Origin of the sequence: Streptomyces sp. NPDC002328 (genome assembly GCF_042890065.1) — a bacterium.
Taxonomy (GTDB): Bacteria; Actinomycetota; Actinomycetes; order Streptomycetales; family Streptomycetaceae; genus Streptomyces.
Genome location: NZ_JBIARQ010000013.1, coordinates 1 through 42,804, shown reverse-complemented (window position 1 = coordinate 42,804; position 42,804 = coordinate 1). Strand labels below are relative to the sequence as shown.

At 72.9% G+C, this 42,804-nt stretch carries 39 protein-coding genes and 4 pseudogenes; 24 read left to right on the top strand and 19 right to left on the bottom strand.

Going from position 1 to position 42,804, the window contains the following annotated elements:
• Positions 1-110 precede the first annotated feature (110 nt).
• Positions 111-2,381 (bottom strand): M4 family metallopeptidase, encoded by a 2,271-nt coding sequence (locus ACFYX4_RS28045; RefSeq protein ID WP_389339097.1) that lies wholly within the window; start codon positions 2,379-2,381, stop codon positions 111-113.
• A gap of 459 nt (positions 2,382-2,840) precedes the next feature.
• On the opposite strand from ACFYX4_RS28045, the gene ACFYX4_RS28040 reads away from it, so the two are divergent.
• The gene (locus ACFYX4_RS28040; protein WP_389339095.1) at positions 2,841-3,296 is read left to right on the top strand and encodes a hypothetical protein; all 456 of its coding nucleotides are present in this window, start codon (positions 2,841-2,843) and stop codon (positions 3,294-3,296) included.
• Positions 3,297-3,323: 27 nt separating this feature from the next.
• Here ACFYX4_RS28040 and ACFYX4_RS28035 read toward each other — a convergent pair whose 3' ends face one another.
• Complete coding sequence (locus ACFYX4_RS28035; RefSeq protein ID WP_389339093.1) at positions 3,324-3,776, bottom strand: flavodoxin family protein; 453 nt, start codon at positions 3,774-3,776, stop codon at positions 3,324-3,326.
• Positions 3,777-4,003: 227 nt separating this feature from the next.
• Between ACFYX4_RS28035 and ACFYX4_RS28030 the strand changes: the two genes are divergently transcribed.
• The 3 genes from ACFYX4_RS28030 (at position 4,004) to ACFYX4_RS28020 (ending at position 5,518) form a co-directional block, all read left to right on the top strand.
• Positions 4,004-4,378 carry a hypothetical protein gene (locus ACFYX4_RS28030; protein ID WP_389339091.1) on the top strand — a complete coding sequence of 125 codons (375 nt, stop codon included), beginning with the start codon at positions 4,004-4,006 and terminating at the stop codon, positions 4,376-4,378.
• Between the two features lie 154 nt (positions 4,379-4,532).
• Positions 4,533-4,901, top strand: coding sequence for an ArsR/SmtB family transcription factor (locus ACFYX4_RS28025; protein ID WP_389339089.1), 369 nt, complete (start codon positions 4,533-4,535; stop codon positions 4,899-4,901).
• A gap of 149 nt (positions 4,902-5,050) precedes the next feature.
• Entirely contained in the window at positions 5,051-5,518 is a 468-nt protein-coding gene (locus ACFYX4_RS28020; RefSeq protein WP_389339087.1) for a hypothetical protein, read from the top strand.
• Between the two features lie 67 nt (positions 5,519-5,585).
• Here ACFYX4_RS28020 and rox read toward each other — a convergent pair whose 3' ends face one another.
• Positions 5,586-7,046 (bottom strand): rifampin monooxygenase, encoded by a 1,461-nt coding sequence (rox, locus tag ACFYX4_RS28015; RefSeq protein ID WP_389339085.1) that lies wholly within the window; start codon positions 7,044-7,046, stop codon positions 5,586-5,588.
• A gap of 472 nt (positions 7,047-7,518) precedes the next feature.
• Between rox and ACFYX4_RS28010 the strand changes: the two genes are divergently transcribed.
• The 6 genes from ACFYX4_RS28010 to ACFYX4_RS27985 are packed head-to-tail and all read left to right on the top strand — an operon-like array spanning position 7,519 to position 12,996.
• Positions 7,519-9,090, top strand: coding sequence for a sensor histidine kinase (locus ACFYX4_RS28010; RefSeq protein WP_389339083.1), 1,572 nt, complete (start codon positions 7,519-7,521; stop codon positions 9,088-9,090).
• A complete protein-coding gene (locus ACFYX4_RS28005; protein ID WP_389339081.1) occupies positions 9,087-9,509 on the top strand; it encodes a roadblock/LC7 domain-containing protein in 423 nt (140 codons plus the stop codon). The genes ACFYX4_RS28010 and ACFYX4_RS28005 overlap by 4 nt, the downstream gene beginning before the upstream one ends.
• Positions 9,506-9,910, top strand: a complete 405-nt coding sequence (locus tag ACFYX4_RS28000) for a DUF742 domain-containing protein (RefSeq protein ID WP_389339079.1) — start codon at positions 9,506-9,508, stop codon at positions 9,908-9,910. The genes ACFYX4_RS28005 and ACFYX4_RS28000 overlap by 4 nt, the downstream gene beginning before the upstream one ends.
• Complete coding sequence (locus ACFYX4_RS27995) at positions 9,882-10,514, top strand: ATP/GTP-binding protein (RefSeq protein ID WP_389339077.1); 633 nt, start codon at positions 9,882-9,884, stop codon at positions 10,512-10,514. Before ACFYX4_RS28000 ends, ACFYX4_RS27995 begins: the two co-directional genes overlap by 29 nt.
• Positions 10,511-11,749, top strand: coding sequence for a cytochrome P450 (locus ACFYX4_RS27990; RefSeq protein WP_389339075.1), 1,239 nt, complete (start codon positions 10,511-10,513; stop codon positions 11,747-11,749). The genes ACFYX4_RS27995 and ACFYX4_RS27990 overlap by 4 nt, the downstream gene beginning before the upstream one ends.
• On the top strand, positions 11,746-12,996 hold the full coding sequence (locus ACFYX4_RS27985) for a cytochrome P450 (protein ID WP_389339073.1): 1,251 nt from the start codon (positions 11,746-11,748) through the stop codon (positions 12,994-12,996). The genes ACFYX4_RS27990 and ACFYX4_RS27985 overlap by 4 nt, the downstream gene beginning before the upstream one ends.
• Before the next feature lie 148 nt (positions 12,997-13,144).
• On the opposite strand, the gene ACFYX4_RS27980 is transcribed toward ACFYX4_RS27985, so the two are convergent.
• Positions 13,145-14,632 (bottom strand): helix-turn-helix domain-containing protein, encoded by a 1,488-nt coding sequence (locus ACFYX4_RS27980; protein WP_389339071.1) that lies wholly within the window; start codon positions 14,630-14,632, stop codon positions 13,145-13,147.
• Between the two features lie 247 nt (positions 14,633-14,879).
• Between ACFYX4_RS27980 and ACFYX4_RS27975 the strand changes: the two genes are divergently transcribed.
• From ACFYX4_RS27975 to ACFYX4_RS27960, 4 genes are all read left to right on the top strand, one after another.
• Positions 14,880-15,491, top strand: a complete 612-nt coding sequence (locus ACFYX4_RS27975) for a TetR/AcrR family transcriptional regulator (RefSeq protein ID WP_389339069.1) — start codon at positions 14,880-14,882, stop codon at positions 15,489-15,491.
• A gap of 51 nt (positions 15,492-15,542) precedes the next feature.
• Positions 15,543-16,163, top strand: coding sequence for an L-threonylcarbamoyladenylate synthase (locus tag ACFYX4_RS27970; protein ID WP_389339067.1), 621 nt, complete (start codon positions 15,543-15,545; stop codon positions 16,161-16,163).
• A 147-nt stretch (positions 16,164-16,310) separates the two neighbouring features.
• A complete protein-coding gene (locus tag ACFYX4_RS27965) occupies positions 16,311-17,066 on the top strand; it encodes a dienelactone hydrolase family protein (RefSeq protein WP_389339065.1) in 756 nt (251 codons plus the stop codon).
• A 144-nt stretch (positions 17,067-17,210) separates the two neighbouring features.
• A complete protein-coding gene (locus ACFYX4_RS27960) occupies positions 17,211-18,404 on the top strand; it encodes a glycoside hydrolase family 64 protein (RefSeq protein WP_389339063.1) in 1,194 nt (397 codons plus the stop codon).
• Between the two features lie 72 nt (positions 18,405-18,476).
• On the opposite strand, the pseudogene ACFYX4_RS27955 reads toward ACFYX4_RS27960, so the two are convergent.
• Positions 18,477-18,782: pseudogene (locus ACFYX4_RS27955) on the bottom strand (M4 family peptidase); the annotation flags it as partial.
• A gap of 602 nt (positions 18,783-19,384) precedes the next feature.
• On the opposite strand from ACFYX4_RS27955, the gene ACFYX4_RS27950 reads away from it, so the two are divergent.
• Both ACFYX4_RS27950 and ACFYX4_RS27945 read left to right on the top strand, forming a co-directional pair.
• A complete protein-coding gene (locus ACFYX4_RS27950; protein ID WP_389339061.1) occupies positions 19,385-20,890 on the top strand; it encodes a metallophosphoesterase family protein in 1,506 nt (501 codons plus the stop codon).
• Between the two features lie 68 nt (positions 20,891-20,958).
• Positions 20,959-21,987, top strand: a complete 1,029-nt coding sequence (locus ACFYX4_RS27945; protein ID WP_389339059.1) for an LLM class flavin-dependent oxidoreductase — start codon at positions 20,959-20,961, stop codon at positions 21,985-21,987.
• 42 nt (positions 21,988-22,029) lie between these two features.
• Here ACFYX4_RS27945 and ACFYX4_RS27940 read toward each other — a convergent pair whose 3' ends face one another.
• From ACFYX4_RS27940 to ACFYX4_RS27900, 9 genes and pseudogenes are all read right to left on the bottom strand, one after another.
• Positions 22,030-23,004, bottom strand: a complete 975-nt coding sequence (locus tag ACFYX4_RS27940; RefSeq protein WP_389339057.1) for a TauD/TfdA dioxygenase family protein — start codon at positions 23,002-23,004, stop codon at positions 22,030-22,032.
• 116 nt (positions 23,005-23,120) lie between these two features.
• Positions 23,121-25,475, bottom strand: coding sequence for a SpoIIE family protein phosphatase (locus ACFYX4_RS27935; protein ID WP_389339055.1), 2,355 nt, complete (start codon positions 25,473-25,475; stop codon positions 23,121-23,123).
• A 119-nt stretch (positions 25,476-25,594) separates the two neighbouring features.
• A complete protein-coding gene (locus ACFYX4_RS27930; protein ID WP_389339053.1) occupies positions 25,595-26,062 on the bottom strand; it encodes a peroxiredoxin in 468 nt (155 codons plus the stop codon).
• Between the two features lie 83 nt (positions 26,063-26,145).
• A pseudogene (locus tag ACFYX4_RS27925) lies at positions 26,146-26,511 on the bottom strand (MauE/DoxX family redox-associated membrane protein); the annotation flags it as partial.
• A 149-nt stretch (positions 26,512-26,660) separates the two neighbouring features.
• Entirely contained in the window at positions 26,661-27,182 is a 522-nt protein-coding gene (locus ACFYX4_RS27920) for a MarR family winged helix-turn-helix transcriptional regulator (RefSeq protein WP_389339051.1), read from the bottom strand.
• A gap of 344 nt (positions 27,183-27,526) precedes the next feature.
• On the bottom strand, positions 27,527-28,699 hold the full coding sequence (locus tag ACFYX4_RS27915) for an NAD(P)/FAD-dependent oxidoreductase (protein ID WP_389339049.1): 1,173 nt from the start codon (positions 28,697-28,699) through the stop codon (positions 27,527-27,529).
• Positions 28,696-28,890, bottom strand: a complete 195-nt coding sequence (locus ACFYX4_RS27910; RefSeq protein ID WP_389339048.1) for a ferredoxin — start codon at positions 28,888-28,890, stop codon at positions 28,696-28,698. The genes ACFYX4_RS27915 and ACFYX4_RS27910 overlap by 4 nt, the downstream gene beginning before the upstream one ends.
• A gap of 19 nt (positions 28,891-28,909) precedes the next feature.
• A complete protein-coding gene (locus tag ACFYX4_RS27905) occupies positions 28,910-30,142 on the bottom strand; it encodes a cytochrome P450 (RefSeq protein WP_389339046.1) in 1,233 nt (410 codons plus the stop codon).
• A gap of 156 nt (positions 30,143-30,298) precedes the next feature.
• The gene (locus tag ACFYX4_RS27900) at positions 30,299-31,051 is read right to left on the bottom strand and encodes a response regulator transcription factor (RefSeq protein ID WP_389339044.1); all 753 of its coding nucleotides are present in this window, start codon (positions 31,049-31,051) and stop codon (positions 30,299-30,301) included.
• 135 nt (positions 31,052-31,186) lie between these two features.
• Here ACFYX4_RS27900 and ACFYX4_RS27895 point away from each other — a divergent pair, with 135 nt between their 5' ends.
• From ACFYX4_RS27895 to hemC, 4 genes are all read left to right on the top strand, one after another.
• Positions 31,187-32,242 (top strand): zinc-binding dehydrogenase, encoded by a 1,056-nt coding sequence (locus ACFYX4_RS27895; protein ID WP_389339042.1) that lies wholly within the window; start codon positions 31,187-31,189, stop codon positions 32,240-32,242.
• A 121-nt stretch (positions 32,243-32,363) separates the two neighbouring features.
• Entirely contained in the window at positions 32,364-33,374 is a 1,011-nt protein-coding gene (locus ACFYX4_RS27890) for an ATP-dependent DNA ligase (protein WP_389339491.1), read from the top strand.
• Between the two features lie 144 nt (positions 33,375-33,518).
• A complete protein-coding gene (locus ACFYX4_RS27885) occupies positions 33,519-34,295 on the top strand; it encodes an NPP1 family protein (protein WP_389339040.1) in 777 nt (258 codons plus the stop codon).
• A 142-nt stretch (positions 34,296-34,437) separates the two neighbouring features.
• The gene (gene hemC / locus ACFYX4_RS27880) at positions 34,438-35,373 is read left to right on the top strand and encodes a hydroxymethylbilane synthase (RefSeq protein WP_389339038.1); all 936 of its coding nucleotides are present in this window, start codon (positions 34,438-34,440) and stop codon (positions 35,371-35,373) included.
• A 30-nt stretch (positions 35,374-35,403) separates the two neighbouring features.
• Here hemC and ACFYX4_RS27875 read toward each other — a convergent pair whose 3' ends face one another.
• From ACFYX4_RS27875 to ACFYX4_RS27865, 3 genes and pseudogenes are all read right to left on the bottom strand, one after another.
• Complete coding sequence (locus tag ACFYX4_RS27875; RefSeq protein ID WP_389339037.1) at positions 35,404-35,925, bottom strand: hypothetical protein; 522 nt, start codon at positions 35,923-35,925, stop codon at positions 35,404-35,406.
• A 203-nt stretch (positions 35,926-36,128) separates the two neighbouring features.
• Positions 36,129-36,338 (bottom strand): annotated as a pseudogene (locus ACFYX4_RS27870) (multidrug ABC transporter permease); the annotation flags it as partial.
• Between the two features lie 27 nt (positions 36,339-36,365).
• Positions 36,366-36,632: pseudogene (locus ACFYX4_RS27865) on the bottom strand (MarR family winged helix-turn-helix transcriptional regulator); the annotation flags it as partial.
• Positions 36,633-36,912: 280 nt separating this feature from the next.
• Between ACFYX4_RS27865 and ACFYX4_RS27860 the strand changes: the two are divergent.
• Together ACFYX4_RS27860 and ACFYX4_RS27855 are read left to right on the top strand one after the other, a co-directional pair.
• Positions 36,913-37,704 (top strand): RNA polymerase sigma factor SigF, encoded by a 792-nt coding sequence (locus ACFYX4_RS27860; protein WP_389339035.1) that lies wholly within the window; start codon positions 36,913-36,915, stop codon positions 37,702-37,704.
• A gap of 150 nt (positions 37,705-37,854) precedes the next feature.
• Positions 37,855-38,658, top strand: a complete 804-nt coding sequence (locus ACFYX4_RS27855; RefSeq protein ID WP_389339033.1) for a VOC family protein — start codon at positions 37,855-37,857, stop codon at positions 38,656-38,658.
• Between the two features lie 75 nt (positions 38,659-38,733).
• Here ACFYX4_RS27855 and glgX read toward each other — a convergent pair whose 3' ends face one another.
• Positions 38,734-40,851 carry a glycogen debranching protein GlgX gene (gene glgX, locus ACFYX4_RS27850; RefSeq protein ID WP_389339031.1) on the bottom strand — a complete coding sequence of 706 codons (2,118 nt, stop codon included), beginning with the start codon at positions 40,849-40,851 and terminating at the stop codon, positions 38,734-38,736.
• Positions 40,852-40,874: 23 nt separating this feature from the next.
• A complete protein-coding gene (locus ACFYX4_RS27845) occupies positions 40,875-41,399 on the bottom strand; it encodes a pep a2 (protein WP_389339029.1) in 525 nt (174 codons plus the stop codon).
• A gap of 293 nt (positions 41,400-41,692) precedes the next feature.
• Between ACFYX4_RS27845 and ACFYX4_RS27840 the strand changes: the two genes are divergently transcribed.
• Complete coding sequence (locus tag ACFYX4_RS27840; RefSeq protein ID WP_389339027.1) at positions 41,693-41,989, top strand: DUF5133 domain-containing protein; 297 nt, start codon at positions 41,693-41,695, stop codon at positions 41,987-41,989.
• A 78-nt stretch (positions 41,990-42,067) separates the two neighbouring features.
• The coding region (locus ACFYX4_RS27835) for a maltotransferase domain-containing protein (RefSeq protein ID WP_389339025.1) at positions 42,068-42,804 on the top strand (737 nt) is incomplete at its 3' end.

Genomic DNA, 42,804 nt, shown 5'->3' with positions numbered 1-42,804 from the left:
CGCCCCCCCCGCCCGGCGTGTGCTCGCTCCGCCCTGGGGGCCTGTCCGCGCCCCCCCCCCCCCCCCCCCCCCGACGGTTCATGACGTCACATCAGGGAGTGGACGTCACATCAAGGAGTGAGCTGCCAGCGCGCGATGTGGCCGACGTCGATCGACGCGCGGTCCTGGACGCGCAACTTCCAGGTGCCGTCGACCGGTTGGGCGGAGGCGTCGACGACGAAGGTCTGGTCGACGTTGTCGGCGGAGCCGCCGCTGCGGTTGAGCAGGGAGTAGACGGTGCCGTCGGGGCCGACGAGATCGACCGTCAGGTCACCGCGGAAGGTGTGCACGATGTTGACGTACACCTCGGTGGCCGACGAGGCGTTGCCGGGACGGCCGCTGATGGTGACCGGCGACTCCACCGCCGCTCCGGCGTCGGGTATGTCGACGCGGGCCGAGGAGGCGTAGACGTAGGCGACACGCCAGTCGAAGGCGACGGTGACCGAAGCGCCCGTGCCGTCGGTGACGGTCACGGTGACCGCGCTGGTGCCGGTGGTGGTCGGCACGCCGGAGATCAGGCCCGTCCCGCTGAGGGAGAGACCGTCGGGCAGGCCGCTCGCCTCGTAGGTGAGGGCGGAGCCGGTGTTGGTGGTGTAGGCGTCCACCTGGAGGGAGACGGCCTGGCCGACGCCGCTGGTCTGCGTGCCGATGGGCGCGACGTTCACGCCGAGGGCGATACGGGTGCCCACGTTCACGCCCGCCCAGGCGTCGGCGACGGCGAGGTAGGTCGGGGTGTAGGCGCCGAACAGGTCGGCGGCGGCCTGGAGGGTGGCGGTGCGGGCGCCGGCGTAGTTGGTGGAGGACGTCATGTACGTGGTCAGCGCCCGGTACCAGATCGCGGCGGCGTTCTCGATGCCGATGCCGGTGACGGCCTTGCCGTCGGAGGTCGGGCTGTCGTAGGCGACGCCGTTGACGGTCTTGGCGCCGCTGCCCTCGGAGAGGAGGTAGAAGAAGTGGTTCGCGGGGCCCGAGGAGTAGTGGACGTCGATGCTGCCGAGGCTCGAGCTCCAGTAGTCGCGGGAGTCGCCGTCCTTGGAGGGCTTGTCCATGTACCGCAGCGGGGTGCCGTCGCCGTTGATGTCGATCTTCTCGCCGACGAGGTAGTCGGGGACGTCGGCGGTGGTGCCGGAGTGGAACTCGACGGCGGCGGCGAAGATGTCGGAGGTGGCCTCGTTGAGGCCGCCGGACTCGCCCGCGTAGGTGAGGTTGGCGGTGGCGCTGGTGACGCCGTGGCTCATCTCGTGGGCGGCCACGTCGAGCGAGGTGAGCGGCTTGGCGTTGCCGGCCCCGTCGCCGTACGTCATGCAGAAGCAGGCGTCCTGCCAGAAGGCGTTGACGTAGTTGTTGCCGTAGTGGGCGCGGCTGTAGGCGGCGACTCCGTCGTTGCGGATGCCGTTGCGGCCGTACACGTCCTTGAAGTAGTCCCAGGTGGCCGCGGCGCCGTAGGCCACGTCCACGCCCGCCGTCTGGCGGTCGGCCGGGGTGCCGTCGCCCCAGACATCGTTGTCGTCCGTGAACAGGGTGCCGGTGCCGGAGGTGCCCCGGTTCAGGTCGTAGGTGCGCTGGCCGGCCCGGCCGGGGTCGACGAGCTGGTACGTCGAGCCGGACAGGGTGGTGCCGAGTTCGACGGCGCCGTTGTACTGGCCGGTGCCGCTGCCGGTGTGGACGTGCTCGGCGGCGAGGATCTCCTTGCCGGAGGAGGCGTCGGTGACGACGTGGAGTTCGCTCGGGGTGCCGTCGTCCTGGACGCCCTCGACCACCGTCTCCCAGGCGAGGACCGGCTTGCCCTGGCCGGCCCAGACGACGAGGCGGGGCGCTCCCTCGGTCTCGGCGCGGGCGACGTCGGCGTTCTGGGCGGTGGTGAGCGCCTGGCCGGCGGCGGCCGCGGCCGTCAGCTTGGGGGTGAGGGAGGCCAGCGTGAGGGTGGCCTCGCTCGCCTTGGTCACGGTGGTGCGGCCGTCGCGGACGTGGACGACGAGGTCGCCGCCGAGGACGGGCAGTCCGGCGTAGGTGCGCTCGTAGCGGGTGTGCGTGGTGCCGTCGGCGTCCTGGATGACGTCCTTGGCCACGAGCTTCTCGCGGTCGCCGAGGGCCAGCCGGACGGCCGTCGTGGCGGACGCGGCCTGTGCGCCGCGCACCAGCGCGGCCCGGCGGGCGGGGGTGAGGGCGACGGGGGCGGCGCCCTCGCGCGGGACGGCGGTGATCTTGGCCGGGCCGGGGTCGGCGGGGGCCGCGACGGCCGGGCCGGCGGGGGCGCCGAAGGTCAGCAGGGCGCCGACGGTCGTGAGGGCGAGGACTGCGGCGCGTCTGCGCCGGTGGAGCGGGCGGTGTCGCCGGGGCAAGGGACTTCTCCTTCTGCGACGGTCGGCCCGGGATGCGGGCCGATGTGGGGGCGGGCCGGCGGGATGGAGTCGGCCCGGACGCGCGGCACGGCAGGGCGGGCGGGTCTGCGGGCGTCCGGCTGAGGGAGGTGGGGGGTGAGTGAGAAGTGGGGGGTGGCGTGGACGCGGTCCGCGTGAAGGAACGGTGAACGTCCGGCAGCAGCGTGACATCGCACTCCCATTTTTGTCATGAGACTGCCAAGACAACGGCTGGAAATGACCATGCTCCACTGGGAGTTCACCCTGACCGGCACATCTTTTCGGCCGCTGTGATCCAGCTGTGCCCCACCTGGCCGCACGGCTCGGGCGGCGCGGCGCTGGGCCGTTCGAGTGGCCCCCGTGCGCGGGCCGTCGTAGCGTCGGAACGGAACCTCCACGGGACGCGGACAGGGCCGCTCCCCAGACCGTGCGGGAGCGGACATGCGCGGACACACGACGAGAACAGCGGTCATGCTCGCTGCGGCGCTCGGACTCACCGCGACGCTCGGCACGGCCTCGGCCGCGCCGGCCGCCTCGCCGCCCGCCGCACGGCAGACCGCGGTGCCCGTCCTGGTCGACTGTCTCTGGGACCCGCAGGTGCGGCCCGCCGACTTCATCCTGGCCTGCGGCGACGGCAACAGCCGCCTCCTCTCGCTGAAGTGGAGCCACTGGGACGCGGACTCGGCGCGGGCCACGGGGATCAACGCCGTCAACGACTGCAAGCCCTACTGCGCCGCGGGGACCTTCCGCTCGTACCGGGTGATCGTGCGGCTGGACGAGCCGAAGCCCTGGGAGAAGCGGGCCGACGTGGAGCGCTACGGCCGGATCACCCTGGAGTACACCGGGGACCGGCCGGAGCAGTTCGAGCGCGTGGTGACGTATCCGCTCTGGGACTGAGGGACGCGTCCGCCGCGGGACCGACGGTCACTCCGTCAGCCCCGCGGCCGTCGTCGCGCCGAGTTCCCAGCATGCCTCCAGGTCGGCCTTGCCGGGCTCGCCGGTGACGGTGACGGGATCGGCCGCGCGACGCCAGCCCAGGCCCGTCGTGATCGCCTCGATGCCGCGCACCGCGCCGGTGACGTCGTTGCCCCCGTGCACGTAGTAGGCGAAGGGGCGACCCCGGGTGCCGTCGAGGCACGGGTAGTAGACCTGGTCGAAGAAGTGCTTGAGCGCGCCCGCCATGTAGCCGAGGTTGGCGGGCGCGCCCAGCAGGTAGCCATCGGCTTCCAGGACGTCGGAGGCCGTGGCCGCGAGGGCGGCCCGGCGCACCACGCGCACGCCCTCGATCTCCGGCGTCGTCGCGCCCGAGACGACCGCTTCGAACATCGCCTGACAGTTCGGCGAGGGCGTGTGATGGACGATCAGCAAGGTGGCCACGGGACGGAACCCTGCCCGCTCCCCCGGCCCGCCGCAAGCAGCGCCGCTGGGCGTTCGGACGATTTTCGTGTGTTCGCGATCAGAAAGTGATTCGCGTTCTCTCTCTTTCGAACCGTCTTGCGCCAGTCCCGGAGCGCTTCACCGTCCCCCGCCGTCGTCTCCGTACGTTCGGGGCAGGAGCGGGGCCGGAGGAGCCCGGTCCCGTGCAACGGGCAGGAGGAGTCGCCTTGGCGAATGTGGAGATCTCCCTGAAGGAGACGATGACCATGATCGAGGGGGCGCTGGGCGCGGCCGTCGTGGACTACACGAGCGGCATGGCGCTGGGCACGCTCGGCGGCGGCAAGGAACTCGACCTCAACGTCGCGGCGGCGGGCAACACCGACGTGATCCGCGCCAAGGTCCGCACCATGGAGCACCTCGGGGTGACGAGCGACATCGAGGACATCCTGATCACCCTCGGCAGTCAGTACCACCTCATCCGGCTGCTGAAGGGCCGCCAGGGCAGCGGTCTGTTCATCTACCTCGTCCTGGACCGCGAGCGCTCCAATCTCGCCATGGCCCGCCACCAGTTGAAGCGGATCGAGACGGAGCTGGAGGTGTAGACGGACCTCCTCGGCGGCTTCGCATGCCCATGATGTGAAAATTTCTTCAACTCGGCACATCCACATCAGTGCATCAGCGGGGTGTGCGGACCCCTCAGTCGCCAGGATCGACACGACGCAGGACCAAGTAGCGGCAGGGAGCGTGCGACCGACCATGCAGGTGCCCCTCTACCAGGCCAAGGCCGAGTTCTTCCGCATGCTCGGCCACCCCGTGCGCATCAGGGTCCTCGAGCTGCTCCAGGGCGGCCCGGTGGCGGTACGGGACCTGCTCGCCGAGATCGAGATCGAACCGTCCAGCCTCTCCCAGCAGTTGGCCGTGCTGCGCCGGTCCGGGATCGTCGTGTCGATCCGCGAGGGCTCGACCGTCAGTTACGCCCTCGCCGGCGGCGACGTCGCCGAGCTGCTGCGGGCGGCCCGCCGCATCCTGACCGAACTCCTCGCCGGACAGAACGAGTTGCTGGCGGAGCTCCGTCAGACGGATGAGCCGTTGACCGCGTCGCGGGGCGGGCCCAGCCGCACCTGAGGCCGCCCCGTGGCCGCACCCGGGCCACAGCCGCCCCTCGCCGCGCTCGACGTACCTCGACGCACCCCTTCCGCCGCATAGAAATATCCACCACCATGCATATGCCCCGTCGGCATGCGGCCGGCGGGGGGCCTCACACGGAGCCGGCGATGAGCGATCGGATGTGGGCGCGCGGCGTGGAGTGGCTCGCCGCCGCGGCGAGGGACCCTCGGGTCTGCAAGCGGGAGTGGGACCAGGGCGACGGGATCGCCCTGCTGGAGGCGGGCCGCTTCTGGGACGTGCTCAGCGTGCCCGACCGGCTGGGCCTGCTCACCATGGACCTGCTGTGGCGGCCGTCGCTGCCGCTGCCCGGGCCGACGCTGGTGGACACCGCGGCCGGGCGGGTGGGGTTCTTCCTGCCGCCCGATCCGGACAGCCGCTGGATCGGGGCGGGACTGCGGCACGCGCGCCGGGGGTCTTGGGTCGTGGTGCCGCCGCCGTACCGACCGGGCCGCTCCCTGGAGTGGTTGGTCCCCCCGGACGGCACCGGCGCCCTGCACGCCCCCGGCCCCCTGGAACTGGCCCTGCGCGAGGCCAACGGCACACTGACCGCACTGACTCCACCGCCGGGCGGGTGAGGCCTCGCCGAGTCGGGGGCGAGTCGTGCGGCTCGGGGGTCAGTCAGGGGCGCGTCGGTGGGGGTGTTCAGGGTGTTGGTGTGCCGAACCACTTGTGCAGGTGCGGCAGCAGCTCTTCCTGGTGCTCGCCGGCCCACGCCACGTGGCCGTCCGGGCGGAGCAGGACCGCGGGGACGTCCAGTTCCTCGCTGACGTCGATGACGTGGTCGACCCGGTCCGTCCAGCCCGTCGCCGAGAGTCCGCCGGTCTGGTCGAGCAGCAGGCCCCGGCCGCCGTGCATCAGCTCGTAGAGGCGGCCCCGCTTCAGTTCCACGTCCCGCAGCCGCCGGCCGAGGAGTTCGTGGCCCTCGCCGAAGTCGTAGCGGACCCCGACCGCGGTGATCATCCCGGTGACGTACCGGTTCACCTCCTCGAAGTCCATCAGCTTCGAGAACAGCTCGCGCAGCGCGGTCGCGCCCGGGTCGGTCCCCAGGAGCGTGATCTGCGCGCGGGTGTTCTCCAGCACGCGGGCCCCCACCGGGTGCCGTTCGGCGTGGTAGCTGTCCAGCAGGCCTTCCGGGGCCCAGCCGTGGACCGCGGCGGCCAGCTTCCAGCCCAGGTTGAACGCGTCCTGGATGCCGAGGTTGAGCCCCTGCCCGCCGGTCGGCGGGTGGACGTGCGCCGCGTCGCCGGCCAGCAGCACCCGGCCGACCCGGTAGCGCTCGGCCTGCCGGGTGGCGTCGCCGAACCGGGAGAGCCAGCGCGGCGCGTGCGCGCCGAAGTCGGTGCCGGCGACGGCCCGCAGCCGCTCGCGGAACTCGTCGAGGGTCGTCGGCGCCGTGCGGTCCTCGGCCACTCCCTCGGCGGGCACGACGACGCGGTACAGCCCGTCGCCGAGCGGCGCGGCCCCGAACCGCAGCTGGGTGGTGCGCACTCGGGCGACGACGGCCTCGATCGTCGCCGGGTCCTCGGTCAGCTCCATCTCGCCGAGCAGCGTCTCGACGGTGGCGGGCTCGCCCGGGAAACCCACGCCGAGCGCCTTGCGCACCGTGCTGCGGGCGCCGTCGCACCCGACGAGGTAGCGCGAGCGCAGCCGGGCGCCGTCCGCCAACTCGACGGTCACGCCGCCCTCTTCGTCGGCCGGACCCACCCCGTCCCCCGCGTCGGGCCGGCTCAGCCCGACCACTTCGCAGCCGCGCCGGATCTCCGCGCCGAGTTCGAGGGCACGCTCGGTCAGCAGCCGCTCGGTGATCGGCTGCGGGGTGGCCAGCCCGTACGGGTGCGCCGTGTCCAGCCGCTCCGGCCACGGCTTGACGATGCCGCCGAAGAGCCCGCCGACCTGGAACTTCTCACTGACCGCGAGGAACCGGTCGAGCAGTCCGCGCTGGTCCGTCATCTCGACGCTGCGCGCGTGCAGGCCCTGGCCCCGGGACTGCCCGGTCGGCTCGGTCAGCTTCTCCAGCACGACCGTGTGCACGCCGTGCAGCCGCAGCTCCGCGGCCAGCATCAGGCCGGTCGGCCCGCCGCCGGCCACGATCACGTCGATCATGAGTCCCCCTTGTTCCCCTCGGGTGTTGCCTTCGGGTGTTTCCCTCGGATGCGTTCCCGCAGGTCCTGGCTTCGGTCGCAGATTCTGCGCCACCGACCGGGCCTTGCCGCAAGCCCCCCGGTGCGCTATACGTTGAGAGTGGCGAGGAGCGGATGAGCTCCTTGCCCTTTGTTTTGTCCGGGAGCCGGAAGCCGGGAGCCGGGACCAGGCAGACCGGGTGACCGGGCAGGCCGGGCGGAGTCGGTTTCCGGACGGAACCGAGCGGACCCAACTCGTCTGATCCCTACGGCAATTCCGACACTCACCGCAGAACCGCTCAACTACCGATCACTTTCGGAGTCAAGTCTCACCGGACCGGGCGAGATCGATCAACGACGGTGTGTACTGTGCTGCGGGTGACCGGCCGGAACGCCGGGCCCCGCCCCTGCCCTCCCGCTCCCCGGAACGTCCGACCCTTCCTGGAACCGAATCGATGATCGAATTACCGGACCTGGTGGCCGGCGGCCTCGCCGTCGGGACACTGTCCGCGCTCGCCCTCGGCGGCGGACTGCTGCGGTCACGACGGCAGCAGACCCGGCAGCGAGCGGAGATCGCCGCACTGCGCACCCAACTCGACGGCTCCTTCAGGTCGTTCACGGCGGAGATCGAGCATCTCGCGGCGCGGCGCGTGCCCGCCGCGGCCCGTCAGGTGGCCCATCCGCACGTCGACGTGCCCGGCCCGCTCCAGCCGCTGACCGTCGGCACCCCCGTGGGCATCGCCCTGGAGAACGTGCTGCTGGCGCTCCAGGGCGAGGTCGTCGAACAGCGCACCCGGGTGGACGCGGCGGCGCAGGCCGGCATGCGCGGCGCCACCCGGGAGATCCAGGCCGCCCTGTACCGGCTCCAGGACGCCCTGCGCGGTCTGCAACAACGTTACGACGAACCCGAGTTGACCCAGACGCTGTTCGAACTCGACCACGAGAACGAGCAGTCGCTGCGCCGCGCTCAGGTCGCCGCCGTGGTGTGCGGGGCCTGGGTGGGGCTGGCGCGCGAGGAGTCGCACCTCGTGGACGCGGTCACCGGCGGCCAGGCCCGGCTCGCCGGCTACCACCGCGTGCAGATCCACAACCATCTGGAGCCCGGCACGGCCCTCGTCTCGCACGCGGTCGAGCCCGTCGCCATCATCGTCGCCGAACTCCTCGACAACGCCCTGCGGCACTCCTCGCCGGACACCGACGTCGTGGTCAGTCTCCAGCACGTCCACCACGGGGTGTGCGTCACCGTCGACGACGCGGGCCTCGGCATGACCCGCGACGAACGCGACCGCGCGCAGCGGCTAGTGGCCGGGGACACGCCCATCCTGCTGACCGACCTGGGCGATCCGCCCCGGATGGGCCTCGCCGCGATCGGCCGGCTGACCCGGCAGTTCGACCTGAGCGTCGACGTCTCCTCGGCCTCCCCGTACGGCGGGGTGCGCGCGGTGCTGCGCGTCGGCACCCACCTGCTGAGCCACCTCGACCCGGCCGACCGCCCGCCCGCGGCGAGCGCCCCGCGCACCACCCGCACGCCCGGCAGAACGGACGCCTCCCGCACGACGACGGCCCCGACCCCGACGACGGCCCCGACCCCGGCCTCGGCCTCGGCCTCGGAGGAACCGACCACCCCCGCCCACGCGTACGGCACCGAGGGCGACGCCCAGGACACGCCGTCCGACCACGGCCCCCGCGACGCCGACGGGCTGCCGCAGCGCCGCCGCCGCTCCCGCGCCGCCGCCCCGGCGGAACGGCCCGCCCCGGCGGAACAGCCCGTGGCGCGACGGCCGGAGCGCAGCCCGGAGGAGGCCGCGGCGGCGCTGGGCGCGCTCCAGTCCGGAACGGCGGCGGCCCGCGCCGGTGCCGCACCCGCCGACGCTCAGGACGGCCCGGCCGACCCCACCGACGCCACACAGAACATCGACATCTCGCAGCACACCGAGCACACCGAGCACCCCGACGACCACACAAGCCACACCGACAACGCAGACCACGCAGACCACGCAGACCAAGAAGGAGGAGCGGCTCGATGACCAGCCGCAACACGGGCGACACCGCATGGGTCCTGGAGCCGATCCTCCAGGTGCCCCACGTGGTGGCCGCCGTGATGCTGACCCGCGACGGGCTCGTGACGGGGTACACCGACGCGCTGTCGCAGCCGTCGGCCGAGCGGGTGGCCGCGATCACCAGCACCGTGCAGGGGGCGTGCCGGACCGCGGCGGCGGCGTTCGCCGACCGGGAGCGGGCCGAGGTGCGCCAGATCGTCATCGAGTCGGACCACGGCTACGTCCTGATCGTGCCGACGGACCACGGCACCTGCGTGGCCGCCTACGGCGACGGCGAGGTGCGTCTCGACCTGCTGGCGCACCGGGTGCACTCGCAGGTGGCGCGGCTCGGCGAGAAGGCCATGACGGCCGCGCCCCGAGGAGCCGACGACAACGCTCCGGCATGACCGGCCGCCCGGCCGGCCGTCCCCTGGTGCCCGCGTACCTGTCGACCGGCGGGGTGGCCAGGCCCAGCCGTCCCCAGCTGGAGCGGCTGTCGGTGCTCTACCGCAGCGACGAGCCCCCGCCGCCCGCCGCACCCCCCGGGGCGCCGTCGGCGGGGCTGCCCGCCGCCGGGCCGCCGGCAGCCGGGCTCGCCCTGCTGGACGCCCTGGAGGGCGGCTCGCTGACGGTGGTGGAGGCGGCGGCGCTGCTCCGGCTGCCGGTCTCGGCGGTGCGCGTCCTCGCGGCCGATCTCGCCGACCGGGACCTCGTCCGCATGCGCGCGCCGATCCCGCCCGCCGAACGCTTCGACCCCGACCTGCTGAAGAGAGTGGCCGATGGCCTCCGCGCCCTCAAGCACCCCTAGCGCCCGTCCGGCGGATCACGCCGGAGACGTCCATCTCCCCGACACCGCACGGGACTTGGTGAAGATCCTCGTCGCGGGGCCGTTCGGCGTGGGCAAGACGACCCTGATCGACTCGGTGTCCGAGATCCGGCCGCTGCACACCGAGGAGCACCTCAGCGAGGCGTCCGCGGACGTGGACGACCTGGCCGGGGTGCGGGACAAGGCGACGACGACGGTCGCCATCGACTTCGGGCGGATCAGCCTGCCCGGCGGGGTGGTGCTGTACCTGTTCGGCACGCCCGGCCAGGAGCGCTTCCGCTCGCTGTGGGACGACATCGCCTACGGGGCGCTCGGCGCGCTCGTCCTCGTCGACAGCCGCCGGCTGGACGCGTCGTTCGACGTGCTGGGGCTGGTGGAGGACAGCGGGCTGCCGTACGCGGTCGCCTTCAACGCGTTCCCGGACGCGCCCCGCCACTACGGCGAGGAGCGGCTGCGGCGGGCCCTGGACCTGGAGGCGGGCACGCCGATGGTGACGTGCGACGCGCGGGACGCGAACTCCTCGATCGACGCGCTGCTGGCGCTGGTGGACCATCTGATCGCCCGTGACCCGGCGGAGGCCCGGTGACCGCCTATCCTCCGGACCGGCACGACTTCTCCCGGTCGGCCCCCGTGCGGCTGTGGGAGGACGGCTTCGCGCCGGACCCGCACCGCTACTACGCGGCCCTGCGCGCCCAGGGGCCCGTCGGCTGGGCGGAGTTGGCGCCGGGCGTGCCGGCGTACGTGGTCACGGACCGGCGGGCCGCGCTGGAGGTGCTGCACGACACGGAGGCGTTCTCGCACGACCCGCGCGCGTGGGAGGAGACCGTCCCCGCCGACTCGCCGGTGCTGGGCATGATGCGGTGGCGGCCCAACGCCCTGTTCGCCGACGGCGCCGCCCATGTCCGCTACCGCACCACCCTGATCGACGTGTTCGACCTGGTGGAACCGCACGATCTGCGGGCGCGGGTGCACCGCGCGGTGCGGCTGCTGGCCGGCCGGTTCGGACCGCGCGGTGAGGCCGATCTCGTCGCGGAGTTCTCCCGGCCGCTGATGGCGCTGGTGCTGAACGACCTGTTCGGCCTCCCGGACAGCCAGGGCGACCGGCTCGACGCGGGCCTCGGCAAGATGATGGAGGGCGGCGCCGACGCCGTCGAGGGCGAGGCGGAGTACGCCGGCTACGTGCTGGAGCTGATCGCGGCCAAGGCGGAGCAGCGCGGCGACGACCTGCCGAGCCGGCTGCTGGACCATCCGGCGGGGCTGACCCGCGAGGAGGTCACCTGGCAGGTGTTCCTCACCCTCGGGGCGGGGTACGAGCCGACCGCGAACCTGGTGTCCAACACCCTCTCCCGGATCCTGGGCAACCCGGACTACTACTCCACCCTCACCAGCGGCGCGCGTCCGGTGATGGACGCGGTGGTGGAGGTGCTGCACCACGAGACGCCGCTGGCGAACTACGGCGTCTACTACGCGCGCCGGCCGGTGTCCTTCCACGGGGTGTGGCTGCGCACCGCGGTGCCGGTGGTGGTGTCGTACGGGGCGCTCGGTCACTTCGCCGAACGGGACGACTCAGGCGGCCGGCGCCCGAACGACGCCTCGCATCTGTCGTGGGGCGCGGGGCCGCACACCTGCCCGGTCAAGCAGCACACGCTGCTGCTGGTCACCGAGGCGATCGAGCGGCTCACCCAGTGGCTGCCCGACCTGGACCCGGTGCTGCCGCGCGAGCGGCTCAGCTGGCGGCCGGGTCCGTTCCACCGTTCGCTGACCGCCCTGCCCGTCCGTTTCAGTCCACGCTCCCCCGACCAGCCAGGAGTTCCGTCGTGACCGTGACCGACCGCACCGACCGCACCGACCGCTTCGTCCTCGACCCGCTGGGCGGCGACATCCCGGCCGAGAGCGCCCGGCTGCGCGCCCTCGGCCCGCTCGTCCCCGTGGAGCTGCCGGGCGGCATCCCGGCCTGGGCGCCCACCGGGTACGACACGCTGAAGGAGCTGATCCTCGACCCGCGGGTCAGCAAGGACCCGCGCCGGCACTGGCGGCTGTGGCCGGAGATCGGCGAGCACCCGTCCTGGGGCTGGATCCTCGGCTGGGTGGGCGTGGTCAACATGCTCTCCACGTACGGCGCCGATCACGCGCGGCTGCGCAAACTGGTCGCGCCGAGCTTCACGCACCGGCGTACCGAGGCGCTGCGGGAGCGGGTGGAGGCGATCACCGCGGAGCTGCTGGACGAGCTCGACGAGCGCGGCGCGGACGGTGCCGCGGTCGATCTGAAGGCCGCCTTCGCGCACCCGCTGCCGTTGCGGATCATCTGCGAACTGTTCGGTGTGCCGGAGGAGTTGAGGGGGGCCACGGCCCGGCTGATCGCGGCCATCATGGACACCTCCGACCCGAGCCCGGAGCACGCCGCGTTCGTGCAGGAGCAGATCGGCGCGGTGCTCGGCGGGCTCGTCGCGCACAAGGTCGAGCATCCCGGCGACGACATGACGACCGAGCTGATCCGGGTGCGCGACGAGGACGGGGACCGGCTCAGCGACGAGGAGCTGGTGTACACGCTGCTGCTGGTGATCGGGGCCGGGTTCGAGACGACGGTGAACCTGATCGGCAACGCGGTGGTGGCGCTGCTGGAGCGGCCCGAGCAGCTGGCGGCGGTGCGGGCCGGGAAGACCGGCTGGGACGCGGTCGTGGACGAGACGCTGCGGGTGCACCCGTCGATCGCCTCGCTGCCGCTGCGGTTCGCCGTGAGCGACCTGAAGGTGGGCGGCGTGACGATCCCGGCCGGGGACGCGATCATCACGACGTACGCGGCGGCGGGGCTGGACCCGGCGCACTACGGGGCGGACGCGGACGTCTTCGACGCGGCGCGGGGCGCGGACGACCATTTGGCGTTCGGGATCGGGGTGCACCGGTGCATCGGCGCCCCGCTGGCCCGGATGGAGGCGCTGACGGCGCTGCCCGCGCTGTTCGACCGGTTCCCGGAGCTGCGGCTGGACGCCGGCGACGAGGGGCTCCGGCAGGTGCCGTCGTTCATCGCCTTCGGCTGGCAGGAGATCCCGGTCCGCACGCGCGCGTGACGGCGCGCGGGGGTCGACCGGTCCCCCGTTCCGGTCGCACCCCCGCGGCTCCTCGAACTTACGTGCCGGGCGCTCCGCTTGGGAATCGTGCTGATGCCCGCTCGGGCTCCGCGAGGACTCACCTGTGCACAGGTGAGTCCGGATGGCCCTATTCCGCCTGGTGCAGGGCGGGCCGGTCGAGGGCTCCCGTGGTCAGACAGGCGAGGACGACCTCGTAGAGATCGCTGCCGGCGGCCAGGAGCTGGCGTTCCAGGACGGGTTCGGCGCTGCGGACGTGCTCGCGGACGGTCTGGGCGTGCACGCCGAGCAGGTGGGCGGCCCGTTCGGCGTTGCCGCCGGCGGCGATCCAGGCGCGCAGGGTGCGGCGCAGGTCCCGGCTGTCGCTGTCGAGGCGGGCGAGGAGGTCGTCGGCCCAGGTGTGCAGGGCGGGCGAGGCGAGCACGTCGTCGAACCGGGCGGGGGCGGCGGGGCCGGACTCGGCCTGGCCGAACTGGGCGTTGAGGGCGAGGTGGACGCCGGCGCGGACGGTGAGGTCGGAGAAGTCGGCGCCGAGGTAGCTCTCGACGCGTTCCATGCGGGCGCGCACGGTGTTGCGGCTGACGCCCATGATCTTGGCGGCGTTGACGGCGGTGAACTCCAGGCCGAGCCGGGTGGTGGCGAGGAGTTCGGCGCGGGTGTGGTGCGGGAGGGCGTCGAGCGGGCGCAGCAGCCGGGTGGTCCAGGCGCGCAGCACGGCGGGGTCCATCAGGCGTTCGGGGTGGGTGCGTTCGGCGTAGACGGCGGTGTGGTCGGGGCGGAAGCGGGCGACGGCGAGGGCGCTGACGGCCTGTCCGTAGGCGGTGGCGGTGTGGGCGAGGCTCTGCGGGGCGCTCCCGCCGAGGTAGGTGCCGGGCCGCCGGCCGCACAGGCCGCGCAGTTCGCCGCCGGCGGTGTCGCAGGGGGTGACGACGATGACGTGGCCGTCCATGGCGGGGCAGCGCACGACGAGGGCCCGGTCGCGGGTGGCGGCGAGGCAGGCCTCGGCGAGCCGGTCGCGTTCCTCGGGGGTGCTCTCGACGACGTACACGCTCGCGATGTCGGTGTCGAGGAGGCCTGGCCACAGTCCGGCGGCGACCCGGCGGGCGGCGACGGTGTCCTCGACCATGAGCAGCTGGAGGATGGCCAGCCGCAGGTCGGATGTGGCGCGAGCGAGGCGGTGTCCGGTGGCGGCGGTGCGTTCGGCGCGCAGCAGGAGTTCGAGGGCGGCCGCGGTGTGGGTGACGACGTCGGAGGCGCGCCGGTCGAAGGGGGCCGTGCGGGCGACGGTGAGCACGCCGACGGCGGCGGGCGGCGGGAGTTCGACCCGGACCAGCCGCAGGTGGCGGCCGTCGCCCTGCCAGGCGGCGGAGGCGATGCGGCCGGCGAGGACGTCCGCGGTCAGCCCCGCGTCCTGCGGCACGGGCCGTCCGGCGAGCGGGGCGCCGCTGTCGTCGCACAGGGAGACGGTCGCGTCGACGGTGGCCGCGAGCCAGTCGACGATCCTGCGGACGTCGCGTCCGCTGGGGCGCAGATGGTCGAGGAGTTCCTGCGCCCATGTCGGATCGGCGTCTTCCGTCCTGTGCCTGTGACGGTACTCGTCGTCCCGGCCGCCAGCCATGTCGGCGCTCTCCTGTCCCTCAGGGCCCGCTGCGGGCCGAACCAGTCATATCGGTCGGGGACGTTACCTCACCTGCGTGTGCACGCCGCCGGGGTCCGTCGCGCGGGGCGGGGCCCGCCGGGAACGGGCGTAAGCGGCCGCTCGGCACAGATCGCCGCCGGCCCTCGTGGCGTACGATGTGGACGTCCACCGGGGGCGCGACCTCGCAGGTCAGCGGCCCCTTCGCAGTCGACCTGGAGCGTCTGCCGTGGCCAATCTGCGCGCCGCACAGAAGGAGATGACCCGCCGGCTGCTGCTGTCGACGGCGCTGGAGCTGTTCGAGAAGCGGGGCTACGCGGGGACGACGGTCGACGACATCGCCAAGGCGGCGGGCACCACTCGGGTGACGTTCTACGCCTACTTCCCCTCCCGGGCGGCGCTGATGAAGGCGCTCGTCGCGGAGCTGGACGAGCTGCTGGGGCGCGGGGAGCCGGAGGCCGGGAGGCTGGCGGGCGTGATCCGCCGGGGCGACCGGGACGGCATCGAGGCGTGGCTGCGCGATACGGCGCGGCAGTGGCCCCGGATCCGCCCGTACGTCCTGGCCGCGCACGAGGCGGCGGTGGTCGAGCCGGAGCTGCGCAAGCTGGTGGACCAGTGGTTCGAGGAGGTCGTCGCCGAGATGGAGGCGGGGCTGACGCGGGCGGGCCGCTTCGATCCGGCGTCCCGGCACATGCGGGGCTTCCTCGCGCTGACGCAGCTGGACCAGCTGGCCAGGCATTGGATGCGGCACGGCTGGGACACGGACTCCGCGGTGGCGCTGACGCTGCTGGCGGACAGCTGGACGCACCTGCTGGGCGATTCCGGCCCGGAGAGTCCGTGAGCCCGAGGGCCCGCGCGGTGCCTTCCGCCCGGCACGGCATAAGCTCGGGCAATGGCGAAGTACTACGACGTGCACCCCGACAATCCCCAGCCGCGCACCATCGGACAGGTCGCGGCCGCCATCCGGGAGGACGCGCTCATCGCGTATCCGACGGACTCCTGCTACGCGCTCGGCTGCCGGATCGGCAGCCGGGACGGGGTCGACCGGATCCGGGCCATCCGCGAGCTCGACGACAAGCACCACTTCACCCTCGTGTGCCAGGACTTCGCGCAGCTCGGCCAGTTCGTGCGGGTGGACAACGACGTGTTCCGCGCGATCAAGGCGACGACGCCCGGCAGCTACACGTTCATCCTCCCGGCGACGAAGGAGGTGCCGCGCATGCTCCAGCATCCGAAGAAGAAGACGGTGGGCGTGCGCATCCCCGATCACGTCGTCACGCAGGCGCTGCTCGCCGAGCTGGGCGAGCCGCTGCTGTCGAGCACCCTGCTGCTGCCCGGCGAGGAGGAGCCGATGACGCAGGGCTGGGAGATCAAGGACCGGCTCGACCACGTGGTGGACGGGGTGCTGGACTCCGGGGACTGCGGCACCGAGCCGACGACGGTCATCGACTTCTCCGGCGGCGAGGCGGAGATCGTGCGGCACGGGGCGGGGGACGCCTCGCGCTTCGAGTGACCCACGCGAAGGCAAAGGGCCGGTATACGGGGCGGGTGGCCCGCGCGGCCGGACGGATGGTGCGTGCAACGATGAGCGCGGCCGGCCGTTCCGGCCCCGCCGGGCGGGCTCGCCGCCCGCCCCGTGAACCGCGCAGAGAGGCGCCCCATGACCTCCGTACAGGGAACCGCCGTGGACATCCCCACCGAGGACGGCGTCGCGGACGCCTATCTGGCGCATCCCGGTGACGGATCGCCCCGCCCCGGCGTGCTGCTGTACCAGGACGCCTTCGGGCTGCGTCCGCATCTGCGGGCGATGGCCGACCGGATCGCCGAGGCGGGTCACACGGTGCTGGTCCCCAACGTGTTCTACCGTCACGGCCGTGCTCCCGTGGTGGAGTTGCCCGAGTTCATCGACCCCTCGGCCCGCCCGGAGATCTTCGAGAGGCTCGGCCCGGTGATGCGGTCCCTGACCGACGAACTGGCCGTGCGGGACGCCGGCGCGTATCTGCGATGGCTGGCGGACAGCCCGCTCGTCGCGGACGGCCCCGTCGCGCTGACGGGGTACTGCATGGGGGCGCGGCTCTCGCTGCTGACCGCGGGCTCCTACCCGGACCGGGTGGCCGCGGCGGCCGGCTTCCACGGCGGGCGGCTCGCCACCGACGCGCCGGACAGCCCGCACCTGGTGGCCGGCCGCGTCACCGCCGAGCTGTACTTCGGCCACGCCGACGACGACCCGTCCCTGCCGCCGGAGCAGATCGAGCGCCTGGAGCAGGCGCTCACCGAGGCCGGCGTCCGTCACCGCTGCGAGGTGTACGAGGGCGCCCGCCACGGCTTCACCCAGGCCGACACCGCCGCCTACAGCGAGGAGGGCGCGGAGCGGCACTGGGCGGCGCTGCTGGACCTGCTGAAGCGCACGTTCTGATCCCCTGCCCCGGGCGCCCGTGACCGTCGGGTCGCGGGCGCTTCTTCGTGCGCGAGTCATTGACATGCCCACACCCCGATGCGACTTTGAGAGCGCTCTCAGGTACGGACCAACCCCACAGGCCTACCCGCACGGAGGTGGAGAGTGCTGCGCACCCTCAGGTCCCGACTGGCGACGGCGGCGGGAGCCGCGGCCCTGGCCGGCACACTGCTCACCCTCGGACCACCGGCGCAGGCCGCGGTCCCCGACACGATCCCGCTGAAGATCACCAACAACTCGGGCCGCGGAGACGCCCTGTACGTCTACAACCTCGGCACCCAGCTGTCGACCGGCCGGCAGGGCTGGGCCGACGCGAACGGCACGTTCCACGCGTGGCCCGCGGGCGGCAACCCGCCCACCCCCGCGCCCGACGCCTCGATCCCGGGACCGGCCGCCGGCCAGTCCAAGACGATCCGCATCCCCAAGTTCTCCGGTCGGGTCTACTTCTCCTACGGCCAGAAGATCGTGTTCCGGCTCACCACCGGCGGACTGGTGCAGCCGGCCGTGCAGAACCCGAGCGACCCCAACCGGAATATCCTCTTCAACTGGTCGGAGTACACCCTCAACGACTCCGGGCTGTGGCTGAACAGCACCCAGGTCGACATGTTCTCCGCGCCGTACGCGGTCGGCGTGCAGCGCTCCGACGGCAGCACGGTCAGCACCGGACGGCTGAAGCCGGGCGGCTACAACGGCTTCTTCGCCGCCCTGCGCGCCCAGTCCGGCGGCTGGGGGAACCTGATCCAGACCCGGCCGGACGGCACCGTCCTGCGCGCGCTCTCCCCGCTCTACGGCGTGGAGACCGGGGCGCTGCCGCGGTCCGTCATGGACGACTACGTCGACCGCGTCTGGCAGAAGTACGCGACGACGACCCTGACGGTGACGCCGTTCGCGGACCAGCCGGCCACGAAGTACTTCGGCCGGGTGGCGGGCGGAGTCATGAACTTCACCAACAGCGCCGGAGCCGTCGTGACGAGCTTCCAGAAGCCGGACGCCGACAGCGTCTTCGGCTGTCACCGCCTGCTGGACGCGCCGAACGACCTGGTGCGCGGGCCGATCTCGCGCACCCTGTGCGCGGGCTTCAACCGGTCGACGCTGCTGAGCAACCCGAACCAGCCGGACGCCTCCTCGGCGAACTTCTACCGGGACGCGGTGACCAACCACTACGCCCGCGCGATCCACGAGCGGACGGCCGACGGGAAGGCGTACGCGTTCGCCTTCGACGACGTCGGTCACCACGAGTCGCTCGTGCACGACGGCTCGCCGCGCCAGGCGTATCTGACGCTGGACCCGTTCAGCTGACGGACGGTGGAACGGCGACGTCCCGCGCACGGAGGGAATCCGTGCGCGGGACGTCGGCCCGTGGGGGGCTGGTCAGCCGGTCGTCACGGCGGTGTCGTCGACGACGAAGCTGGTCTGGAGGGGGGCGTCCTCGACGCCGGTGAACTTCAGCGTCACGGTGCTGCCCGCGAAGGAGCCGAGGCTGAAGGACTTCTGCGTGTAGCCGGAGGCCGCGTTGGACTGCGACAGCGTGTCGCTGTGGGCCGAGCCGTAGCCGTCGAGCCAGGCCTTGTAGGAGCCGGTGCGGGCGGCCTGACTGCTGGAGTCGGTGATCACGCCGGTGCTCGCGGTCCAGGTGGTGCGCAGGGCGCTGCGGGCTTGGCATCTGCCCGCACCTCCAGGACGCAACCGGTGGGCAGGGCGGCGGCCGAATCCGGTGCGACTCCGGCCGTGGTGCGTGGGCAAGGGTGGGGCGCTGATGGCCATCGGGTCCGCGCGAGGCCGAATCAGCTCGATCGTGTGGTCGTCGCCCTGCGGGCTTGCAAGGCGCTGGTCCGACTGGGTTGGCGTGATGCTGCGATCTCGGACGCCGGGTTCGGTGTCGGCGTGCGGGGCCCCTGCTCCACCGGAGTGATGGTTCACGGCCTCCCCGTCGCCTCCGGCCGCGTGCGGCTGAGCAGGCTCAACCACGCTCAGTCCAGAGGAACGGCTGGGTCTCACTCGTACCTCCTACTGCGGCGGCCGCGGGGCGGCCGGTGACAGACCGGGCAGCCGGGTGTGCTGTCCGGGACGAGCTGAGGCGTGCGGGGTCGTGCGGTGTGGGGGGGGCACCGTGCCGGGTGCGCCCGGCAGTTGGGTGGGAGAATGACAGGCTTGTCCTGGCCATGTCATCCAGTCGCCGGTGCTTCAAGGGTTATCCCTCGGTACGGACCAACCCGGTGCTCAGGGGGCGTCAACGACCCTGCGGGGCAATGCATCTAGATCGTTGCTACGGTGCACCGGTGGTCAACTCCTCACGCGACAACGCCGAAGGCGCAGGCTGGGTCGGCTCCGAGCGCGGTTCCTACCAGCGGCTCATGCCGGGCAAGGTCGAGAAGATCTCGTGGCTGGACCCCAAGATGCTGTGGGCGGCACGCAACGGCGTGCTGGCGTCCTGGTTCGGGGATCCCACGGGCCGTACGCGTGGGCGGTGGGTGGCCCAGCGGGCCGCGGCCGGGGCCCCGGCCGACAAGGTGATCCGGCGGTCGGACCCGGACCGCTTCTCCTTCATGGTCATCGGTGACACCGGCGAGGGCGACGATCCCCAATACGCCGTCGTGCCAGGGCTGCTGAAGGTCGGTCAGGACACGAGCTTCGCCGTGCTGGCCAGTGACGTGATCTATCCCGTCGGCAGTGCGGACGACTACGACGACAAGTTCTTCCGGCCGTACCAGGACTACCGCGCGCCGATCTACGCGATACCCGGCAACCACGACTGGTACGAGGACCTCGGCGCGTTCATGCGCGTCTTCTGCGACGACGCCCCGCCCCTGCCCGCCGAGCCCCGGCCCCGCCCCCTCACCCGCGCCTGGCTGCGCGAGCTGCTGTGGCACCGGCCGCGCCCCGGAGACGGCCAACGCCTCGACGAAGCACGGGCGTTGCGTGCCGCTGCCGCCCAACAGGCGGTGCAGCCGGGGCCGTACTGGGCGATCGACTCCGGGCCGGTGCGGATCATCGGCATCGACACGGGCCTGCTGGGGACCGTGGACGCCGAACAGGGCGCGTGGCTGCGGGAGGTGTCGCGCGGACCGCGGCCGAAGATCCTCATCACCGGCTCGCCCCTGTACGTGGACGGCGAGCACCACCCGTGCCCCGTCGAGGGCGGCGGCACGGTCGACGAGATCGTGCGCGACCCGGCCCACCGCTACGTGGCGGCGATCGGCGGCGACATCCACAACTACCAGCGCTATCCGGTGCGTCTGGAGGACGGCCGCACACTTCAGTACGTCGTCGCGGGCGGCGGCGGGGCGTTCATGCACGCCACGCACACCATCAAGCGCGTCGACGTCGGCGGCGTCACCGAGGCGGACTTCCGCTGCTACCCGCTGCGCGGCGACTCGCTCGCCTTCTACAGCCGCCTGTACGGCCGCCGGCTGCGGCTGCCCCGCTTCTTCCGGCTCACCGAGGCCGAGGCCACGGCCGTGATCGCCGAACGGCTCGGCATCCCGCCGACGCGCGCGCCGGGCGGCGAGGTCCGGCTCACCCGGCGGATCCGGCTGGTGGCGAGCCTGCTGGGGGCCGGACGGCGTCCCGACCGCTCGGCGCGGTTCCGGCTGCCGGTGCGGAAGATCTACACCTCGTTGTTCTCGCCGAGTTCGGCGACGTACAGCCCGCCGTTCTTCAAGTGCTTCCTGCGTCTGGACGTCTCACCGGAGAGCGTCCGGCTGCGCTGCCACGCGGCCACCGGCAACCGCGCGCAGGAACTGGACCCGCCCGTCGAGGACGAGGTCACCGTCCCGCTGATCTGATCACACGCCCGCAATGTTCGGCTGACACAATCGGCGGCAGAACCGACGTGCGACCGCTGGAGGAGTCCGTGCCGCCCACCTCACGTCCGTTGCGCAGGCTGGGCTTCCTCACCATCGGCCTGTTCGACGGGGCCGATCCGCGCCGGGGCCACGAGACCACGCTGGAGATCATCGAGCTGGGCGAGCGTCTCGGCTTCGACAGCGCGTGGGTGCGCCACCGGCACCTCCAGTACGGCATCTCCTCCCCCGTCGCCGTCCTGGCGGCGGCCTCGCAGCGCACGAGCCGGATCGAGCTGGGCACCGCGGTGATCCCGCTGGGCTGGGAGAACCCGCTGCGGCTGGCAGAGGACCTGGCGACCGTCGACGTCCTGTCCGGAGGCCGGCTCAATCCGGGGGTGAGCGTCGGCCCGCCGATGCACTTCGACCAGGTCAAGGACGCCCTGTACCCGGACACGGCCGACGCCGAGGACTTCGGGTACGGGCGGGTGCGGCGGCTGCTGGACCTCGTACGCGGCGAGCCGGCGTCCGACGTCAGCGGGGCCGTGGGCTTCGAGACCTTCTCCGACCGGGTGCAGCCGCACTCCCCCGGCCTGGGCCGCCGCATGTGGTACGGCGGGGGCAGTCTCGACTCCGCCCGGTGGGCGGGCGAGCACGGCATGAACTTCCTCACCAGCAGCGTCGTCAAGGCCGAAGGGCCGGACGACACACGGGACTTCGCCGAGATCCAGCTGTCCCACATCCGGGCCTTCCGCGCCGCCCACCCCGACGGCGAGGCCGCCCGGGTCTCCCAGGGCCTCGTGGTCGTCCCGACGGACTCCGCCACGCCCGAACAGCGCGCGAAGTACGAGGAGTTCGCACTGAAGCGGCTCCCGCGCACGACGTCCCCGCAGGGCCCGGCGCGGCTGCTGTTCGCCCCCGACCTGGTCGGCACCTCCGCGGAGATCGCCGAACTCCTGCACGCGCACGCCGCGTTCCGCGAGGTCGACGAGGTCGCCTTCGCGCTGCCGTTCACCTTCGAGCACGAGGACTACGTGCAGATCCTCACCGACATCGCGACGAAGCTGGGCCCGGCCCTCGGCCGGCGGCCGCAAGCCTGACGGCCGGATGCCTGACGGCTGACGGCTGACTGACGCCTGGCGTCACCAGCGGCCGGGCTCGGTGCCGGTGACCGGTCGCGACGGCCTGCCGTCCACGCCGACCGGCACGTCCCCGGCGAGCATCACCCGGTGCATGGTGCGGGGGAAGTCCAGGTGGGCGTTGTCGCTCGGGGCGAGGTGGATGGTGGCGCGGTTGTCCCAGAAGGCGACGCTGCCCGGCTCCCAGCGGAAGCGGACCGTGTACTCGGGCCTGGTCGCCTGTTCGAGGAGCAGTTCCAGGATCGCCGCGCTCTCCGGGCGGGAGAGCCCGGTGATCTGCTCGACGTAGTAGCCGTTGACGGAGAGGATCCGCTCGCCGGTCTCGGGGTGGACGCGTACCAGGGGGTGCTCGGTGGCCACCTGGTGGTCGAGGAGGTGGCGGGCGTAGGCGTCGTCGCCGGGGCGGGTCTGGTAGCCGACGCCGAGGCGGTGTTCGGCGCGCAGGCCGTCCACGAACTCCCTGAGCGGCGCGGAGAGTCCGGCGTGGGCGACGGCCAGGTTGGACCAGGTGGTGTCGCCGCCGTAGGGGGGCACGGTCTCGGCGCGCAGGATCGTCGCGGCCGGCGGGTCGACACGGGCGCCGTGGTCGCAGTGCCAGCCGCGCAGCAGGGTGTGCCGGCGGCGACGGAGCCACTCCTCGTGGTCCATGCCGAACTTGCCGCCCAGTTCCAGCCGGTCGGCGGTGGTCTCGATCTCGGGGAAGTCCGGCGGTGAGGCGCTGCCGCGCTTGCGCAGGACCACCGGCTCGCCGAACCGGCGGGCGAAGGCCAGGTGTCCGGCGTGGTCGAGCTTCTGACCGCGGAAGAACACCACCTTCCAGCGCAGGACCGCGGCCCTGATCGCGGCCGTCTGCACGTCGTCCAGGCCGTCGGCCAGATCGACTCCGGTGATCTCGGCGCCGATGTGCCCGGCGACCGGGTTCACCTCCACTCCGGCCGCCCGCGCGGCCTCGTCGGTCGTCCGGCTGTCCGTCGTCATGCGTGCTCCGATCGTCGTCGGCGCGGCCGGGTGCCGCCCTCGTGGGCGCGGTCGCCGCCGCCCTCCGACTACCTCCCCCGCACGTCCGGCCGGTCAATCATGGCGAAGGCGGGTCGTCACAGCGGGGGCGGGAGGGTTTGCTCACACCAGATCGTCTTGCCTGGGGTCGTCTGGCGGCTGCCCCAGCGCTGGGTGAGCTGCGCGACCAGGAGGAGTCCGCGCCCCCCTTCGTCGAAGGCGTGGGCGCGGCGCAGGTGTGGGGAGGTGGAACTCCCGTCGGAGACCTCGCAGATGAGGGTGCGGTCGCGGATCAGCCGGAGCTGGATGGGGGCCGCGCCGTAGCGGATGGCGTTGGTGACGAGTTCGCTGACGACGAGTTCGGTGACGAAGGCGGTCTCCTCCAGGCCCCACGCGGTGAGCTGTTCGCTCGCGGCCTGCCGGGTGGCGGCGACCTCGGCCGGGTCGGGCGGCACGTCCCAGGTGGCGATCTGGTCGGCGCCGAGCGCGCGGGTGCGGGCCAGCAGGAGGGCGACGTCGTCGCTGGGCTCCTCGGGGAGGACCGCCTTGAGGACCGTGTCGCACAGGGCGTCGAGGGTGGCGGCGGGCGCGGTGAGCGCGCTGCACAGTTCGGCGGTGGCGCGGTCGAGGTCGCGGTCGCGGTCCTCGACGAGGCCGTCGGTGTAGAGGGCGACGACGGCGCCCTCGGGGAGTTCCAGCTCGGTGGCCTCGAAGGGCAGGCCGCCCACGCCGAGCGGCGGGCCCGGTGTCATGGTGATGATGCGGGCGTCGCCGTCGGGCAGGACGACGGCCGGGGCCGGGTGGCCGGCGGCGGCCACGGTGAGCCGCCGGGTGACGGGGTCGTAGACGGCGTAGAGGCAGGTCGCGCCGAGTTCCGCCACGTCGTCGTCGCTGCCTTTCCCGTCGTCGTAGGCGGCCAGGTGGGTGACGAGGTCGTCCAGGTGGGTGAGGAGCTCGTCGGGCGGCAGGTCCACGTCGGCGAGGGTGCGCACGGCGGTGCACAGGCGGCCCATGGTCGCCGAGGACGGGATGCCGTGTCCGACGACGTCGCCGACGACGAGGGCGACCCGGCTGCCGGACAGCGGGATGACGTCGAACCAGTCGCCGCCGATGCCGGCCGTGGAGCCGCTGGGCAGATAGCGGTGGGCGACCTCGACCGCCGCCTGGCCGGGCAGGCCGCGGGGCAGCAGGCTGTGCTGGAGGGCGAGGGCGGTGGTGCGCTCCCGGGCGAAGCGGCGGGCGTTGTCGATGCAGACGGCGGCGCGGCTGGCGACCTCCTCGGCGAGCACGATGTCGTCGTCGCCGTAGTCGTCGGGGTGGGCGATGCGGATGGCCACCGCGACGCCGAGCGTGGTGCCGCGGGCCCGCAGCGGCATCGCGAGCACGGAGTGGACGCCCCGGCGGTGGCGGCGGCCCTGGGGCGCGCGCGCGTTGCGTTCGGCGACCCACCGCATGAACTCGGGCTCGCCGGCCTGGCTGAGGACCGCCCGGCCCAGCCGCAGGGCCTGCGCGGGCGGGGAGAAGGGCGGGTAGACGTCCGTCTCGCCGAGATGGACGGCCGCCTCGGGGGTGCCTTCGGTGCCGGAGCCGTGGGCGACCCGGCGCAGCACGATGTCGCCGTCCGGCACCCGGGGCGGCTCGTCCGCGCCGAGGACCCATTCGAGCAGGTCGACGCTGGCGAAGTCGGCGTAGCCGGGCACCAGGAGTTCGATCAGCTCCTCGGCGGTGCGCACCACGTCCAGGGTGGTGCCGATGGAGGCCGCCGCCTCGTTCACCAGGGCGAGACGCTGGCGGGCCCAGTACTGGTCGCTGCTGTCGAACGCCGCGAGGGCGACGCCGTGCACATCGCCGTCGGGGCCGCGCACCGGCCACATCTCGATGCTCCAGGCGTGCTCCCGGTTGAGGGAGGGCGCGCCGGTGAAGCTCTCGTAGCGGACCGGCCGGCCGGTCTCGGCGACCTGACGCAGGTGGTAGTTGAAGCCCCGGCTGTGCTTGGCGTCCTCGACGGTCTCCGGGAAGTGCCGGCCGAGCAGCACCTCCTCGGGTACGCCCATGACCCGGCAGGCCTCGCCGTTCAGGCGGAGATAGCGCTGGCGGGGGTCGAAGACGGACATCGACATGGAGGCCTGCTGGAAGGCGAGTCCGGCGAGGCTGGACTCCGTCTCGGGGGACGGGACGGCGGTGAGGGTGAGGCCCGCGGGCCTGCCGCCGGGGCCGAGGACGGGGCAGGCGGACACGGTGACGGTGACCGGGTCGCCGTCGCGGTGGCGTACGACGACGGGGCCGGTCCAGGCCCCGTCCGTGCGCGCCGGGAGGGCGTCGGCGAGCAGTTCGGCCGCCAGTCGGCCCACCGCCTCCTCGGCCGCGTAGCCGGTCAGCAGCCGGGCACCCTCGCTCCAGCCCGTCACGATGCCCCGGGCATCGACGACCGCCACGGCGACGACTTGCTCCATGTCGTCCAGAATGGTCCCTTTGTCCCGCCGCATCAACCGCGCGGCGGGGCCCCGGACCCGTGGAGCGACGGGGTTCCGGCCCGCTCAGGAGGGGCCCGGGAGCGCCGGGGAGCGAGCGCTCAGGAGCGGTGGGCGCGCAGGACCTCCAGGGCGCGGTCGGCGTGGGTGTTCATGCGCAGTTCGCTGCGAACGACCTCCAGGACGGTGCGGTCCTGGCCGATGACGAAGGTGACCCGCTTGGTGGGGGCCAGGGAGAAGCCGCGCTTCACCCCGAACCGTTCGCGCACCGCGCCGTCGGCGTCGGACAGCAGGGTCATGCCGAGGGTGTGACGTCCGGCGAACTCCTGCTGGCGGTCGACGGAGTCGCCGCTGATGCCGACCGGGTTCGCGCCGACGGCGGCGAACTCCGCGGCCAGGTCGCGGAAGTGGCAGGCCTCGGCGGTGCAGCCGGGGGTGAGGGCGGCGGGGTAGAAGAAGAGGACCACGGGCCCGTCGGCGAGCAGGTCGGTGAGCTTGCGCACCGTCCCGGTCTCGTCCGGGAGCGCGAAGTCCTCGACCAGATCGCCGTTCTGCAAAGCCTTGCTCACGACTGTCCCTTCCTGGTCCGGATCGCGGCCTCGACGGCGGTCCGGGTCGTGGTCTGCCGGGTGGCCTGGTGCGTGGTTCGGTGCGCGTCGCGGGCGATGCTGCGGGCCCACAGCACGAGGGGCGCCTGAAGGGGCAGCCGGCCGATCGCCGCCGCCTTGAAGGGGGCGGGGCGGTGCCGCCAGTCGACGGCCATCTTCACGTTGGCGGGGAACACGCCCACGAAGAACGCCGCCGTCGCGAGCGCGGCCGCCCTGCGGGTCTTCGGCAGCGCCAGGCCGGCCGCGAGCGTCAGCTCGGCGACTCCGCTGGCGTACGTCCAGGCCCGGGGCGAACCGGGCAGCGCGCTGGGGATCGTCGCGTCGAACGGGCGCGGCGTCGCGAGGTGCGCGACACCCGCGGTGGCGAGCACGCCCGCCAGCAGCAGGGGTGAGCGTTCGGACCGGGGCACGGTTCCTCCTCTGGCGGCCCGGCACGCACGGCGGCGGCCCGGCGCGCCTTCTGACGGCCTGGCGCGCGATATTACGCGAGAGTAGGAAACGTTCGGGCGGCGGGGGCCTCCTCCAACTCCCCGATCCGGCCCGGGGAACGCGCCGGTCCTCAGGGCTTCGCGGGCGGCGCGGCGGCCGACGGCTCGGGCTCCTCGTCGCTGGCGTGGGTCAGGAAGTCGTCGACCATGCGGTGGAAGAGCGTGGCGAGCCGGCGCAGCTCCTGCGGGGACCACTCGGCGAGGGCGAGCTGCATGCCGCGCGCGCCGGCCTCCCGGACCCGGTCGACGGCCGCCTGGCCGGCGTCGGTGAGCTGGATCCGCTGGGCCCGCCCGTCGTCGGGGTCGGGGACCCGGGTGACGTAGCCGGACTTCTGGAGCTGTTGCACCGTACGCGTCACATGGGAGGCCTCCACCCCGAGCCGCTGGGCCAGCTCCCCGGGGCGCATCGGCTCCGCGTCGGCGACCTGGCGCAGCAGGGCCACGGCGGCGCGGTCGAGGGGGACGCCGGCCAGCGCCATCAGCCGTTCGTGCTGGCGGGCGCGGGTGCTCAGGTAGGTGATGCGAGTGAGCGCGCGCTCGATCTCGGCCACCTCCGCGGAGGCGGGGGCCATGGGGAGCGGTTCGGTGGACATGGAGGGCACTTTACCATCTCGTTGCGTAACTCAAGTAATTCACAGCCTTCCCGCTCCCCGCTCGCCCCTGAGCAGCCCCGCCAGGTACGCGCCGCCCGCCACGGGCCGGCGACCGGAACACCCCGCCGGCCATCCCCACCGCCACGGTGGTCGACCCGCGCAAGGGCACGGTCAAGGAGACGATCACCACGGGCCGCAACCCCAACCACGTGGAGATCCGCCGCGGTGTCGCGCGCCGGCGAGAACGGCGCCGGCACGGTGACGGTCATCGACCTCGCCCACTGAGGAAGAGCCCCGGCGGGCAGCAGAACACCCGCCGGGGCCCGTCCGCGTTCCCGCTCGCGCTACGCGGCGGCGCGCACGGCGTCGCCCCAGGCCGACCCGGACGCGATCGTCTGCCGCCACGGGCGGACCGCCCGGGGCGGCATGCCGACGGCGAGCGCCCCGCTCACCCGGTCGCCGGTGCGGTAGGCGGCCACGAACCGCCGTGCGCCGAGGTCCCCTTCGACGACGGCGACCTCGTCGTGACCGCGCGGGAAGCCGTACGCCTGGATCCTCATGTCGTACTGGTCGGACCAGAAGTACGGCACCGGCGCGAAGGGGGTGCGGGCCCCGGGGGCGGCGAGGAGGTTGCGGGCGGCGGCCATGCCCTGCTCGGCGGCGTTGGTGCGGTGCTCGATCCGCATCGACGTGCCGAACAGCGGGTTGTGCCAGCGGGCCACGTCACCGGCCGCGTAGACGCCCGGGGCGGCCTCCAGGTGCTCATCGCACACCACGCCGTCCCCGAGCGTCAGGCCGCTGCCGGCCAGCCAGTCGATGTTGGGCAGCGAGCCGACGGCGACGAGCACCTCGTCGGCCTCGACGCTCTCGCCGTCGTCCAGGCGTACGCCGTCCTCGGTCACCTCGGTGACGGTGACGCCGCAGCGCAGGTCGACGCCCCGGTCCCGGTGGGCCTGCGACAGCACCCGCCCGATCTCCGCGCCGACGGCGTGGGCCAGCGGCACCGCCGCCGGTTCCAGCAGGGTGACCCGGGCGCCGAGCCGCCAGGCGACGGCGGCGGCCTCCGAGCCGAGGAATCCCGCGCCGACGACTACCAGACGCCGGCCCGGGGTGAGCCGTTCCCGCAGGGTCAGCGCGTCGTCCAGGGTGCGCAGCACATGCGCCCCCTCCCCCGGCAGCCGGCGCGGCCGGACCCCGGTGGCCAGGACCAGCCCGTCGTAGGGCAGTCGGCTCCCGTCGGCCAGTCGCACGGTCCGGCCGGTCAGATCGAGGCCGGTGGCGGCTGTGCCGAGCCGCAGGTCGAGGCCGAGCGCGGCGAGGTCGGCGGGGGGCCGCAACCGCAGCCGTTCCGCCTCCCATTCGGCGGCCAGGAGCTGCTTGGACAGCGGCGGGCGGTCGTACGGGGGGTGCGGTTCGTCGCCGACGAGGGCGAGTTCGCCGTCGTGCCCCTCGCGGCGGAGCGTCTCGACGGCGGCGAGTCCGGCGGCCGAGGCGCCCACGACGACGATCCGGTTCACCGCTCCACCAGCCGGATCGCCGCGGCCGGGCAGACCGCGACGGCTTCGCGGACGTCGTCGACGAGTTCGGCGCCGATCCGTTCCTCCAGCAGGACTGCGATGCCGTCGTCGTCCTGGTCGAAGACCTGCGTGGCGGCGACGACGCACTGCCCGGAGGCGACGCACTTGTCGGCTTCCAGCTCCACCTTCATGGAATTCCCCTTCATCGTGTCACCAGGTGACGGGCAGTTCGTGGACGCCGTAGATGAAGGCGTCGTGCTTGAAGCGGACTTGGTCCGGCGGGACGGCCAGGGCCAGGGTGGGGACGCGTTTGTAGAGGGTGCCGTAGACGACCTGGAGTTCCATGCGGGCCAGCGGCTGGCCGAGGCACTGGTGGACGCCGAAGCCGAAGGCGACGTGCCGGCGGGCGTCGCGGGTGATGTCGAGCCGGTCGGGGTCGGGGAAGACGTCCGGGTCCCGGTTGGCGATCTCGTTGACCATGATGACGCCCTCGCCGGCCTTGACGACCTGCCCGGCGATCTCGATGTCCTCGGTGACGGCGCGGCGTCGGCCGAGGTGGGTGATGTGCAGGTAGCGCAGCAGTTCCTCGACGGCGGAGGCGACCAGCTCGGGGTCGTCGGTCTCCCGCAGCAGGGCGAGCTGGTCGGGGTGCTGGAGGAGGGCGTGGGTGCCGAGCGCGATCATGTTCGCGGTGGTCTCGTGGCCGGCGATCAGCAGGAGCAGGGCCATCTCGGTGGCCTGCCCGTGGTCGATCTCCCCGGCGGTGACGCGTGCGGCGATGCTCGACAGGAGGTCCTCACGCGGCGCGGCTCGCCGTTCGGCGAGGAGCGCGGCGAGGTAGCCGGCCACCTCGCGGCTCGCCCGGCCGCGCTGTTCGGGGGTGGCCTCGCGGTGGACCATGGTCCTGGTGTGGTCCTGGAAGAAGTCGTGGTCGGCGTAGGGCACGCCGAGCAGTTCGCAGATGACCAGGGAGGGGATCGGGAGGGCGAACCGCTCGACGAGGTCGGCGGGCCGGGGGCCGGCGAGGAGGTCGTCGATCAGGCCGTCGACGATGCGCTGCACGGCGAGCCGCAGGGCCTCCACCTTCCTGATGGCGAACGGCGCCGTCACCATCCGGCGCAGCCGGGCGTGTTCGGGGTCGTCCATCATGATGAAGCTGAGCTTGCCCTCCCCCGCCTCCGGTGAGGCCTTCGTGGGGTAGCCGGGGCTGTCGGTGTCGGCGCTGACGCGCGGGTCGCCCAGCAGGGCGCGCTGCTCGGCGTAGCGGGTGACGAGCCAGGGCTCGCTGCCGTCCCACAGCCGTACCTTCGTCAGCGGGGCCTGCTCCTGGAGGTCCTTGAGGGCGGGCGGCGGGTCGAACGGGCAGCGGTCCGCGCGGGGCATCGGGAACTCGGGTGCGCCGGGCGGGGGTTCGGGGACCGGGCCGGTCAGGGTGTCGGCCATGGGTTCTCCTCGGTGGTGGGGGCTCCGGTGGGCCGGAGCGCCGGGGGAAGGGGTCGAGGCCTCTGTGAGCACAGGCAAACAGAGGGTGCTGACGCCTTCCGGTCAGTGCCCTGACAGAAAGCTGACGTGACGTGGATCACGGCGGGCGCGCTGATTTCAGCCTTCGCCGTCGCTCCCGCCCAGCCAGTAGCCGAAACCCCGGCGGGTGTGAATGAGCCTCGGCGCGTCGCGGTCCACCTTGCGGCGCAGCCGGGAGACGAGCTGCTCGATGGCGTTGTCGCCATGGAAGTCGCCCCAGACGTAACGGCTGATCTGCTCCTTGGACAGCACGCGGTGGGCGTTGGCCAGGAGGTGGCGCAGCAGGCGGTACTCGGCGGGGGTGAGGTCGAGGGCCCGTGCGCCGCGCCGGGCGCGGCAGCGGGTGTCGTCGAGGACGAGGTCGTCGTAGTGCGGGAGGTCTTCGGGCCCGGTGAGGGACGTGCCGTGCAGGAGCACCCGCATGCGGGCCAGGAGTTCGGCCACCCGGAACGGCTTGGTGACGTAGTCGCCTTCCCCCAGGGCGAGTTCGGGCAGGAGGCGGTCGAGGGAGTCGCAGGCGGTCAGGTAGAGGACCGGCGGCCGGTGCGGGAGGGTCGGGCGGCCGGTGCGGGCGACGCGCGTCAGGTCCGGGAGGGTCGTGTCGACGACTGCCAGATCGAACCGGTGTGCGTCGAGCCGCGCCAGCGCCTGCGCGAGCGTGGCCGTGAGGCTGATCCGGTAGTCGGCCAACTCCAGTGTGGTGGAGAGCAGTTCGGTGACGTCCGGTTCGCCGGCGACGACCAGGACCCGCTGCCCGGCGCCACGGGCCAGAGACGGTTCCCTTGTCGCGCCGCTGCCGTCCATGGACGAGACCGTTCGGCGGCGAGGCATGGGGCCACCCTACCCCTGCTTGCCTAACTCAAGTAAATCAATTCACTTGCTTGACTCAAGTAATCCAATGTGCTTGCCTGACGCAAGCAACGCGAGAGCGGACAGCAGGCAGCGGACAGCGGCGAGAGGGCTCCCATGAACACGAAGACGATGAGGTCCGTCCGGACCGGCGGGGTCGGCAAGGTCGACGTCGTCGACGTCGAGCGCCCCGTGCCCGGCCCCCGGGACGCGCTCGTCCGGATCCGCGCCTGCGGCATCTGCGGCACCGACGTCACCTTCCTCCACATGGGCGGCATGCCCGCCCGCGCCCACCTGGGCGGCGACCTGGTCCCGGTGGCGCTCGGCCATGAGCCGGCCGGTGAGGTCGTGGAGGTCGGCGCCGAGGTAGCCGGTCTGAAGGCGGGCGACCGCGTGGTGGTCAACCCGCAGGACGCCCCCACCGGGATCATCGGCTGCGGCGGCGCGTACGGCGGGATGAGCGAGTACCTGCTCGTCGAGAACGCCGAGGTCGGCAGAAGCGTGGCCGTCTTCCCGGACACCGTGCCCTTCGACGTGGCCTCCCTCAACGAACCGATGGCGGTGGCCCTGCACTGCGTCAACCGCGCGGAGGCGAAGCCCGGCGACAAGGTCGTCGTCTTCGGCGCCGGTCCGATCGGGCTGGGCGCGGCGATCTGGCTCAAACTGCGGGGCGTGGAGCACGTGGTGGTCGTCGACGTCATCCCCTCCCGGCTGGAGAAGGCGCTCGCCGTGGGCGCGGACGCCGTCGTCGACTCGGCCCGCGAGGACGTCGCGGCCCGGCTCACCGAACTGCACGGCCGCAGCGCCAACGCGCTCGGCCAGCCCCGGCCCGGCACCGACGTCTACATCGACGCCGCCGGCGCGCCCGTCGTCTTCGACACCGTGGTCAACTCCGCCAAGTGGGGCGCGAAGCTGGTCATGGTGGCGGTGCACAAGAAGGGCGGCACGTACGACCTCGGCGGCATGCTCCGCAGCGAGCTGACCCTCGTCGCCTCCCAGGGCTACCCGACGGAGATCTTCGAGGTCACCCCGGAACTGGTGGAGCACCAGGAACGCTTCGCCAAGCTGATCAGCCACCGCGTCCCGTTCACGGAGGCCGAACGGGCCTTCGAGCTGGCCCTCACGCCGGGGGCGGCGGAGAAGGTGGTCGTGGTCCTGGACGACGAGGCCTGAGCAGCCGCTCGACTCCCCGACCCGCAGCGCACCCCCGTTCAGGGGAACCGATCGGCCCGTGGGCGTGCCCCGGTGCGGGCGGGGTGACATCTCACCCGTGACGCTTCCGTTCATCGCCCCCATGCTCGCCACCCCCGGCGTCCTGCCGCCCGTCGCGCAGGACGCGCGCTGGGCGTACGAGACCAAGCAGGACGGGCAGCGGGCGGTGGTCTATCTCGCCGGTGACGGGAGCGTCGTGCTGCGGGCCCGGTCCGGGGAGGACATCACCGCCGCCTACCCCGAACTGCGCCCGCTGGGAACCGCGCTGGGCGGTACGGCCGCCGTGCTGGACGGGGAGGTGCTGGCGCTGGACGCGGAGGGCCGCGCCGACTTCCAGTCGCTCCAGTCCCGAATGGGGCTGGTCCAGTCGCCGGCGAGGGCGGCGCGGCTCGCGGCGACGACCCCCGTGCACCTCGTGCTGTTCGACGTGATGCACCTCGCGGGCCGATCCCTCCTCGCGCTCCCCTACACCCGACGCCGGGTCCGGCTCGAACAGCTCGGTCTGGAGGGGCCGTTTTGGTCCACGCCGAGCGCGCTCGTCGGCCACGGCCGGGAGGCGCTGGAGGCGACCCGCGCGCACGGCCTCGAGGGGCTGGTCTGCAAACGGCTGGACTCGGCGTACGAGCCCGGCGTCCGCTCCCGCGACTGGATCAAGATCCGCAACATGCGCGTCGCGGACGTCCTGGTCGGCGGCTGGCTGCCCGGCAAGGGCCGGCTCACCGGCCTCCCCGGCGCGGTCCTGCTCGGCCAGCGGACGAGGCCGGCGGCGGGAGCGGGAGCGAGGTCGGCAGCGGGAACAGGAGCCGCGACGGGCGGGAGTCTGCGGTACGTCGGCAGTGTGGGCACCGGCTGGAGCGAGGCCGAGCGGGCCGAACTCGCCGCGCTGCTGCGGACGTTCGCGTCCGACACATGCCCCTTCGACCCGGCCCCGCCGGCGGCGGGGGCGCACTGGGTGCTGCCCCGGCTGGTCGGCGAGGTCCGTTTCAGCACCCGGACGCGGGCTGGGCTGCTGCGCCAGCCGTCCTGGCTCCGGCTGCGGAGCGACCTGACACCGGAGGAGTCGGCTGCCGACCTTCCGGACACACCGGTATGACGCGGCACCAGCCGACCGACTGTTGCCCCGGCCTTCATCACCGATATGCCTGCACCCTCTTGGCGCGGACATGAAAAGCGTGGAAGCTGAACCTCCTTTTAGCCCCCAGCCGTTCGGCTGCGCCCGGATCACGAGGAGGACGCAGTGTCGTCACCCACGTTCAAGGCCCACCGCAGGAGATGGCTCACCGGTTTCGCCGGTGCCGCCGCGCTCGTCCTCGCCGTCCCCTCAGTCGCCTGGGCCGCCCCGCCCCGCGCGCTGCCCCGGAGCGCCGAGGCGGCGGAGCTGACGTACCAGCCCGCCTTCGACTACGACACGGACGGCTGTTACCCCACGCCCGCGATCGGGCCCGACGGCACCGTCAACGGCGGTCTGAAGCCGACCGGTTCGCTCAGCGGCGACTGCCGGGACGCCTCCGACCTGGACAACACCAACAGTTACTCGCGCTACAAGTGCAACAACGGCTGGTGCGCGTACATGTACAGCCTGTACTTCGAGAAGGACCAGGCGGTCGCGGGCAGCGGTCTCGGCGGGCACCGGCACGACTGGGAGCACGTCGTGGTGTGGGTGCAGAACGGCCAGGTCCAGTACGTCTCGACCTCCAACCACGGCGGGTTCACCGTGCACGCCGCGTCCACCGTGCGCTTCGAGGGCACCCACGCGAAGGCCGTCTACCACAAGGACGGCATCAGGACGCACTGCTTCCGGCTCGGCAACTCGGCCGACGAGCCGCCGGAGAACCACAAGGGCGCCTGGCAGTACCCGCCGCTGGTCGGCTGGAACGGCTACCCGGCGGGCGTGCGCGACAAGTTGACGGCGTACGACTTCGGCAGCGCCAACTTCGGCCTGAAGGACGGCAGTTTCGCCGGCAACCTGACGAAGGCGAAGCCGTCCGGGATCACCTTCGACCCCAACGCCTGATCACCGCCCCGGGATCGGCCCGGGGGCGCGGGACCCGCGTGGGTCCGGCCCCCGGACCGGTCCCGGGCCGTGTGTCAAGGAGGCGGCCCGCTTCGCCCGGAGCGTCGAACAGCGCCCTCCCCGAGGGTCTATCGTGTCCCGCATGTCCGTTCCGGAAGTTATCCGTATCGTCTCCCGTGACTCGCCCATGGCCCTGGCCCAGGTGGAGCGGGTGCGCGCCGAGTTGTCCGCCCTGCGCCCCGGTGTGCGCACCGAGGTCGTCCCCGTGAAGACGACCGGCGACAAGTGGATGGGGGACCTGTCGCAGGTCGAGGGCAAGGGCGCGTTCACCAAGGAGGTGGACGCGGCGCTGCTGGCCGGCGAGGCGGACCTCGCGGTGCACTGCGTCAAGGACGTCCCGGCGGACCGGCCGCTGCCCGCGGGCACGGTGTTCGCCGCGTTCCTGAAGCGGGACGACATCCGCGACGCCCTGGTGCACCCCGGCGGGCTGACGCTGGACGAGCTCGCGCCGGGAACGCGGATCGGCACCTCCTCGGTGCGCCGGATCGCCCAGTTGGCCGCCACCCATCCGCATCTGAAGTGCGTGCCGTTCCGCGGCAACGCCAACCGGCGGCTGGAGAAGCTGGCGGCGGGCGAGGCCGACGCGCTGCTGCTCGCGGTGTCCGGTCTGGAGCGGATCGAGCGGCGGGACGTGATCAGCGAGGTGCTGTCGCCGGAGACGATGATGCCGCCGATCGGCGCGGGCATCCTCGCCCTCCAGTGCCGTGAGGACGACGGCGACCTCATCGACGTCGTCAGCGGGCTCGGCGATCCGGCCACCCACCGGGAGGCCACGGCCGAGCGGATGTTCCTGCATGTGCTCCAGGGGCACTGCAACAGCCCCATCGCCGGGTTCGCGCACGTCGACCGCGGCGGTGAACTGTCCCTGCGGGCCTGCGTGTTCACCCCGGACGGCAAGACCCGGCTGAACGCCCACGAGTGGGCGGGCCGGCTCGACCCGGCCACGCTCGGCACCTCGGTGGCGGTGGCGCTGCTGCGTCAGGGCGCCCGCGAGATCATCGACGGCATCCCGCACTGAGGGGTCCTGGCACCATGAGCGCCGGGCGGCTCAGGCGGTGCCCTCTTCGGCCTGGTCCCGCAGGAAGTTGCTGACCTGTCGGGCCAGGCTCTCCCGGCCCGCACCGGCCGCCGCGCCCGCGGCGGCCTCATGCAGGTCCACGCCGCCCACCCACATCCGGCGGCCGGCCCACTCCTCGTCCACGCGCAGCTGGACCTGGACGTCGACCTGGCCGAGCGCGGCCTCGGGTCCGGCGGCGTAGAGGACGGCGGTGGCCCGGCGCAGCGGGTAGACGTCGAAGCCCTCGATGAACTGGGAGTTGCGCCAGTCGATGAAGGCGCTCTCCCCGTCGGTCCCGATCCGGACGTCGATCTGCCCGTCCTCCAGGTGGACCCCGAAGCTGCGCTCCCCGCGGTTCTCCACGGTCACCCGGAGGCAGAAGTACGTCAGCCCTTCGGCCGCGTCGTCGCGTCCCCGCGGCGGCTCGGACCGCTCCAGACGGTGGACGCGGACCCGTAGACCGGCATGCTCGTCGTACTCCTGCCAGTCCCCGACCACGTTCGGCTCGTACACAGTCCACCTCTCGCCTTGCTACGGGCTGCTTCCTATCCGTGCGCTCAGCGCACTGTCAAATGAGCAGAATGCGCTGTGGCCAGGTAGTTCACCCCATTTGATCAGTGATCAAGCGCTGCGCAGGCACTATCCGCCGGCGGGCCGTCCGGGCGAGTCACCCGGGCGTGCCGCACATCACGTCACCGGGCAAGATCAGCGGGCGGTCAGCGGGCGAGCCGGCCGAGGAGGGCGGAGGCGGCGGCGATGCGGAGCGCGGCGGCGACGAGGAGCACCGCGAAGTCGAGCGGGAGACGGGCGGGCGTGCCGAGGAGGAGCCCGCGCAGCGCGTCCACCTCGTAGCTGAGCGGGTTGGCCTTGCTGACGGCCTGGAGCCGGCCCGGCATGATGCCGACCGGGTAGAGGGCGTTCGAGCCGGGTGCAGGCGACGGCGGCAGTGATGGTCATGACTCCTCGTGCAATTGGACGGCGAGCGCACGCAGGACGGGGAGCGCGGCGCGCAGCGCTTCCCGATCGGCCGCGTCCAATCGGGCGAGCCTGCTGCCGACGAGCTCGGTCCGTCGGCGCTTCCAGTCCCCGAGCCGGGCCTCGGCCGCCGGGGTGAGCAGCAGTCGGGCGGCGCGCCGGTCGGCGGGGCCGGTCTCCCGGACCAGGTAGCCGTCCCTGGCCAGATGGTTGACGAGCGTGGACACGGAGTTCCCGGCGAGGTGCGGCGGCGACGTTACCTCTGTGTCAGAGCTGATGGCCTCCAAGGCCGCCCCAAGACCCCGTCGAGACGAGGGCCGCGGGGCCACACCAAGAACGATCTGGACAAATAGGGCAGAATCGTTTCATAACCTCATAAGCGGGAATCAGCAGGAAGTGCTTCGGACAGGAGGCACGTCCGTGGGATCCCGCCGTGCGGGCCTACCGCGGGTGCTCTCCGCTCGGTCCGCGCGCTTCCCACGGTGTCCGTCCATCCCCCGGCACCCCCTGAGGGAGGCACGCGCGATGCGTACCACCGTCAGAACCAAGCAGCACCCCCACGACGACGCCCCCGACACCGCCGAGTCCTTCGCCCGGCTCGCCACCCTGACCGACGGCCCCGAGCGCCGGACGCTCCGCGACGAGCTGGTCCGGCTCTGGCTCCCCATGGCCGAGCGGATCGCCGTCCGCTTCCGCGGGCGCGGCGAGGCCCTGGAGGACCTCTACCAGGTGGCGGCCCTCGGGCTCGTGAAGGCCGTCGACCACTACGACCCGGACCGCGGCCGCGCCTTCGAGGCGTACGCGGTGCCGACGATCACGGGCGAGATCAAGCGCCACTTCCGTGACCACATGTGGACGCTGCATGTGCCGCGCCGGGTCCAGGACCTGCGCAACCGCGTCCGGCACGCCACCAAGGACCTCTCCCAGACCACCCCGGGACGGCCCCCCACGGTCGCCGAGATCGCCGAGCACGCGCAGCTCACCGAGGACGAGGTGCGCACCGGCATGGAGGCGCTGGAGTGCTTCTCCGCGCTGTCCCTGGAGGCGGAGATGCCCGGCACCGACGGGTACGCCCTGGAGGACGCCCTCGGCGACCCCGACCCCGGCTACGACACGGTCGTCGACCGGGTGGCCGTCGCGCCCAGCCTGCGGGCGCTTCCGGAACGCGAGCGGACCATCCTCTATCTCCGGTTCTTCGGCGGTATGACGCAGAGCGGCATCGCCGAGCAGCTGGGCATCTCGCAGATGCACGTCTCGCGGCTGCTGAGCGGGTGCTTCGCGCGGCTGCGCGAGGAGGTCGTCGCCGACGCGAACTGAGATCACCTCCGCGTTTCGCCGACGGGGCCGCGCGGTACTCGTGACACTCCTTCGCCCTGCCACCGGGCCGCTCGGCAGGCGCCGGGGCCGGGTCCGGCCGGACACTGGTCGGAGGGAGGCCGCAGCCGACAGATCAGGAACGCGAGCACCATGAACGATCACCCGACATCCGCCCCCGGTGCCACGGAGGTCCTCTCCACGCACTCCGTCTTCGGTGCGCCCTGCTGGGTGAGCCTGACCAGCCGCGATCTGGAGGCCACCCAGGAGTTCTACGGGGCGGTCCTCGGCTGGGAGTGGCGTCGCGGGACCCTCGGCGAGCACTTCCGCACGGCGCTGGTGGACGGGGTCCCGGTCGCGGGCGTCGCCGCCGTCGCCTCGATGTGGCAGATGGCGGTGGCCTGGACGCCGTACTTCGCCGTGCCCAGCGCGGACGTGGCGGCGGCGCGGGCCAGGGAACGCGGCGGCACGGCGGCCGTGGGGCCGATCTCGCTGCCCCCGGGGCGGGCCGCGCTGCTGGCCGACCGGGAGGGCGCCACCTTCGGCGTCTGGGAGGGGTCGCTGATGGGCAACTGGGAGGCCTGGCGGCAGGCCGCGCCGGCCTTCATCCGGCTGCACACCCGGGACGCCTTCGACTCCGCGATGTTCTACGGCGAGATCCTCGACTGGGCGACCGACCGGCCCGGCTGCTGCGAGGTGCACTACGAGGGCGGGGAGGTCGTGCTGCGCAGCCGGGGCGACATCGTGGCGCGCATCGAGTCGGGCGCGCTGGAGGCGGCCCCCGATCCGACGATCCGCCCGCACTGGCAGGTCCACTTCGCCGTCGCGGACGCCTCGGCGTGCGCCCGCGCCGCGGAGAAGCACGGCGGCAGCGTCCTCGCCGAGACCGCCGACGAGGCGGTCCTGCGCGACCCGGACGGCGCCCAGTTCACGGTGAACTCCCACCGGGTGCGCTGACACCCCGCACGGCCGCCGGCCCCCTCCCCGTTCGCAGGGGAGGGGGCCGGCGGCGGTCGCGAAACGGTCAGCAGGTCACTCCGCGCGGCGCGGCGGCCGGGTCAGCACCAGGAGGCTGCGGGCCTCCACCCTCACCTCGGCGCCCGCCTTGTGCTCCGTCTCGTCCGGGGCGGCGGGCGGGACCACGGTGTCGACGCACACCGTCCAGCGTTCGCCGTACTCCGCGCCGGGCAGCTGGAAGACGACGGGTTCCCAGTAGCTGTTGAGCAGCAGCAGGAACGAGTCGTCGACGACGGGGCGGCCCCGTGGGTCGGGTTCGGCGATGGCGTCGCCGTTGAGGAAGACGCCGACGCAGTGGGCGTCGCTGCGCTGCCAGTTGCGGTCGGTCATCTCGCGGGCGTCGGGCAGCAGCCACACCAGGTCGGGCAGCGGCTGGCCGGCGTGGGTGACGGTCTCGCCGCGGAAGAAGCGGCGGCGGCGCAGCACCGGGTGGGCGGCGCGCAGGGCGACGAGGTGACGGGTGAAGGCGACCAGTTCGCGCTGCTCGCCGGTCAGCCGCCAGTCGATCCAGGAGACCTCGTTGTCCTGGCAGTAGGCATTGTTGTTGCCGCGCTGGGTGCGGCCGAGCTCGTCGCCGTGGCAGAGCATGGGGATGCCCTGGGACAGCAGCAGCGTGGCGATGAGGTTGCGCTGCTGGCGGGCGCGCAGCTCCAGCACCGCGGGGTCGTCGGTGTCGCCCTCGGCCCCGCAGTTCCAGGACCGGTTGACGCTCTCGCCGTCCCGATCGCCCTCGCCGTTGGCCTCGTTGTGCTTGTCGTTGTACGAGACGAGGTCGCGCAGCGTGAACCCGTCGTGGGCGGTCACGAAGTTGACGCTGGCGCGCGGCCGGCGCTTGTTGTGGGCGTACAGGTCGGAGGAGCCGGTGAGGCGGGAGGCGAACTCGCCCAGGGAGCCGGGCTCCGCCCGCCAGAAGTCGCGCACCGCGTCGCGGTAGCGGCCGTTCCACTCCGACCACAGGGGCGGGAAGTTGCCCACCTGGTAGCCGCCCTCGCCGACGTCCCACGGCTCGGCGATCAGCTTGACGCGGCTGATCACCGGGTCCTGCTGGATGAGGTCGAAGAACGCCGACAGCCGTGACACCTCGTGGAACTGCCGGGCCAGGGTGGCCGCGAGGTCGAAGCGGAAGCCGTCGACGTGCATCTCGGTCACCCAGTACCGCAGCGAGTCCATGATCAGCTGGAGGACGTAGGGGTGCCGCATCAGCAGGCTGTTGCCGGTGCCGGTGGTGTCGTAGTAGTGCGACCAGTCGCCGTCCACCAGGCGGTAGTAGGAGGCGTTGTCGATGCCGCGGAAGGACAGGGTCGGGCCCTTCTCGTTGCCCTCGGCGGTGTGGTTGTAGACCACGTCGAGGATCACTTCGAGGCCGGCCGCGTGCAGCGCCTTCACCATCGACTTGAACTCGGCGACCTGCCGCCCCCGGGTGCCGTCGGCGGCGTAGGCGTGGTGCGGGGCGAAGAAGCCGATGGTGTTGTAGCCCCAGTAGTTGGAGAGGCCCCGGTCCTTCAGGACGCCGTCCTGGACGAACTGGTGGACCGGCATCAGTTCGATCGCGGTCACGCCGAGCGAGGTGAGGTGCTCGGTCACCGCGGGGTGCGCGAGGCCGGCGTAGGTGCCGCGCAGCTCGGGCGGGACGTCGGGGTGGGTGCGGGTCAGGCCGCGCACATGGGCCTCGTAGATCACCGTGTCGGCGTAGGGGCGGCGCGGCGGCCGGTCGTCGCCCCAGTCGAAGGCGGGGTCGGTGACGACGCCGAGCGGGGTGTGCCCGGCGCTGTCCCTGGGGTCGGGGCGGTCGCCGGCGCGTTCGAGGAGCGAGGCGTGGTGGTCGATCCGGCCGTCCACGGCGCGCGCGTACGGGTCGAGGAGCAGCTTCGCCGGGTTGCAGCGGTGCCCGGCGGCCGGGTCCCACGGCCCGTGCACCCGGTAGCCGTAGCGCTGTCCCGGGCCCACCCCGGGCAGGCGGGCATGCCAGACGAAGCCGTCGACCTCGCTCAGCGACACGGTGCGGCTGCTTGCGTCGTCGGCGACGAGGACGAGGTCGACGCGGTGCGCGACCTCGCTGAACAGCGCGAAGTTGGTGCCTTCTCCGTCGAAGTCGGCGCCCAACGGGTAGGGGTGCCCGCTCCACACGGGCACCCCTGCGCTCCGGTTCCCTGAGGTCACCGGGAGACCTCCACGACCTCGACGTCGTCCGTCCCGTCCGCGCCGGCCGGGGAGGCCAGGGCCGCCACGGGCAGCAGGCGCGGCACCGTGAGCATCTCGCGCAGCCGCGGGACCGGCCGGGTCGGCACCAGCGGGACGCGTTCCCCGGCCCGGGCCCGCTGGGAGAACCAGATGACGGTGCTGCCCGCGGCGGTGGCGCAGCCGCCCCAGCCGTCGCTGGTCGCGGCGATGTGCTCCAGGCAGGCGCGCAGGTCCTGGTCCGGGCGCAGGTCGCGGTCGTCGCCGCCGACGGCGGTGATCAGATGCTGGCGGTTCCACCACATCTCGATCGAGGTGCGTTTGTCCCTTGCGTGCTCGTCGATGGCGGTCAGCAGCATCTCCGTTCCCCGGCAGACGGGCTCGACGAGGCTGTCCAGATCCCAGAACCGGAGGTGCGCGGCCAGGATGCGCCTGACCTGTCCGACCCGCTCCGGACTCACGTCCACGTCGAGGTGGTAGTAGCAGGGCACTGCGGTCTTCATCGTCGTTGGCTCCTCACCGGCGAGGCTCCCGCTCCGCTCGGCCGCACGACCGAGCCCCGAACACAAAGCGTGAGCGTTGATCGCTCCTGAGTCACAACCACAGTGGGGCCGCTACGCCATTCGTGCAACACGAGCACACCACGACCAAGATCCAACAGGACGTTGGGTGGCGAGCCGTGCACCATAAGTGAAGGCCTCGGGAGGTTTGACGGTTTCGCACCTCTGGTTACCGGGCCGACCCGCTCGTCGGCGGGGCGATGTACCTCTCGCACTCCCGGAAGGTGACCGGCTCCATGCTGCTACCAGCCAAGACCGAAGTGGCCCGATGCCTGCGCGGTTACCGCGCCTGGGAGCGGGCGATGCTCGCGAGCCCCGGCGACGTCACGGTGCGCTCCGCCTTCGAGGACTGCGGATACACCCTGTGCGTGCTGATGGGCAAGCGTTGCGCGCGCGAGGCCGCGGACGCCGCCGAGCAGTACCTGCGGGGCGGCGCCGAGACCCGCGGCCGGCGGGGCGGCACCCGCCGGACGGGCGGTGTCGGGCGGCTCGCGGCGACCCGCCCGGTACCGCGTCTCGCCGCCGAGCGTTAGCAGTCAGCGCCCGGCGCCGCGGCGGCCGGGCATCCGACAGCGGGCGTCAGAAGCCTGTTTCAGTTGCGGAGGTGCAGCGTGAGGTCCACCAGAGCGATCGGCCGTATCCCGGTGCGGGACGTCCATCCGTGTGTGGATTGCGGCAGCCGGCCTGCCAAGTCCGTGCGCGGCGAGACGTTTCGGATCTCGGCGACGGTCTTTCGCGAGGGCCATGACGCCATCGGCGCCAACGTGGTCCTCAAGGGCCCGGACGGCAGCCGCGGGCCCTGGACCCCGATGCGCGAGCTCGCTCCGGGCACCGACCGGTGGGGCGCCGACGTGACGCTGGAGGAGACGGGCCGCTGGACGTACACGGTGGAGGCGTGGAGCGATCCCGTCACGACCTGGCGCCGGCGCGCGGAGATCAAGATCCCGGCCGGCATCGACACGGGTCTGGTGCTGGAGGAGGGCGGACTGCTCTTCGAGCGGGCCGCGGTAAAGGCGCCGCGCGGTGCGGCGCGGGCGGTGCTGCGGGAGGCCTCGCGGACGCTGCTCGACGACTCGCTGCCGGTGCCGGAGCGCTACGCGGCCGCGCTGACGCCCGAGGTGCGGGAGGTCCTCGACCGCCATCCGTTCCGCGAGTTCGTCACCGCCGGCGCCGCGATGCCCCTCCTCGTGGAGCGGGAGCGGGCGTTGTACGGGGCGTGGTACGAGTTCTTCCCGCGGTCGGAGGGCACGCCTGAGCGGGCGCACGGTACGTTCCGGTCGGCGGCGCGGCGGTTGCCGGCGATCGCGGCGATGGGGTTCGACGTGGTGTATCTCCCGCCGGTGCATCC

What these genes read in the sequence shown, in the direction of transcription:
- ACFYX4_RS28040 (WP_389339095.1), top strand. Translation starts at nt 2,841, where the DNA reads ATGCGCGGACACACGACGAGAACAGCGGTCATGCTCGCTGCGGCGCTC.
- ACFYX4_RS28025 (WP_389339089.1), top strand. Translation starts at nt 4,533, where the DNA reads ATGCAGGTGCCCCTCTACCAGGCCAAGGCCGAGTTCTTCCGCATGCTC.
- ACFYX4_RS28020 (WP_389339087.1), top strand. Translation starts at nt 5,051, where the DNA reads ATGAGCGATCGGATGTGGGCGCGCGGCGTGGAGTGGCTCGCCGCCGCG.
- rox (WP_389339085.1), bottom strand. Translation starts at nt 7,046, where the DNA reads ATGATCGACGTGATCGTGGCCGGCGGCGGGCCGACCGGCCTGATGCTG.
- ACFYX4_RS28010 (WP_389339083.1), top strand. Translation starts at nt 7,519, where the DNA reads ATGATCGAATTACCGGACCTGGTGGCCGGCGGCCTCGCCGTCGGGACA.
- ACFYX4_RS28005 (WP_389339081.1), top strand. Translation starts at nt 9,087, where the DNA reads ATGACCAGCCGCAACACGGGCGACACCGCATGGGTCCTGGAGCCGATC.
- ACFYX4_RS28000 (WP_389339079.1), top strand. Translation starts at nt 9,506, where the DNA reads ATGACCGGCCGCCCGGCCGGCCGTCCCCTGGTGCCCGCGTACCTGTCG.
- ACFYX4_RS27995 (WP_389339077.1), top strand. Translation starts at nt 9,882, where the DNA reads ATGGCCTCCGCGCCCTCAAGCACCCCTAGCGCCCGTCCGGCGGATCAC.
- ACFYX4_RS27980 (WP_389339071.1), bottom strand. Translation starts at nt 14,632, where the DNA reads ATGGCTGGCGGCCGGGACGACGAGTACCGTCACAGGCACAGGACGGAA.
- ACFYX4_RS27970 (WP_389339067.1), top strand. Translation starts at nt 15,543, where the DNA reads ATGGCGAAGTACTACGACGTGCACCCCGACAATCCCCAGCCGCGCACC.
- ACFYX4_RS27965 (WP_389339065.1), top strand. Translation starts at nt 16,311, where the DNA reads ATGACCTCCGTACAGGGAACCGCCGTGGACATCCCCACCGAGGACGGC.
- ACFYX4_RS27940 (WP_389339057.1), bottom strand. Translation starts at nt 23,004, where the DNA reads ATGACGACGGACAGCCGGACGACCGACGAGGCCGCGCGGGCGGCCGGA.
- ACFYX4_RS27935 (WP_389339055.1), bottom strand. Translation starts at nt 25,475, where the DNA reads ATGGAGCAAGTCGTCGCCGTGGCGGTCGTCGATGCCCGGGGCATCGTG.
- ACFYX4_RS27920 (WP_389339051.1), bottom strand. Translation starts at nt 27,182, where the DNA reads ATGTCCACCGAACCGCTCCCCATGGCCCCCGCCTCCGCGGAGGTGGCC.
- ACFYX4_RS27910 (WP_389339048.1), bottom strand. Translation starts at nt 28,890, where the DNA reads ATGAAGGTGGAGCTGGAAGCCGACAAGTGCGTCGCCTCCGGGCAGTGC.
- ACFYX4_RS27905 (WP_389339046.1), bottom strand. Translation starts at nt 30,142, where the DNA reads ATGGCCGACACCCTGACCGGCCCGGTCCCCGAACCCCCGCCCGGCGCA.
- ACFYX4_RS27900 (WP_389339044.1), bottom strand. Translation starts at nt 31,051, where the DNA reads ATGCCTCGCCGCCGAACGGTCTCGTCCATGGACGGCAGCGGCGCGACA.
- ACFYX4_RS27895 (WP_389339042.1), top strand. Translation starts at nt 31,187, where the DNA reads ATGAACACGAAGACGATGAGGTCCGTCCGGACCGGCGGGGTCGGCAAG.
- ACFYX4_RS27890 (WP_389339491.1), top strand. Translation starts at nt 32,364, where the DNA reads ATGCTCGCCACCCCCGGCGTCCTGCCGCCCGTCGCGCAGGACGCGCGC.
- hemC (WP_389339038.1), top strand. Translation starts at nt 34,438, where the DNA reads ATGTCCGTTCCGGAAGTTATCCGTATCGTCTCCCGTGACTCGCCCATG.
- ACFYX4_RS27860 (WP_389339035.1), top strand. Translation starts at nt 36,913, where the DNA reads ATGCGTACCACCGTCAGAACCAAGCAGCACCCCCACGACGACGCCCCC.
- ACFYX4_RS27855 (WP_389339033.1), top strand. Translation starts at nt 37,855, where the DNA reads ATGAACGATCACCCGACATCCGCCCCCGGTGCCACGGAGGTCCTCTCC.
- ACFYX4_RS27845 (WP_389339029.1), bottom strand. Translation starts at nt 41,399, where the DNA reads ATGAAGACCGCAGTGCCCTGCTACTACCACCTCGACGTGGACGTGAGT.
- ACFYX4_RS27840 (WP_389339027.1), top strand. Translation starts at nt 41,693, where the DNA reads ATGCTGCTACCAGCCAAGACCGAAGTGGCCCGATGCCTGCGCGGTTAC.